Consider the following 57,457-nt stretch of genomic DNA (forward strand, 5'->3'; position numbering starts at 1 on the left):
CGTGCCGGTGGGCGGTTCCGGCGAGCTCACCGCGGCGCTCGTACGGCGCCTGCTCAGCCGCGGGGGAGAGCTGCACTGCGGGCGGCGCGTCGAGCGGGTCGTGGTGCGCGGCGGGCGGGCCGTGGGCGTCCGCACGGCCGACGGGCAGGCGGTGCCCGCCCGGCGCGCCGTGCTCGCCGACGTCGCGGTGCCCACCCTGTACCAGGAACTGGTCGGCACCGAGCACCTGCCCGAGCAGACCCAGGACGACCTGCGGCGCTTCCAGTGGGACTTCGCCACCTTCAAGGTCGACTGGGCACTCGACGGACCGGTGCCGTGGCGGGACGAGTGGGCGGCCGGCGCCGGGACCGTCCACCTGATCGACGGGATGGACGAGCTGACCCGCTTCGCCGCGCAGATCGCCATGCGCCAGGTTCCCGACCGGCCGTTCTGCCTGTTCGGCCAGATGACCACGGCCGACCCCTCCCGTTCCCCCGAGGGCACCGAGTCGGCCTGGGCCTACACGCACATCCCGCACGACATCCGCGGCGACGCCGGCGACGAGGGCATCACCGGGAAGTGGGGGCCCGACGACCAGGAGCGCATGGCGGACCGCGTCGAGCGCCACGTCGAGAGCTTCGCGCCCGGCTTCCGGTCCCGGATCCGCGGCCGCCGCATCCTGGCGCCGCCCACCCTGTGGTCGCTGGACGCCAACCTCTTCGGGGGCGCCATCAACGGCGGCACGACCGCCATCCACCAGCAGCTCGTCTTCCGTCCGCTGCCCGGCACCGGACGGCCCGAGACCCCCGTCCGGGGTCTCTACCTGGCCTCCGCCGGCGCCCACCCCGGCGGCGGCGTGCACGGGGCGTGCGGCGCGAACGCGGCCCGGGCCGTGCTGCGCGGCCACCGGATCAAGGGTCTGGCCGGCGCCCAGCGGATGCTGGCCCGGCGCGACCGGACCGGTCGCCGGCACTGACACCGGCCGGCGACAGCGAACAGCAGGGAGTGGCATGAGCGGACACCAGGACGGACCCGACCACCGGCACCGGCGCCCCGAGGGCGTCGACGACAAGACGGTCGAGGCCCTCGGATCACTGTCGAAGGCCCTGGAGGCGACCGAACGGGCCCGGGGCCGCCTCTACGACTTCCACCAGCTCACCGGCGGCGCCGATCTCGAACTCGACCGCACGGTGCGCCTGTTGCGGGAGGCGGGGCACACGGAGTGGGCCGACCGGGTCGAGACGGAGATCCTCGGCCGCAACGTCATCCCCGGCCACTGGACGTTCCAGATCGTCGAGGCCTACGACCGGACCTACTACCGGCCCTTCCAGGAGCTCGAACGCGGCGCGGTCGACGAACTCGCCGAGGGACGTGACCACTTGTACGAGGCGGAGATGAAAGAGGCCCGCCGTACCGCCGGGCACCCGCACCACACTGCGCGCCCGGGCCCTGGGGAGACATGACCCGCGCCGCCCGCAGCCCCCTGCGCGGCCGGGTGGTCGTGGTGACCGGCGCGGCACGCGGCCTGGGCGCCGCGCTCGCCCACGAGGTCGCCCGGCGCGGCGGGGTGCCGGCGCTGCTGGGCCACGAGCCGGACCTGCTGGCCCGGGTCGCCGCCCGGCTGCCGGGGCCGGCCCTGGTCCACGAGGTCGACATCACCGACGCCCCGGCTCTGCGGGACGCCGCCGAGGAGGTGCGCCGCCGCCTCGGGCGCCCGTCCGCCGTGATCGCGAACGCCGGTGTCGCCGAGGGCGGTCCCTTCGCCTCCTCCGACCCCGCCGAGTGGCGCCGGGTGATCGAGGTGAACCTCGTCGGCAGCGCCCAGACGGCCCGGGTCTTCCTGCCGGATCTGACGGCCACGGCCGGCTTCTACCTGCAGATCGCCTCCCTGGCCTCGATGGGCGCCGCGCCCATGATGAGCGCCTACTGCGCCTCCAAGGCCGGGGTGGAGGCCTTCGCGCACTCGCTGCGGGCCGAGGTGGCCCACCGCCGGGTCGGCGTGGGCATCGCCTACCTCAACTGGATGGGCACGGAGATGATCCGGGACGCCGACCAGCACGCCGTGCTGCGGGAGCTGCGCGGCCACATGCCGCCGCCCGCCCGCCGGGTGTACCGCGCCGACGTGGCCGCCGCACGGGTCGTCCGCGGCCTGGAACGCCGCCGGACGGCGATGTACGTACCCGCCTGGCTGCGGCTCGTGCAGCCGGTGCGCGCCGCCCTGCCCCCGGTCGTCCTGCGGCTGTCCCGCCATGAGCTGCCCCGCCTCGAGGAGCGCGAACCCCTGCTGCACACCGGGCTGCTCGGCGCCGGCGGCGACGCCGACCGCGCGGCGGCCGGGACCGGGGGACAGGACTCCCGGTGATCGCGACAGGGTCGCGAGGGGAGGCGAGGGGACGCTAAGGGGCGCGACGGGATGCGAAGGGACGCTAAGGGTCGCGACGGGACGCGAGGGAACGGGCGCGGGACCGGAACCGGGCCGGTGACCGAGGGTGCCGGCCCGGTCCGCGCCGGGGTGCCGGGCGGGCCGGGCGCCGTACGGGCTGGGTGCCGGACGGGGCCGGGTGCCTGACGGCGCGGGTGCCGCACGGTGCGGGTGGGTGCCGCGGCGCACGCCGCGGCACCCACCGCGGCCTCAGCCCCGGTCGGCCAGCTTGCCGATCAGATTGACCGCCGTGCCCACGCCGTCCTCCGCGCGGAGCCGTTCGCCGATGGCGGCGGCGCGCTCGCGCAGGTCGTCGCCGACCAGCCGGTCCAGCACACCCACCAGGTGCTCGAGCCCGAACTCCTGGAAGTTCGCGTACCCGCCGACGCCGAGGCGGGCCACGCGGTCGCCCCAGAACGGCTGGTCGCTGAAGACGGTGTAGATCCAGGTGGGCAGCCCGGCCGTCAGGCCGGCGGCCGTGGTGCCGGCGCCGCCGTGGTGCACCACGGCCCGGCAGCGCGGGAACAGCCAGTCGTGGTCGACGGCGCCCACCAGCCGCACGTTCTCCGGCAGGTCGCCGGTCAGGCCGGACAGGTCCGACCAGCCCACGCCGACCAGCAGCCGAAGCCCGGTGCGCCCGGCGGCCCGCACGATCAGGTCGACCAGCTTCTGCGGGTCCAGCACCGGCATGCTGCCGAAGCCGAGGAACACGGGCGCCGGGCCGTCGTCGAGCCAGTCGGCCAGCCCGCCGGGGATCACCGCCTCGCCCACGCGTTCGCGCACCGCGTGCGGAAGCCGCCAGAAGCCGGTGACCGTGTTCTGCGGCGCCCAGTCGTGCGGGCGCGGGACCACCTGCTCGCTGAACGCCTGGAGCGTCGGCAGACCCAGGTCCACGGTCCAGGTGAGCGCCGCGCTGGGGGCCGGCGGCAGGCCGAGCGAGTCGCGGAACTCGTTGATGTCGTCCTTCTTGCCCTGCCAGTAGACGTCCTCGGCCACCCGGTGGGTCTGCAGGTGGTACTGCTCGGCCGGGACGCCGTCCGGGACCTCCATGGGGGTCAGCGGTTGCGGGAACTCGTCGGTCAGCAGCCACGGCGTCAGGTGCCCGAGGACGATGGGAATCCCGCGCGACTGGGAGACCGCGAGCGCGTAGTCCTCGGTGTTGACGCCGGTGACCAGGACGTCGGCGCCCTCGGCCGCCGCCAGCACGGAGGCGCCGATGGTGTGCCGGGCCTCCGACAGCATCTTCGCGATGCCCGCCAGGTACGCCTCCACGTTCCCGGCGGCCAGCCAGCGCCGGCCCTCCTCGGAGCGCAGCACCTCGCGGACCTCCAGGTCCATCTCGACGAACTCGGCGTCCGTCCCCGCGACCAGGCGGCGGGCGTCGCGGGGCGCGGCGAACACCACCTCGTGGCCGGCGTCGATCAGGCCCTGGGTGAGGGCCACGTACGGTTCGAAGTCGCCGCGGCTGCCGGCCGTGGACACACCGATCCTCATGCGGCCACCTCCGCCCGGCGGGACGCGGCCTCGGTGCGCCGGACCGTTGGCTGTTCCATCTCGTACCTCACTTCGTCGTGTGCTGCGTTCGCACGGTTGCGGGTCTTGCGGGTCTTGCGGGTAGGGCGGGTAAGGCGGGTGTTGCGGCCCGGGAGCCGACGGCGGATGGGAGCGCTCCCACTTGCCGCCGGCACCCGAACGCGCTTCTCTTCTCGCCGAGTCGACGTCCGTCGTGGCGTGGGCTACCAGGTGACCGGCAGGCTCTTCAGGCCGTACACGAGGGTGTCGGTGCTGACGGCGACCTCCTCCCGGGGCACGGCGAGCCGCAGTCCGGGCAGGCGCCGGAAGACGGCGCCGATCGCCACCTCCAGTTCCATGCGGACCAGCGGGCCGCCGGGGCAGAAGTGCGCACCGTGCCCGAAGGCCAGGTGGTGGCTGTTGTCCCGGTGGATGTCGAACTCCGCCGCGGCGGCGAACACGCTCTCGTCGTGGTTGGCGCCCGGGATGGAGATGATCACGGCGTCCCCGGCGGCGATACGGGTGCCCCCGATGGCCAGCTCCTCGGCGGCGACTCGGACAACGTTATCCTGGGCGATCGACCAGTAGCGCAGCAACTCGTCGACGACCTTCGGCAACAGGCCCGGATCGGCGTGGAGTTCGGCGAGCACGACGGGCCGGTCCAGCAGCGTGAAGACGCTGAGCGCGATCTGGTTGGCCGTCGTCTCGTGGCCGGCGATGAGCATCAGCCGGACCAGCGCCACCAGGTCCTCGCCGGAGAGCTGACCGGTGCGCACGTAGTCGACGGTCAGCCGGCTGAGCAGATCGTCCCGCGGTTCGCCGGCTCGCACCTCGGCCAGCCGGGCGAGGTACTCGGTGGTGGCGATGAACGCCTCGATCGCCTTTTCCGGTTCCGCCTGGTTGAGTATGGCGCTCGTATTCTCCTTGAATTCGTTCATGTCCTCGTCCGGAACTCCGAAGATCCGGGCGATCACGATACACGGGAGTGGCAACGAGAAAGCCGCGTGGAAGTCCACCGGCCCGGTCGCCTCGGTCATCTCGTCCAGTAACTCGTCCGCCACCGACTCGATGAGCGGGCGGAGTATCTGGGTGCGGTGCGCGGTGAAATCCGGCGCCACCATTTTCCGGTAGGTGCCGTGCTCGGGCGGATCCATGCGCCAGAAGGAGACGGCCCTCGGGGGCACCGGGAACAAGAGCCGATTCGGCCAGTTCGGGTGCTGGTCGTCGACGCTCAGCCGGGGGTCGGCGAGGGCTTGGCGCACATCGGCGTGACGGGAGATCAGCCAGGCGCGCCGGCCGTTCCGGAGCTGGACCTCACGAGGCGGGCCGTCGCGGTACTCGGCCAGAGCGGGAGGTTGGGACATGGGACACGTGCGCGGGAGCGGCCACTGTGTGGGGGTCGCCTCAGCGTGGATCATGATTCCCTTTCTCGTTGCGCGGTCGGCTCGGATAGCGCTTTCTCGGAGGGGGCGGACGTGGGTCATACCCAGCTTGAGCAGGCCCGCTGACACGGCGCTGACATGGCCGAATTCTTTCCGTGGGTCGTATGCGAAGATGCTCTCGGTGTCCTGGGTGTCATGGACGCGAATATCTGGGCACGTGATGACGCACGCCATTCGAAACGTATTGGGATAAATCCCCGAGGGGGCATTCATGGCGACCGAGGAGTTGTCCGGGCCGGAGCTGATGGAGGCGCCCGCCGCGCCCCCCGAGGAGCCGCCGCGCTGGAGTCCGCTCGTACTGGTGTCGCTCGGCACCTTCATCACGGTGCTGGACTTCTTCATCGTGAACGTCGCCGTACCCGACATACAGAGCGAGCTGCACGCGAGTTCCGTCGCCGTGCAGTTCGTCCTCGCCGGATACGGCCTGCCGCTGGCCACGTTGATGATCACGTCCGGCCGGATGGGCGATCTCTACGGCAGGCGGCGGCTGTTCGTGCTCGGGCTCGCGCTGTTCACCGCCGCGTCCGCGTGCGCCGGACTGGCGCAGAACCCCGAACAGCTCGTGGCGGCCCGGGTGTTCCAGGGGGTCGCCGCCGCGCTCGTCACCCCCCAGGTGCTGGCCCTGCTCGGCGCGATGTACCAGGGGCGGGCCCGGGCGGTGGCGTTCAACGTCTACGGTCTGGCGATCGGCATGGCCGCCGTGTTCGGGCAGCTCATCGGCGGCTCGCTGATCGCGCTCGACCCGGGCGGCCTCGGCTGGCGGGCGATCTTCCTGGTCAACGTGCCCATCGGGCTGGTCGCGGTGGCGCTGGTGCCCCGGCTGGTCCCCGAGTCGCGCGGCGGCGGGGGCGCCGGCCTCGACGTCGTCGGCATGCTCCTGGTCATGATCGGCCTGGTGGCCGTCGTCCTGCCGCTGACCGAGGGCCGCGAACTGGGCTGGCCGCTGTGGTCGGTGCTCTGCCTGGTCGCGGCGGTGCCGGTGCTGGGGGTGTTCGCGCTGCAACAGCACCGGGGCACGGTCCGGGGCGGCTCGCCCCTGGTCGACACGGTGCTCTTCCGCTCGCGGACGTTCTCCGTCGGCCTGGTGGCCATGATGTTCTACTTCGCCACCATGGGCGCCTGCTTCCTGGTGCTGTCCCTCTACCTCCAGCAGGGGCGTGGCATGTCGCCGCTGGGTTCGGGCCTGATGTACCTCCCGATGGGCGCCGGCTTCTTCGGCGCCACCGCCCTCGGCGGCAGCGCCGTGAGCCGGCTCGGCCGGTGGGCCCCGGCGGTCGGCGCCTTCCTCGTCGCCCTCGGCTACGGCGGACTCGCGCTGCTGGTACGGGAGATCGGCGCGGGCGGCGAGGTCGCCCTGCTCGCCCTGCCACTGCTGGTGGCCGGCGTCGGCATGGGCCTGACGATGGCGCCGCTCTCGGCCATGGTCCTCGCACCCGTGGGCCCCGACCACGCGGCCGCCGCCTCCGGCGTCCTCACCACCGCCCAGGAGATCGGCGCGACCGTGGGCACGGCCCTGACCGGCAGCATCTTCTTCCGCCTGGTCTCCGACCACTCCGGTCCGGCCACCGCCCCCCACGCGTTCAGCGTCTCCCTGACCGTCCTCGTGGCGTTCGACCTGCTGGTCGTGGCCCTGGTGGGCTTCATGGGGCGGGCGCGGGAGGGCGCGGTCTGACCGGCGGACCGGAGGACTGGCGGCCGCCACAGGGGGGACCCGGCGAAGGACCGACGTCCACGGCAGGGGGCCGCCAGGAAAGGACCGATGAGCATGGCCAGGAACAAGCGCCAGGGCTCCGGCGAGGATCTCTCCAAGGGCGACACGGTGGCCTGGAAGAGCCACGGGAGCACCACGGAGGGCGAGGTCGAGCGGAAGATCACCAAGCGGACCGAGGCGGCCGGGCGCACGGTGGACGCCTCCTCCGACGACCCCCAGTACGAGGTCCGCAGCGACAAGTCCGGCAAGCGGGCGGTGCACAAGCCGTCCGCCCTGCGCAAGAAGTGACCGCGGACCGCCGCGGAAGGCGAGGACGGCCGCCATGCAGACGTTCCTGCCCGACCCCGACTTCCACCGCTCCGCCCTGCTCCTGGACCGCCGGCGCCTCGGCAAACAGCGTGCCGAGGCGCTCCAGGTCCTGCGCGGCCTGACCGTCCCGGGCTACGGCTGGCGCCGGCACCCCGCCGTGCGCATGTGGACCGGCTACGAGGAGGCCCTGGTGCGCTACGGCCTGGAGATCTGCCGGGTCTGGCGGGACCAGGGCCACCAGGACAGCTGCGCCGCCTCGCTCGTCGCCGGCCTCGCCGCCGAGCGCCCCGGCGCTCCCGTGCGCGACCAGCCGGCTCTCGCGGCCGCCGGCGAACTGCCGCCCTGGCTCGGCGACGAGGACTTCCACCGCAGCCACCAGTCGGCGCTCGTCCGCAAGGACCGCGACGCCTACGGCCACACCTTCCCCGGCGTGCCCGACGACCTGCCGTATGTGTGGCCGCGGTCCGACCGGGAACGAGAGGGGGTGTCCGCCGGCGAGTGACAGCGGCGGCCTACGGGAGACGGGAGTGAGCCGTGCTGCCGGACCTGCGCGCCCAGCTCGGCGCGATGCTCTTCCGCCGGGTCGCGGGCCCCGACGGCGGGGAGATCCGCGCCCGTATCCACCGGACCCCGGGCCCGCGCTGGTTCGGCCCCGACCGGCCCATCCGGACCGTCCACGGCGACGCCTCGATGTTCATCGGCGGGGTGAGCGCCCTGCTGCTGCAGTCCCTGCACCCCCTCGCCATGGCGGCCGTGGACGCCCACTCCGGCTTCCGCGGCGACCCCTGGGGGCGGCTGCAGCGCACCAGCGCCTTCCTGGCCGTCACCACCTACGGGACGGCGTCGGACGCCCAGGCGGCCGTCGACCGGGTCCGCGGCATCCACGAGGGGGTGCGCGGACGCACCCGCGAGGGTGATCCTTACCACGCGGCCGACCCCCGTCTGCTCGACTGGGTGCACACCGCCGAGACGGAATGCTTCCTGCGCGCCCACGAACGCTACGGCGCCCGCCGCCTGGATCCGGCCGGTTACGACGGCTACGCCGCCGACGCCGCGACCGTCGCCGAGGCCCTCGGGGCGGCCGACCCGCCGCGTGACCGACGCGCCCTGGCCGACCGGCTGGAGCACTACCGGCCCGAACTCCGCTCCACCCCCGAAGCCCGGGCCGTGGCCCGCTTCCTGCTCCTGGAACCGCCCGTGCCGCTCGTCGCGCGCCCCCTGTACGGCGCCCTGGCGGCGAACGCGGTGAACCTGCTGCCGGACTGGGCCCGCGCTCTGCTGCGCCTGCCCAGGCTCCCGCTGGTCGAGGACCTCACCGTGCGCCCGGCCGGTCACCTGCTCACCCGCACCATCCGCTGGGCGATGGCGCCGACCCGGCCGTCGCCCTGACGGTGCGCGAATGCGTGGGGGTGGCTTGCTTCCCGGCGATGGATGCGGGACGGTTGCCAAAGGACAACATCCCCTCGAGCAGGAAGGTGGTGGGGTGCGCGGAGTGCGTGCCCCCGCTTGTGTGCGCTTCCCCGAGTTCCTTTGCCGACCCGCGGGACGCCGGCGTCAACGTCGGCGCGACCTGGGGTGATGCCCCCTACCCGGTCCTCGTCATCGACCGGCGGGGCGCTCTCGTGGGCCTGAACGCCGCCGCCCGCCGACTCCTGCCGCACGGGAACGGCGACGGTGCGCGGCAGCACCTGGTGCCGTCCTGGCTGTGCGCGGCCCACCGGCGTCTCACCGACGGATCGGCCGGCACCTTCACCGGCCCCCTGACCGGGGAGATCGACGAACGCCGCTACGAGGCGCATCCCACCCCGTCGGAGGACGGCGCGGTGGTCTGGTGGCTCATCGACGACACCGACCGGCGCGTGGCCGAGACCGCGCTGCTCAGCGCGCAGGAGCGGGTCGCCGTCCTGTCCGCCGTGTCCAGCAGGCTGCTGTCCACCCTCAACGTGCCGCGCTGCGCGGAGGCGACCGTGTCGATGGCGGCGGAACACCTCGCCGAGGCCGCGGTGCTCGTGCTGCCCCCGCAGGGGCGCCGGCACTCCCTGACCTACGCCCAGCGGGGCCGGCCCGTCCAGCGGGCGCAGCGGCAGATCGACCCGCGGGCCGTGCACGGCCTGGCCGAGGCGCTGCAGGGTTTCCCGCCGGTGCCCGCCCGGTGGATCGACCCCGACGGCCTGCCCGACTGGGTGGTCCCGGAGGGCTTCGCCGGGCCCGTCGGCTCGGTGATCGTCACCCCGCTGCCCGGGCACGGCGTTCCCGCCGGTGCCCTCATCCTGCTCCGCTCCGGCACAGAGCGGGCCTTCACCGAGGGCGAGGAGATCTTCGCCCGGCTGTTCGCGGCCCGGGCCGGAGCTGCCCTGTCCGCGGCCCGCCTCTACACCGAGCAGGCCGCCATCACGACCACCCTGATGCGCGAACTCCTGCCGCCCGCCCTGCACACCGTGGACGGGGTCGAGTACGCCGGGCAGTACCGCCCCGCCCGGGACGAGGAGCGGGTGGGCGGTGACTTCTACGACTTCCACCCCGGCGCCGAGGCCTCGCAGGAAACCCTCGTCGTGCTGGGCGACGTCGCCGGCAAGGGCCTGGACGCGGCCGTGCTGACCGGCAAGATCCGCAACACCCTGCACGCCCTGCTGCCTCTGGCCGGTAACCACGACGAGGTGCTGAAGCTGCTGAACGGCGCCCTGCTGACCGCTCAGCACACCCGGTTCGCCACCCTGGTGCTCGCCTCCGTGCGCCGCCGGGACGACCAGGTGCACGTGCGGCTGACCAGCGCCGGGCACCTGCCGCCGCTGATCGTCCGCCGGGACGGCAGCGTGGAGGAGGTGCCCACCCGCGGCACCCTGGTCGGCGCCCTGCCCGAGATCAGCTCGGTCGGCGCCGAAGCGGTGCTCGGCCCGGGCGAGACCTGTCTGCTGTACACCGACGGCATCACCGAGGCGCGCGGCGGGCCGCTCGGCGACGAGATGTTCGGCGAGCGGCGGCTGCGGCGGACCCTCGCCGAGTGCGCCGGGCTGCCGGCCGAGGCGGTCGTGGAGCGGGTCCAGATGATCGCCGCCCAGTGGCTCGGCACCGGCCGCCACGACGACATGGCCGCCGTCGCCGTCAGCGCCCCCGCGAAGGCCCCGGCGGGCGCCGCGGACCACTCCGGGGCGGGCGAGCGCGCCGGGAGGTCGGGGTGAACGTTCCGATACAGGTGAGCCTGCTGCGGGACCGGCTCTGGCAGGCCGTCCTGGAGGGCGACGAGTTCGGCGCGGCCGCCGTCGTGCACGGCGCGCTCGCCGAGGGCGTCGACGAGGAGACCGTGCTGCTGGACGTCATCGCCCGGATCCAGGAGAAGGTCGGCGTCGAATGGGCCGCCAACCGCATCAGCGTGGCCCAGGAACACGCCGCCACCGCCATCAACGAGCGGGTCGTCGCCGCCCTTGCCCACCGGCAGGACGGCGGCCCGCGGCGGCTCGGGCACCGGGGACGCGTGACGGTCGGCTGCGTGGACGGCGAATGGCACGCCTTCCCGGCCCGGCTGGTCGCGGAGATCCTGCGTCTGCGCGGCTGGCAGGTGGACTACCTGGGCGCGCAGACGCCCACCCCGCACCTCGTCGCGCACCTGCACCACACCAATCCGCGGGCGGTGCTGCTGTCGGGCTCGATCCCCACCCACCTGCCCACCGCGCACGCGGCCATCACCGCCTGTCAGGCCGTAGGCGTCCCGGTGCTGGCGGGGGGCCGCGCGTTCGGCCCGCAGGGCCGCTACGCCTTCGCGCTCGGCGCGAACCGCTGGGCGGCCGACGCCCGCGGCGCGGCCGCGGCGCTGGAGGCCGACCTGCCGCACCCCGATCCGGCCGCCGCCCGGCAGATCGTGGACGACCTGCCGCACCTGGCCGACCAGGAGTACACCCTGGTCGTCCAGTCGCGCGGCACGCTCGTCAAACAGACGCTGCACGATCTGGAGGACCGTTTCCCCGCACTGCGCGAGTACAGTGACGAGCAGCGGGAACGGACCGCGGAGGACATCGCGCACATCGTCGACTTCCTGGCCACCGCGCTCTACGTCGACGACGTCGAGGTGTTCACCGGCTTCCTGCTGTGGACCGCGGAGATCCTCGAGGCACGGCGCGTCCCGGCGCTGTCCCTGGTCAGCGCCCTGGACGCGCTGTCCGACCGGCTGCGTGACTTCCCGCGCACCAGGAAACTGCTCCGTGAGGGCGCCACCGCCCTGCTCGAAGGCGCCCACTCGCCCGCTCACGGACCCGGACCCCACCTGCACGTATGACCCAGCACCCCGCCACCGAATTCAGCCTCACCACGATCAGCGAGCCCGCGGCCCTGACCGTGCGCGTCGCCGGCGAACTCGACTACGACACCTGCGACGAGCTGGTGGACACCGTCGTCACCGGCCTCGCCGGCCCGCCGGCTCCCCGCCATGTGCGCCTGGACTTCGCCGACCTCACCTGGATCGACTCCATGGGACTGTCGGCGCTGCTGATGATCCACCGGCACACCCGGGCGGTCGGCGCCGCGCTGCACCTGGACAACCGGCCCGACGTCCTCGAGCGCGTCCTGCGCCACACCAATGTGCTCGGCCACCTCACGGCACCCGTCGCGACCCCTGCCGCGGCAGGCGAACCGGGGCCGCCGGAAGAGGGCGGCGGCACCGGGGCGGGGGTCTCGTGACACCGGCCTCGCATTCCCCGGACCACGGATGGCAGGATGACCGCATGCGGTGGGGTTCCGAGACAACAGTGCAGGTCGCGCGGCATGCGCGCGTCCTGGAGATCAGGGTGCGCGGAGAGGTCGACTACGACGAGTGCGACCTGCTGCGTGCCGCCTGGGCCGAGGCCGACGAGTCCGATCTGCCCGTCACCGTGGTGGACCTTTCCGGGGTGACCTTCGGCGACAGCCAGTTGCTCAGCGCCCTCCTCGACGCCCAGCGGCGCCACCGTGCGCGGGGCCGCGAATTCGTCATCCTCGGCCCGCTCCAGGAGGGCCTCGTCCGGCTGCTTACCATCAGCGGCACCATCGGACACTTCTCGATCACCGACTCCCGCGACAGCGCGCTGCGCAGCGACACCTCCTGACCCGCGGTGCACCATCGGGAAAGACGGGAAGGATGCCGGAAAGACCGAGGGGGACGGAATTGTCCTTGACCCACGAGAGCGAAGGCGGCCACCGGCCGCACACGGCGCGACCAGCGGACGCCGGGGCCGGTGACGGGCCGCACGAGACGCTCCGCTTCAGCGCGACCTGGGGCGACGGCGCCCTGCGCATCGCCGACGCGCGCGGCGCCGTGCGCACCCTGCTCGTCCGGGCCGGGCACCCTCCCGGCCGGCGTGCCAGCCAGGACGCGCAACTGGTGGTGAGCGAACTGATCACCAACGCGCTGCGTCACGCCCCCGGCCCCTGTGCGCTGCTGCTGGAGGTCGCACCCGGCCGGCACGAAGTGCGCGTCACCGTCTCGGACACCTCCCAGGCCCCGCCCGTCGTCCGGCCCGTGGACGCCCAGCGCCTGGGCGGGCGCGGACTGCACCTCGTGCTGAGGATCTGCGGCCGCCTGCGCGTCACCCGGCACGCCCAGGGCAAGCGGGTCTCGGCCACGGTGCCGCTGCCCGCCTAGGCGGGGACGGCCGGCTTCAGACCTCGCGCCAGCGGGCGTTGCACCAGGAGAAGACGCCGAACGCGGCCAGGCCGAGGGCGACCAGGGCGAGCAGCCACGGGCCGGCCGGCAGATCCCGGAACGAACGCAGCGTGTCGTCCATGCCCTTGGCCTTGCCCGGCTGGTGCTGGACCGCCGCGACCAGGGCGAACACCCCCGCGACGGCGAAGACGAGGCCCCGCGCGGCACCGCCGGCGACACCGAAGAAGTCGGTGAAGCGCTTCGCCTTGTGGGACATCTGCGCGGTCCGCAGGTGCTTGCGGAACTTCTTCAGCACGGCCCGGACGGCGATCCACAGCCCGGCGACCACCACGGCGGCCCCGGCCACCCCGACGATCCACTGTCCGCCCGGCCACTTCAGCGCGGTGGCCGTGATGTCGTCGGTGTTCCGGTCGGAGGAGCCGCTCCCGCTGCCCTTGTCCCCGGCCGCGTACGAGAGGACCGAGAAGGACAGGAAGGCGTAGAACACCGCCCGGCCTGCGGCCATGGCCCGCTTCGACGCCTTGCCGCCGTCCGCGCCGGCCCCGCCGAACACCGCCTCCGACAGCCGCCACAGCGCCATGCCGGCGAGGGCGACACCGACGATCCACAGCATCGCCGAGCCGAACGGCTTCGACGCCAGTTCGCCGAGCGCGCCACCGCGGTCGGCCTGTTTGCCGCCGCTGTCGCCGCCGAACGCTATCTGCAGGGCTATCACGCCCACCAGCACGTAGATCAGTCCTCGGGCGGCGAATCCCGCGCGGGCCGCCGCGGCCATCGCCGTGCTGTCGGCCGCGCGGCGGGCGCGGCCCCGGCCACGCAGGGCCCATGACTGTGCATCCATACTGCGCCGATGCCCCCGGACTCGGTTTCGACACCTGCCCCGCGCGGGCGCCGGTCCCCTCGCGCCCGACGGGACCGCACGGGCCTGCGGCGGGACGGGGACGCGCCTTCTACAGGAACCTGCGGATCGGCCTGACCGAGAGCTCGCGGGCCCGCTGCAGCACCGGCCGGCGCCGCCAGCGCACCGGATCGACCGGCTCGCTGCGCTTGAGGTCCTCGTCGAAGTCACGGTCCAGACCGGCGGTGAACTCCTCGTCGAGCACGGCGAGCATGACCTCCTCGTCGTGCTCCATGGAGCGCCGGTTGAAGTTGGTCGAGCCGATCAGCGAAGCGACCGAGTCGACCGTGATGATCTTCGTGTGCAGCATGGTCGGCTGGAACTCGCGGATCTCCACGCCCTCGTCCAGCAGCCGCTGGTAGTGGTGCTGTCCGGCCAGCCGGCAGGCGCGCTGGTCGGTGTGCGGCCCGGGCAGCAGGATCTGCACCCGCACGCCGCGCCGGGCGGTGGCGGCCAGCAGGTCCACGAAGTAGTCGTCGGGCGCGAAGTAGGCCGTGGAGAGGCGGAAGCTCTCCTGCGCCGAGGTCAGCACGACCCGCACGAGCGTCTGCATGTCCTGCCAGCCGAAGCTGGCCGAACCGCGGACCACCTGCACGACGGCACGGCCCGGCTGCTCGTGCTCGACGAAGCGGTCGCGCTCGTCGTAGAGCGTGTCGTGGCACTCGGCCCAGTTCTGCGCGAACGCGGCGGCTATGCCGTCCACGGCCGGACCGCGCACCTCGACATGGGTGTCCCGCCACTCACCGGGGCCGCGCGCGTCACCGCACCACTCCTCGGCGATGCCGACGCCTCCGGTGAAGGCGAGGCTCTCGTCCACGACCAGGGCCTTGCGGTGACAGCGGTGGTTCTGCTTGAGCAGGGACACCCGCACCGGCTTGCGGAACCAGGCGACCTGGACCCCCGCGTCGTCCATGGCGTCCAGGAGGCTCTGCTCGATCTCCTTGGCCCCGAACCCGTCCAGCAGCAGGCGGACCCGCAGCCCCGCCCTGGCCCGCTCCGCCAGCGCGTTGGCGAACTCGTGCGCGATCTCGCCGCGCCAGTAGACGAAGGTCATCATGTCGATGGTGTGCTGGGCCGAACGGATCGCGTCGAGCATGGCGGGGAAGATCGCGTCGCCGTTGCGCAGCCGCGTGAGCTGGTTGCCCTCCGTCGCGGCGATGCCGAGCAGACGCTCCAGCCGTCTTCGCAGCCGCTGCTTGCGGGCCTCCGGGCCGTCCGCCGTCGCCACCCCCGCGTCCGGGTACCCGTCCGCCTCCACCGGCTTCTGCAACATGTCCGTCTCCCCTGTCGTGGCCCGCCCCGCCGCATGACGCGGGGGCGGGCGCCGAATCCGCCGCGCGTACATATACCCGCACGGCGCGCCGCATGCCTGGGGGAGCGGGCCGCGACGGGCCGCGACTGCGGGCGGCCGGGTCACCGGTCCCGCCGGGACGCGGCCGGCGGTGGGCCGCGCACCACGGCGGCGGGCACGGCCGGGCCGCGCACGACCGCGGCGGCCGCCCTCCGCGTCGTGCGGAGGGCGGGCGCCGCCCGGTCCGTGTCTGTCACCGGCCCCGCCGCTCGGCGGCCGGGGCGCGGCGGCTCACCCCGCCGCGTTGTCGACGCGCAGCCGCACCTGTTCCTCCAGACGCCGCAGGCTGTCGTCGAGCGCGTCGCACACCTGCCGCTCGCCCGGGTCGTGGCTCTGGTCGAAGAAGGACAGGTGCACGGTGACCTCGCTGGCACCGCTGCCGATCCCCGCGACCTGGAGCCAGCCCGCGTAGCCGCCCTGCTCGCGGGTGCCCCACTCGATGCGCATCTGGTCGCTCTCGGCGCGCATCAGGGCCGGCGTGTCCTGGCCGGTGTCGTCCTCGTGGACCGTGACGGCCGGGGGATCCTCGACGTGCACGTGCAGCTCACTGGGCAGCCAGGCGTCGAGCTGGCCGGCGTTGGCCGCCTGGTCGAAGACGTGCTCGGGCTGCGCGGGCATCGTGCGCGAACGCTCGTACTCGGACATCGGGACACCGCCCCTCCGGTCGGATGGCGTACCCCCGACGCGTGCCCTTTTTCGGGCGGTCGAAAAGCCCCGGTTCGCCCGGCTGCCGAGGCGCCCGGCGGCCCGTCTTGCCGATCTCTCACCTGTGAATTGCCCCAGGATATGTGCTGTTCGGCCCAGGGGTTTGTTAGATTTCGCAACCGAAGAAACCCAGGTGGAGCCGCCCGTGCGCCGGTCCGGCCTGCCGGGCCCGACCGTTCAGGGGAGTGGAAGATGAGCGACCCGTGGGACGGCCCGGGCGGGCAGGGCACGCGCAGCCGCACCGCCCGGGTGCCCGCACAGCGCGCCGACGAGGCGGACGGGGCGCCGCCGCCCGCCGGCGGCCGCGGCGCCGCCCGCAAGGCGGCCCGGGAGGCCGCCCGCCCCCGCCGCGGCACCCGGGCGCGACGGGCCACGCCGGTCGGGCGCGGCAGGCGGGCGCTGCGGATCGCCGGACTGTGCACGGCCCTCGGAGTGCTGGGCACGGCGGGCGTCGGCTGGTGGTTCTACCAGCATCTGAACGGCAACATCCACAGCGTCTCGCTGGACGGCAAGGGCGGCACCGAGAAGGCCGACGCGTTCGGCCGGACCCCGATCAACATCCTGGTCATGGGCTCGGACGGGCGCACCAGCAAGACGGACTGCAAGCTCGGCGGCGGCTGCTCGCGCACCGGCGTGCAGAGCGGCAGCAACGCGGACGTGGAGATGGTGGTGCACATATCCGCCGACCGCTCCAACGCCACCGTGATGAGCATCCCCCGCGACACCATGACCAAGGTCCCGGCCTGCGCGGACAGCGCGACCGGCCGGTCCACGGCCGGTTACTACGGCCAGATCAACAGCGCCCTGCAGTACGGCCCCGCCTGCCAGGTGGCCACCGTGCACCAGCTCACCGGCATCCCCATCGACCACTTCGTCAAGCTCGACTTCTCCGGTGTGGTGAAGATGTCCGACGCGGTCGGCGGAGTCTCCGTCTGCGTCACCGACGACGTCTACGACACCTACTCGCATCTGAAGCTGTCCCGGGGCAGCCACACCCTCAAGGGGGTCGCGGCCCTGGAGTTCGTCCGCTCCCGGCACGGGTTCGGCGACGGCAGCGACCTCGGCCGCACCATCTCCCAGCACATCTTCCTCGGCGCGATGATCCGCAAGTTCAAGAGCGCGGGCACGCTGACCGACCCCAGCGCGGTCTACGGACTCGCGGACGCCGCCACCAAGGCGCTGACCGTGGACGACGGCCTCGGCTCCGTGAAGAAGCTGATCGGTCTCGCCACCGACGTGAACAAGGTCCCCACCAAGCGGATGACCTTCACCACCATGCAGACCGGCGCCGACCCCGGCGACAGCAACCGGGTCGTGGTCGGCTCCGGCGCCAAGGCCCTGTTCTCCGCCATCGCCGGCGACCGGTCGCTGAGCACCGGCTCCGGGAAGAAGCCGGGGGCGGCCTCGGCGACCGCCGGGGCCAAGGCCACCGCCTCGGCCGTGCCCGCCTCCGACATCGCCGTCACGGTGCAGAACGGCACCGCGATCACCGGCCGCGCCTCCGTGGTCGCCGACGCCCTCACCGGCCAGGGCTTCGGCACCGGTACGACCACGGGCAACGCCCCGAGCCCGGCGGCCACCACCACACTGACCTACGGCGCCGGCCAGAAGGCCGAGGCCCGCACGGTCGCCGAGGCCCTGGGGCTGCCCGCCTCGCATCTGAAGCAGGGCGCGGGCGCCGGGCTCACCCTGGTCGTCGGCGCCGACTGGCCGAGCGGCGCCACCTGGCCCGGCGGTTCGCCGTCGGCCTCCTCGGCGCCGGCCGACACCGGCGCCGCGGTCTCCAACGCCCACGCGCAGACCGCCGACCAGGCCAAGACCTGCGCCAAGGTCAGCCCCTACAGGACCGTCAGCCTCAACGGCGTCCCGATGACACCGGCCCAGGCGTACGCCGCGGCGCGCGGCAAGCCGGACTCCGACGGCTGAGCCGTGGCACGGGCTCCGCCGCGCCCGGCGCGGGGCGAGGACGCGGAGCCCGCGGTGTCGGCGCTAGTGTTGATCGAACCGGTGAGCGAGACGGGTGGTGGCGGATGGAGTGGCGGGAGTACGCCGAGGCGATGGCCCGGCTCGCCAGGGACCTGCTGGAGCAGGACTCGGTACAGGCGACGCTGGACTCGATCTCCGCGGCGGCGGTGGACCTCGTCGAGGGCTGTGAGTCGGCGGGCATTCTCGCGGTGCGCAAGGGCAGAGCGATCACCCTCTCCGCCACGGACGACGTGGTCCGTGAGTGCGACCGGGTGCAGGGGAAGCTGGGGGAGGGGCCGTGCTTCGACCTGGCCCGGCGCAAGAGCGGCGACCGCGTGTACCGCATCCCCGACATGGCCGCCCCCCAGCCCGGCTGGAAGGCCTTCGCCGCGGCGGCCCGCGAACTCGGCGTGTGCAGCATGACGGGAGTGCTGCTGTACACGGACCAGGAGGACTTCGGGGCGCTGAACCTGTACAGCTCCCGGCCCGGGGCCTTCGGCGAGGACATCGAGACGGCCGGCTGGCTGCTGGCCTCGCACGCCGCCGTGGCGCTGGCCAGCGCACGCACCATCGACCAGCTGGAGCACGGGCTGGAGAGCCGGCACGCCATCGGAGAGGCCATGGGCATCCTGCGCGAGCGCCACAAGCTCAGCGAGGAGGACGCCTTCCAGGTGCTGCGGCGCATCTCGCAGGAGCACAACGTCAAGCTGCGTGACGTCGCCCAGCGGGTGCGCGAGGACCGGCCCGGGCCGGGCTGACCGGCCGCGGGCGGAAGTGTCGTCCGTTCCTGGGGTGGTCCGTCGTGTCTCGGTGGTGGTCCGTTCGGCGGGTCGGCGCGCGTCCGCGTCCGCGGCGCCCGGTGCAGCGGAACAGGGTCCGCCGTCGCCTCCTGGCCGCGCGCGCCGGGCAGCAGGAGCTGGACGTCGACCTGCTTGCCGTCGTCGTGGGCCGTCACGGAGAGGGTGTGGCTGATCGCCTTGACGATCTCGAGCCCGTGGCCGCCGATCCGCTGTCCGTCGCGGGACCTGACCTCCGGCAGCCGGCGGGAGGAGTCCCACACCGTGATCCGCAGGCGCTCGCTGTCGCGGGACACCTCGAGGGCGAGCCCACATGGTCCTGACGTGTGCATTACGACATTGGTGATCAGTTCGCTGACCACCAGTTGCGTGTCCTGTACCACGCGGTCGGGGACGGGAATGCGGCCGGTGGCACGGACACGGTCGAGAAAGCGCTCCGCCGCTGCGCGGGCCTGAGCGGCGCTGATCGCACCGCTGTCCCAGGTGTTGTCCCACCGCAGCGGGGCGTCCCCGTTCCGTTCCGGTCCATCCGATGCCTTCTGCCTAAGCGGGATGGCCATGAAATGCCTCAGTCGTCAATGGTTGCGTTCGCTGATCTGAAACAGTCGGCTACCCAGAAGCCGGAACGCTAGCCGTCATCCGGCCCACCAGTGTCGTCGACGTAGGCCGCACATCCGGACGATGAGCAATATTGGCGACATGTCTACTCTTGTCGGTGTGAACGGTCCGTCGGCGGGCAGCCGATGGTCCGGAAGGTTGACGACGACTTCACTCTGCTTGTCAGCGGAGGCGCTATGCGGCCCGGTCCCCATGAGGGCGGCGCCCTGGACGAGGCGCTCGGGTCGGCGCTGACCGGCGTGGTGCGCCGCACCGGCGCGTCGATCGGCGGTCTGTTCCTGACCGAGGAGCCGCGGGGGGTGCTGCGCATGGTGGCCGTCTGCGGTGTGCCGCAGGAGTTCACCGCGCCGTGGCGGCGCCTTCCGCTCACCGCCCCCGCGCCGCTCACCGAGGCGGTCCGCGAGCACCGCATGGTGTGGATCTCCGGCCACGACGAGATGGCGCTCCGCTATCCGCGCACCGCGGCCGTGCTGCCCTACCGGTTCGCGCTCGCCGCGATCCCCCTGGTCGGCGCCCGCCGCTGCTGGGGCGGCCTGGTGCTGCTGTGGCCCGACGAGCGGGCCCGCGCCGCCTCGGCGCGCGAACGCGGCCACCTCACCGCCAGCGCGCACCAGCTCGCCCGGCTGCTGGACGACCTGCCCGGGCCGCCGCACCTTCCCGAGCTGCCCCGCGTCCTGCGTGTCGAAACCGAGCGCCACCCGCTGGTGACCGGCATGGCCGCGGCCGACTTCCTCGAACGCCTCCCCGAGGGCGCCGTCTCCCTGGACCTGGAGGGCCGCGTCACCTTCGTCAGCACCGCGGCCGCCCGGCTGCTCGGCCGCCCGGTGCGGGAACTGCTAGGGACCCGGCCCTGGCAGTCCCTGCCGTGGCTGGACGACCCCGTCTACGAGGACCGGTACCGCACGGTCGTCGTCAGCCGGACGCCCGCCTCGTTCGACGCACTGCGGCCGCCGGACCAGTGGCTGACGTTCCGGCTCCACCCGGACGCCAGCGGCATCAGCGTGCGTGTCCTCGCGGGCCGCGAGCAGGACGCCGAGCCGGCGGCGCCGCCGGTGCGCCGGGCCGCACCGGCGCCGACCGGACGGCTCTACCAGCTGGTGCACCTCGCGGCCGCGCTCACCGAGATCGTCACCGTGAAGGACCTCGTCGCCCTCGTCACCAGCCAGGTCCTGCCCGCCTTCGGCGCCCAGGGCATGATCCTCTCCGCCTTCGACGCCGGCCGGCTGAGCATCGCCGGCCACCACGGCTATTCCGCCGAGGCCGTGGAGCGTCTGGACGCGCTCCCGCTGGACACCGAGCTGACACCGGCCGGCGAAGTCCTGTCGGCCGGCGTCCCCGCCTTCGTCTGCAGCCCGGCCGAACTGGCCCGCAGCCACCCCGAGGCGGTCCGGATCAGCGGCAAGCAGGCGTGGGCGTTCCTGCCGCTGGTCGTCTCCGGCCGCCCGGTCGGCTGCTGCATCCTCTCCTACGACCGCCCGCACGACTTCAGCGCCGACGAGCGCGCCGTGCTCACCTCACTGGCCGGCCTGGTCGCCCAGGCGCTGGACCGCGCCGGCCTGTACGACACCCAGTACCGCCTCGTCCACGAACTCCAGCAGGCGCTCCTGCCCAGCACCCTGCCCCCGGTGCCGGGTCTGGAGGTCGCCGCACGCTATCTGCCGGCTGGGCACGGCCTGGAGGTGGGCGGGGACTTCTACGACCTGCTGCGCCTGGACGACGGCACCGCCGCGGCCGTCATCGGCGACGTGGAGGGGCACAGCGTCGCCGCCGCCGCGCTCATGGGACAGGTCCGCACCGCCGTGCACGCCCACGCGACGGCGGGTGCGGCGCCGGACCAGGTCATGGCCCGCACCAACCAGCTCCTCGTGGACCTGGACTCCGAGCTGCTCGTCGCCTGTTTGTACGTGCAACTCGACCTGACCGGGCACCGGTTGCTCCTCGCCAGCGCCGGTCACGTGCCGCCGCTGATCCGGTCCGGGCCAGGGCGCGCGGGGACGCTGGACGTGGAGCCGGGGCCGCTGCTGGGCATCGGCTCCCGGGTCCGCTACCCCGTCACCGCCGCCGCGCTGCCCGCGGGCGCGATCCTCGCCCTGCACACGGACGGACTGGTGGAGCGGCCGGGCGCCGACGTCGCGCGGACCACCACGGAGCTGGCCGCCCACCTCGCCGGCGCCGACGACGGTGACCTCACGGACCTGGCCGACAGCCTCGTCCGGCACGCCTGGCCGGGCGGCCGCCGCACCGACGACGTGACCGTGCTGCTGCTGAGGGCCCTGGGCGGCCCGGAGAGGTGAGGCCCGACCGCGGAGACTCGTACCTAGCGAGCGGTGCCGAAGTCCTGGGTCCAGTAGCTGCCGGGCTGCGCGAGACCGACGCCGATCTCCTTGAACGCGCAGTTGAGGATGTTGGCCCGGTGGCCGGGGCTGGACATCCAGCCCGCCATGACCTGCTCAGCGGTGGAGTAGCCGTACGCGACGTTCTCGCCGTACGAGCTCCAGGCGTAGCCGGCGCTCGTGATCCGGTCGCCGGGGGCGGACCCGTCGGATCCGGTGTGCGACATGTTCTGGTGGGCGGCCATGTCCTGGCTGTGCGCCTGCGCCGCCTTGGTGAGCGTCGCGTTCAGGGTCAGCGCGGAGCAACCGACCTTGCCCCGCTCGGCGTTGACCAGCTCCAGGATGCGGGCGGCGACACCGGAGGCCGTGGCGGTGGGCTGCGGGGAGGCCGGCGGCGCGGTGATGGCCGGCGCGGTGCCGGCCGTGGACGCCGGCGCGGTGGTGGCGGTGGGCGCAGGCGCGGTGGTGGCGGTGGGGGCCGGCTTGGGCGTGGTCCGGGGCGCGGCGGCGCGGGCCGGGTGAGCGCTGGGGGACACCTTGACGGTGTGCCGGTGCGCCTGCTTGTGCTTGTGCGCCGGCTTCGACGCCGGCTTCGGCTTGTGCGAAGCGGCCGCCGGAGTGCCCGGCGCGGTCGTGTCCGGCGTCTGCGACGGCAGCCAGCTAGGCGCGATGCCGCCGTCGCCGTGCCAGTAGTGCTGCCCGTAGCCGTCGTAGGGGCTCTGGGCGGCGGCGTCCTGTACGGCGACGGGACGGCTGCTTGCGCCGTTCGGCCACTCGCCGCAGGCCATGGCTATGGACGGCACTCCTACGGCGCCCACGGCGACCGCAGCGATGACCACCCGCCGGTGACGCTGCTTCTTGCGATGCTCTCCCATTGCGTGACCTCACTCGCTGGTCGTTGCGCGCCCCGGTGTCGGCCGACGCGCCGCGGACTCCGCTCCCGACCTGCGGGAACGCCTTGCGGATGGTCATTCTTAGGAAGCCTTCACACAGCATGCAAAGAGGCGTTCGTACTACCGCGCCTAGTAGACCGGTGCGGCCCTTGCCAAGGGGTGGCGGGCGTGCAGGACCGGCCGGCGCCGGCCGCACCGGCTCCCGGCGCACCGTCAGAAACCCTGCTGTGCCCCGTGAACGCGGATCGCGGCCGCCCGGGCGTGGCCGCCTGCGGCCGGGTCTGATCCACTTCCACACCAAGGCGGACAAATCCCATATGTCACCGGAGCGGTGTCTACTATCCCCGACGCTCAGATCGCGGGCGAGCTGTGAGGGATGTCACGGAACCATTGCTTCCGCTTGTCGTCCGGGCGCCAGGACCCGGCGGCGGCCGGTCCGGCCGGTCCGGTCGGTCAGAGGCGCACGGTCATCGTCACGCTCACGTCGTCTCCCGCCGACAGACCCTGCGGCGCGCGGACGGCCTTCTTCAGCGGCAGCAGATAGCCGCCGTCCTTGGGGAAGAGCGACGTGGAGAAGGCGCGGCCGCCGATCCGGGCGTCGACCGGGATCACGCCCCAGCCGTATGTGGCAGCCGAGGCGATCTGCCGGATGTCGGCGCACTCCTCCTCGGGCACGGCGACGAAGTAGAACGGTGACGGCCCCCGCCACTCGACGATCCGGCCTTCGAAGGCAAGTTCCATACGGAGAACTCCAGTTGACCGGGCGGGGACGGCTCGCCGTCAGCGTACCCGCCGGGCGGGGCCCCGTCCGCGCCGCGGGTGATCCGGGGCGCCGGACCGGGGCCGCGCCGCCGGCGGGGCGGGGGTCAGGCCGGTTCACCCCCGCCAGGCGCCGTCCCGCTGGGCCCAGCGCACGGCCGGCGCGACACAGAGCCCGGCGAGGGCGAACACCGCGCCGAGCACCGCCCAGCCCAGCGCGCCGTGGGCGATCGCGGTGACGGTGACCAGGGCCGGTCCCGCCATCATCCCCGCCGAGGCTCCCGCGCCGAACACTCCCTGGTAGACGCCGTGCGCGCGGGCGTCGGCGAGTTCGTAGCCGAGGGTCCAGCCGCCGGCCGCGGACAGCACCTCGGCGAAGACCTGCACCACCGCCCCGGCCGTCAGCGACAGCACGGCCCACACCGGGGAGAGGCCCGCGGACAGCGCGTACACCGCGCAGGCCGCGGCCAGCAGCAGCCCCGACCAGCCCATCGCCCGTACCGCCGTGGGCACCCGGGAGGCACGCCGGGCGACCCGCACCTGGAGCACGGCCACCAGCGCACAGTTGACGATCATCAGCAGGGCCGCCGTCCAGCGCGGCGCCGTGGTGCGTTCCACGATCCACAGCGGCAGCCCCACCTCGGACAGCGTGTACTGCGCCACCAGCACCGCGTTGAGCACCGTCACCGCCAGGAACGGCAGGTCGCGCACCGCCCGCCAGCCCTCGCCCGCCGGAGCCCCGGCGGCCGGAACGGCACGCTCACGCGCGTGCGGCGCCAGTGGCAGCCGGGGCAGCAGCAGGGCGGGTCCCGCGAACGACAGCGCGTTGAGCGCGATCACCGTCAGGTAGGCCCCCCGCGTGTCGACCTGCAGGGCGACCGCGCCCAGCGCGCCGCCCGCACCCATCCCGACGTTGGTCACCATCCGCAGGTACGCGCGCGCCTCCACCCGGGTGGCCGGCGGCAGCACGTCCGCGTACAGCGCCCCCTGCACCCCGCGGCTCGCCATCTGCAGACCCGTCGCGCAGATCACCGCCACGAGGAAGCCGGCGTACGACCCCACGAGGACGTACGAGGCGGTGGCGATCCCCGTGCCGCCCCACAGCAGGGCCCCGACCCGTCGCGCGCCCCACCGGTCCGCCGCCCGTCCGGCGGGCACCCCGGCGGCCACGCCCACCAGGCCCGCGACCGTCATCCCGAGCCCGACCGCAGTCGCGTCCAGGCCGACGATGCGCGTGAAGTAGAGCACGCCTAGGGGGAAGTACAGTCCGTTGCCGAGGGAGTTGACGGCGGTCAGCACGGTGGCCAGCCGCAGCACCGGGTCGGCCGGCAGTAGTCCGCCCGCCCGGGTCGCCCGTCCGGGCGGTGAACCGCCGTTCTCGTCAAGGGCCTTCGGAAGTGGTGTGGTGGTCATGCCGGACAGCCAACCCCGCACCCGGCCCGGTCCGACAATGATTTAGCGTGGCGCTCAATGATCGAGTTCCGCTTCGCCGTCGGCGACCTGGCCACCACCTCCTTCGCCTACTCCCCGCTGCAGGAGGCGGTGTTCTCGCTGCGCTGTCTGCACGACCCCGCCCGGTACCCGCACCACCGGCCGTGGCTGCGCCGCATCCGTCCGCTCCTGGAGCGGCTGGACCGCGAGGTGCTCACCGTCCTGGTCGCCCCCTGGCTGTGGGTGCCCGACTTCCTCACCCCGCGCCCGGCGCGGGCCCGGCCGGTCTTCGAGCGGGAACTCGACGAGGTCCGCCGTACGCCGCCGGACGTCGTCGCCGCCGACTTCCGGGCCACCTACCGGGAGGACACCCTCCCGCCGGTCGTCGCCCGGGGCCTGGCCGACCCGGCGGCCTTCCTCGCCCGGCTCGCCGGAGCCCTCGACGCGTACTGGCGCACCTGTCTGGCCGACGCGTGGTGGCCGCGTGCGCAGAGCATCATGGAGGCCGATCTCGCCCACCGGGCGGGGGTGCTCGCGGAACAGGGCGCGGCCGCCCTTTTCGCCGGTCTCGACCCGCAACTCGTCTGGACCGGAGACCAGTTGAGGCTGCACCGGGAGGGCGACACCGCCCCCTGGCCGTCGGCCGACATCCGCATCGCGGGACGCGGCATGGTGCTGATGCCTACGCTCTTCGCGCGCGGCGCCCAGACGATGATCGACGCGACACGACCGCCGCTCCTGGTCTATCCGGCCCGCGGCCGTGCCACCCTCTCCGAGACACCGCCCCCGGTCACCGGCCGCGCCCTGGTCCGGCTCCTCGGCCGCCCCCGCGCCCGGCTGCTGTGCCTGCTCGCCGAACCGGCGTCCACGACCGAACTCGCCCACCGGCTGGGCGTCACCCCGGGCGCCGTCAGCCAGCACCTGGCCGTCCTCTACGACGCGGGCCTGCTCAGCCGGACCCGCAGCGGCCGCACCGTCCGCTACCGGCGCACGCCGCTGGGCGACGAGCTGTGCCGGTAGCGGACGGCCGCGCCGGGCCAGCGGTCAGCCGGCGGCGAGCAGTTCCAGCGTGTCGATCACACGGTTGGAGAAGCCCCACTCGTTGTCGTACCAGGCGACCACCTTGACATGGCGTCCGTCGACCCGGGTGAGGGCCGAGTCGAAGACGGACGAGGCCGGGTTGCCCGTGATGTCGGAGGACACCAGCGGGTCCTCGGAGTACTCCAGGACGCCTGCCAGCGGCCCCTCGGCGGCGGCCCGGTACGCGGCCAGCACCTCGTCGCGCGTCACGTCGCGCGCGACGGTCGTGTTCAGCTCGACGATCGAACCGACCGGAACCGGCACCCGGATGGAGTCGCCCGACAGCTTGCCGTCCAGGTTCGGCAGCACCAGGCCGATCGCCTTCGCGGCGCCCGTCGTGGTGGGCACGATGTTGACGGCCGCGGCCCGGGCCCGGCGGGCGTCGCGGTGCGGGCCGTCCTGCAGGTTCTGCTCCTGCGTGTAGGCGTGCACCGTCGTCATGAAGCCGTGCTCGATGCCCGCGAGTTCGTCCAGCACCGAGGCCAGCGGGGCGAGCGCGTTGGTCGTGCAGGAGGCGTTGGAGACGATGGTGTGCCGGGCCGGGTCGTAGGCGCCGGTGTTCACCCCGAACGCGAGCGTGACGTCCGCGCCGTCCGACGGCGCGCTCACCAGCACCTTGCGCGCTCCCGCCGACACGTGGGCGTGGGCGGCCTTGGCGGAGGTGAAGCGGCCGGTCGCCTCCAGCACGATGTCGACACCGAGTTCGCCCCACGGCAGCCGCTCCGGCTCGCGCTCGGCCAGCACCCTGATCCGGCGGCCGTCCACGACCAGGGCGTCGCCGTCGGCGGTCACCGGGCGGCCGAGCCGGCCGGCGGTCGTGTCGTAGGCGAGCAGGCGTGCCAGCGTGGCGGGCTCGGTGAGGTCGTTGACGGCCACGACCTCCAGGTCGCCGCCGCGCTCCAGCAGGGCGCGCAGCACGTTGCGTCCGATGCGGCCGAAACCGTTGATGGCGATACGAGTCATGAGTGGTGTCCCTTCGTCCGCCACCAGGGTCGCGGACGGCGGCGGACCCTGACAGCGACTGGATCGCCACGGTTCGCAAGGATCGCGCCAGCGGGCGGCGCGCTACTCGCCGCGCGTGAAGGTGCGCCGGTACTCGCTCGGCGTGGTGCCGAGGACCTGCTGGAAGTGCAGCCTCAGGTTCGCGCCGGTACCGAGACCGACGTCGGCGGCGATCTGCTCGACGCCCCGCTCCGAACGCTCCAGCAGCTCGCGCGCCAGGTCGACGCGGGCCCGCATCACCCACTGCATCGGGGTGTACCCGGTCTCCTCGACGAAGCGGCGGGAGAACGTGCGCGGGGACACCGCCGCGTGTCTGGCGAGCACGTCCAGGGTGAGCGGCCGGCCGAGCCGGTGCAGCGCCCACTCGCGGGTGGCCGCGAACCGCTCGCCGAGCGGCTCGGGCACGCTGCGCGGCACGTACTGGGCCTGGCCGCCGCTGCGGTAGGGCGCCGCGACCAGACGCCGGGCCGCGTGGTTCGCCGGGGCCACCCCGAGGTCGCGGCGCAGGATGTGCAGGCACAGGTCGATGCCGGAGGCCGCGCCGGCCGATGTCAGCACACCGCCCTCGTCGACGAAGAGCACGTTCTCGTCGACCCGGACCAGCGGATGACGCGCGGCCAGCGCCCTGGTGTAGTGCCAGTGGGTCGTGGCACGCCGGCCGTCCAGCAGGCCGGTCGCGGCGAGCGCGAAGGCCCCCGTCGAGATCGCGGCCAGCCGCGCGCCCCGCTCATGGGCGCCGAACAGCGCGTCGACCACGGCCGGCGGCGGGTCCTCGCGGTCCGGGGACCGGTAGCCCGGAATGAAGACGCTCTGCGCCCAGTCGAGCGCCTCCAAGCCGTGTGCGACGTGGTACGACAGGCCGTCACCGCCGGTCACCAGACCGGGCGCCGCCCCGCACACCCGCACCTCGTACGGCATGCTCGCGCGGGTCGTGAACACCTGCGCGGGGATGCCCACGTCCAGCGGTTTCGCGCCCTCCAGGACGAGGACGGCGACACGGTGCGGCTGCGGGGGTGAGGCGGACACGGTCAGCAGAGTACGCGGACCCGCGCAGGCGGCCGGCCCGCCGGGCCTCAGGCCGGGCGGGCCGGTCAACGTGACCACCCCGGGGACGAGCCCCGGTCCTACCAGTAGTGCCGGCGCCCCGCGACCGCGTGCCCCATGGAGCCGAGGATCCAGAGGACCGCGCCGATCACCAAGAGGATGATGCCGATGGTCCACAGGATGGAGATCCCCGTGAGGAAACCGACGATGAGCAGGATGACTCCGAGGGCGATCATGACGTGCCTCCTGACGAAGTAACGCTCCTACCCCTTCGTGTGCCCCGAAGCGGCGCATCAAGCCATCCGAAGAAGCAACAATTCAGGACAGGTCCAAAACTTTAAATAAGTCTGAAGCAACAAATCTTGACGTCATCGACCGCGCTTCGTACGTTCCGCAACGGCCGCAGCGAAAGACGAACTCGGCTGACACCCCACCTTGTTGGCAGCACGTCCCGTCCTTCGAGGAGCAGACGATGCGCGGAGAGAGATCCAAGGTCACCAGATCCGGGCCCCGAGAGGGGCACGGGCCCGGAACCGAAAACGAAACCACAACCGGCACCGGGTCCCGGCCGCCGCGAAGCCCGTACGCACGCGTGCGGTCCGTGCTCGCCGTCCTGGCACTCGTGCTCGGCGCCCTGGCGGGTCTGAGCGGGCCGGCCGAGGCCGCCGGCTCGCAGCCCTGCGACATCTACGGCGCGGCCGGCACCCCGTGCGTCGCCGCGCACAGCACGGTGCGCGCGCTGTTCGGGGCCTACAACGGTCCTCTGTACCGGGTCACCCGGGCGTCGGACGGCGCCGCCGCCGACATCGGACTGCTCGCGCCGGGCGGCTACGCGGACGCCGGGCGGCAGGACACCTTCTGCGGCGGCACCACCTGCCGTATCACCAGGATCTACGACCAGAGCGCACGCCACAACGACCTCACCCCGGGACCCGCCGGAACCGCCGGCATGGGCGCCGACCGGGGTGCGGACGCCGGTGAGATCGCGGTCACCGCGGGCGGCCACAAGGTCTACGGCGTGTGGATCTCGCCCGGTGTCGGATACCGCTACACCGGCGTGGCCTCGGGCGTCGCGGTGAACGGACAGCCCGAGGGCGCCTACATGGTGGCCAGCGGCACCCACGTGGGCTCGGCCTGCTGCTTCGACTACGGCAACGCCGAGAGCACACCCGCCGACACCGGCAACGGCCACATGGACGCGGTCAGCATCGCGACCACGTGCTACTTCGCGCCGTGCACCGGTTCGGGGCCCTGGGTCGAGGCCGACCTGGAGAACGGCATGTTCCAGGGCGACAACGGCTCCAACACCGCCAACCGCGGCAACGCCGGCGCCTACGTCACGGCCGTGCTGAAGAACGACGGGCAGACCAGATACGCCCTGAAGGGCGGCAACGGCCAGTCCGGCGCGCTGACCACGTGGTGGGACGGCGCCCTGCCCTCCCGCGGGGGCTACCGGCCGATGCACCAGGAGGGCGGCATCATCCTCGGCACGGGCGGCGACAACAGCAACTGGAACATGGGCACGTTCTTCGAGGGCGTGATGGTCGCCGGCTATCCGACCGACGCGGCCGAGAACGCCGTGCAGGCCAACATCGTCGCGGTCGGCTACTCCGGCCGGACGGACCTGCCCAACGGCCCGCAGGGCACGGTCACCGGGCCCGGCGGCAAGTGCGTCGACGTCGCGGCGGACGACACCGGCGTCAACGGCGCCGCCGTACAGCTCTGGGACTGCCAGTCGTACGCGGAGGACCAGTTCTGGACGCACAACCCCGACGGCTCGCTCGGCACGCTCGGCCGGTGCCTGGACATCAACGGCAACGGCACGGCGAACGGCACGAAGGTCCAGCTGTGGGACTGCGACGGCGCCGGCGGCCAGAAGTGGGTGCAGCAGACGGACGGCTCGCTGCTCAACCCGCAGTCGGGCCGCTGCCTCGACTCGCCGAGCGGCGCCACCGCCAACGGCACCCGGCTGCAGATCTGGGACTGCAACGGCGCCTCCGCCCAGAAGTTCTCCGTCGACGGCGGCGCGCCCGTCGCCGGGCCCGGGGGCAAGTGCGTCGACGTCGCGGCGGACGACACCGGTGTCAACGGCGCCGCCGTACAGCTCTGGGACTGCCAGACCTGGGCGGTCGACCAGCACTGGTTCCACCGCTCCGACAACTCCCTGGGCACACTGGGCCGTTGTCTGGACGTCGAGGGCAACGGCACGGCGAACGGCACGAAGGTCCAGCTGTGGGACTGCGACGGCGCCGGCGGCCAGAAGTGGGTGCAGCAGACGGACGGCTCGCTGCTCAACCCGCAGTCGGGCCGCTGCCTCGACTCGCCGAGCGGCGCCACCGCCAACGGCACCCGGCTGCAGATCTGGGACTGCAACGGATCGGCGGCGCAGAAGTTCCGGCTGGGCTGAGTGCACATCGTGTGCGGAAAGAGTCACAAAGACTCCGCCGGTGTTGTTTGTTGCTTTCAATCACCGCAGTGAGCTGCGGTGATGTCCGTGGGTTCCGTCGTGGGCGGGGGGATCCGGTGGAGGTGTGTGCGGGAGCCGCTTCGCTCCCGCACACACCGGGGTGATCTGTGCGTGACAACTAGGCACGCTCCGAGTCGCACCGGCCTTCGCCGCCGGTGAGTCCCCCCACCAACCCCCCACACGCGACGAGGAGACCCCTCTTGACGTCCCATCAGCACCGCTTGGGCAAGGCGAGGATCGCCACCGCGATCGCCTCCGTCACGGCCGTCGTCGGCACCGCCATGGCCGTGTCGCCCACCGCTCACGCCGAACGCCCCGCCGAGGGAACCGTCTTCGGGCTGCACGGCCGAGGGGCGGTCGCCGGCAGCTACATAGTCCTGCTCGACGGCAAGGCGTCCCGGGCGCGCAAGGCCGACCTGGCGGAACAGTACGGCGGTGAACTCGGCCGCAGCTACGGATCGGCGGTCGACGGGTTCTCGGCCACGAGCCTCACCGAGACCGAGGCCAAGCGGCTGGCCGCCGACCCCGAGGTCGCCACCGTGGTCCAGAACAAGAAGTTCCACATCACCGCCACCCAGGACGCCCCGCCGTCCTGGGGCCTGGACCGCATCGACCAGTCCGGCACCGTGGGCGACCACGAGTACACCTATCCCGACAAGGCCGGGGAGGGCGTGACCGCGTACGTCATCGACACCGGCGTGCGCATCAGCCACAAGGACTTCGGGGGCCGCGCCTCCGACGGCTTCGACGCCGTCGACAACGACGACAGCGCCGCCGACGGCAACGGCCACGGCACCCACGTCGCCGGGACCATCGCCGGGACCGCCCACGGCGTGGCCAAGAAGGCCAGGATCGTCGCCGTCAGAGTCCTCGACGACAACGGCTCGGGCACCACCGAGCAGGTCGTGGCCGGCATCGACTGGGTGACCAAGAACCACAAGGGCCCCTCCGTCGCCAACATGAGCCTCGGCGGCGGCGCCGACCCGGCTCTCGACGCGGCGGTCAGCAAGGCCGTCGCCGCCGGAGTCACCTTCGCGGTGGCGGCCGGCAACGAGTCCACGGACGCCGGGAACAGCTCGCCCGCCCGGGTGCCCGAGGCCCTCACCGTCGCCTCCAGCACCGACGCCGACGCGCAGTCCGACTTCTCCAACTACGGCTCCGTCGTCGACCTGTACGCGCCGGGATCCGACATCACCTCGGACTGGAACGACAGCGACGAGGGGACCAAGACGATCTCCGGCACCTCCATGGCCACCCCCCATGTCACCGGCGCCGCCGCCGTCTACCTCGCCGGCCACCCGGACGCCACACCGGCCCAGGTCGCCACGGCCCTGACCGGCGGGGCGACCGCCGACAAGATCACCAACCCGGGCAGCGGAACCGCCAACAAGCTGCTGAAGGTGACCGAATAGCGACACCCACCGGCGGCCCGGCGACCGTTCGCCGGGCCGCGGTCCTGCCCGGCGACCGTTACTCACTTTCGGGTGAGACAGGGGCGGCGAACCGGGCCGGGACGTGTCGGACAGCACTCTTGGCACCATTCACCGCATTAATGGACATTGCATCCAAGAGTCACGGAAATGTGCGTGAACCGTAACGGACTCCGTGTGTCCGCCGGTGATGCGGCCCGCGACGAGCACGGTGTGGCTGTGCGGCCACCCGGCCGCCACCCGCACAACCCTGAGAAGGGGGACACCTTGTCCGCTTCTGTCATCGTGACCGCACGTCGTGTCGCTGCCGCCACCGTCGCCGCGGCGGCCGTCGTGGGTGCGGCGGCACTGCCGGCCTCGGCCGCCGACCACGGCCGTTCGCCGCGCGCACAGGTCGTCATCAGCGCCGTGCAGCACGGCTCCCACGTCCGCGACGCCCGCGCCCTGAACAGAGAGTGGGTCGAACTCACCAACGAGGGCCGCCGCGACGTCAACCTGAACGGCTGGACGCTGTCCGACGCGGACGGTCACACCTACGTCTTCCGCTACTACCGGCTCGAGGGCCATGAGACGGTCCGCGTCCACACCGGGACCGGCCGGGACCGCTTCGGAGACGTCTACCAGGACCGTGGTCGCCAGGTGTGGGACAACAACGACACCGCGACCCTGCGCGACAACCACGGCCGCTACGTCGACTCCGCCTCCTGGGGCAACGACCGCCACGGCCGCTGGGGCGGCGGCCACCGCTGGGGCGGCGACGACCGCCGCTGGGACGACCGCCGCGACGACCGCCGCTGGGACGACCGCCGGGGCGACCACCGCTGGGACGACCGCCGCGGCGAGCACCGCTGGGACGACCGTGACCACCGCGGTGACCGCCGTGACAACGACCGCGACCACCGGGGCGACCGCCGTGACAACGACCGCGGCCCCCGCGGCGACCGCCGCTGACCCGGCCGACGACGACAACCGCTGATCCGGCACACAGGACGCCCGGCGGCGCGCCACTCACACGAAGTGGCGCGCCGCCGCCCGCCGTTTTCCGACGAATAGCCGTATTGCCCCACCGGGCCGGCTCCAGCACACTGTGCGTTGACCCGGGGGAGGGGTTCATGGCCGAGCCGGCGAACCGATTACGAGAGCAGCTCGCGGAGTTCATCGTCCAGCAGCGCAGGCTGGACCGAGCGGCCGCCTGGGGTGAGCCGATACCCGCCCGGCTCGCCGACGCGACACAACTGCTGCGATCCGCCAGATCCCTGCTGACCAGCGCCGAGCACACGATCCGACAGGGCCCCGAGCCGGCCGAGGGGATCGGCGCCGAGGAAGCGTGCACCTGCCTCGCCATCGTCGTACCCAGCCTTCTGGCTTCCGTGGGGTACGAGGATCCGCCGCCGCCCACCTTCACCGGGATCCTGGCCGACCTGACCGCGGCCCGCGACACCCTCGGCAGTTCGAGCGCCGGGGATGCCAGGGCCGAAGCACTGGAGTGCCTCGACCGCATCATCGATCTTGTCGGGGAGGAAGCGGAGAAGGCCCTGGCGGGCGAGGTGCCCGACCACTGGAGGCTGCGCCTGCGAGGAGCCGTCCGGGTGTCGCGGGCGCTCATCCCGCACGTGGCCACCACCACGGCCATCGCTCTGGTCTCCAGCGGCTCGGGCGGCCCGTTCACCGCGGCGCTGTCGACGGTGGGAACGTCGATCGCGGCCCTGCTGCTGCCCACCGCGCGGAGTCTGCGGGACCTGTTCCAGCCTCCCGAGCTCCGGCCGTCCGTCGTCGCTCTGCACAGGACGGCGGCGGAGACGGCCATGCGGCAGGGGGAGGACCTGCTCGCCGCGATGGGAGACGGCGACGACGAGACCGCCCGGCACTGGGCGGAGCAGGCACATGCCGCCGCCCTCCTCCATCTGCGGGTGCTCGCGGACGTGCCGGGTGAGAGCACGCTGCAACTGACCTTCGACGTGGCCGACCTCGGCGCGAAACTCCATCCGCGACGGGACGGGCGGTCCGTCGGACGGGTACAGCGCATCCAGGGGCGGCGGACGGCCGGCATCCGGCCCCCCGGGGCGACGGACGGCGCGGAACCCCCGGAGGAGCCGATGCCCGGCATCCGGCCCCCCGAGGAACCGAGACCCGGATCGCCGAACGCCGCGTCCACCCCTCCGTCTGTTCGTCGCCCAGCAGGAGTTCGCCGACGAGGCGGGATCGGCTTCGGCGGCGATTGAACCGGACGCGCGGGGCCCGGACGCCGCGTCGGCGTCCGGGCCCCGGCTCCTGTCGTGTCACGCCGCGAGCGCGTGGCCCGGGTGCAGTACGACCTTCGTGTAGCCCTCGATCCGTTTGTCGAACTTCTCGTACGCTCCGGGCGCGTCCTCGAGGGGCAGTTCGTGCGAGACCACGAAGCTGGGCTTGGCCCGCCCGGCCATGATCATGTCGCGCAGCTGGCGGTTGTACCGCTTGACGTTGCACTGGCCGGTGCCCATCTGCTGGCCCTTCTCGAACATCCGGCCGATGGAGACCAGCAACTGGCCGTGCTTGGCGTGCTCGTCGGGCGCGCCCGGGTCGGACGGCACGTACAGGCCGGGCACGCCGAGCATGCCGGTGGGACGCACCGTCTCGACGAGGGTGTTGAGGACGACGGCGGGCTCCTCGTGACCGACGTCCTTGTGGGACGAGGCCTGGTAGCCGACGGCGTCCACGCCCTTGTCGGTCCCCTCGCCCGCGGTCTGCTCCTTGATCTGCTCGGCCGGGTCACTCTTGGTGAAGTCGATGGGGATGGCCCCGATCTCCTCCGCCTTGGCGAGCCGCTCGGGCACCCGGTCGACCGTGAACACCTTCGAAGCGCCGCGCAGCAGCGCCGAGTAGGCGGCCATCAGGCCGACCGGACCGGCGCCGAACACGGCCACGGACTCACCGGGCGACACCTGCGCCAGCTCGCAGCCGTGGTACCCGGTCGGGAAGATGTCGGCGAGCAGCACGAAGTCCGTCTCGAACTCCTCGCCCGGCGGCAGCTTCAGGCAGTTGAAGTCGGCGAACGGGACGCGCAGCCGCTCCGCCTGGCCGCCGAGGTAGGGGCCCATCGCGACGTAGCCGTACGCGCCGCCCGCGAACCCCGGATTCACCGTCAGGCAGAACCCGGTCTTGCCGGCGAGACAGTTCTTGCAGAACCCGCAGGCCACGTTGAACGGCATCACCACCCGGTCGCCCTGGGACAGGGAGGCCACGCCGCTGCCGACCTCCTCGACGATGCCGAGGTTCTCGTGGCCGAAGACGATGCCGGCTTGCGCGGCCGTACGGCCCTCGTACATGTGCAGGTCGGACCCGCAGATCGCGCTCGACGTGACCCGTACGATCACGTCGTTCGGGTGCTGTATCTGCGGATCGTCGACGTCCTTCACCGTCACGTTGAACGGCTTCTCATAGACGACGGCTTTCACCTTCGGTCACCTCCGCGTCGAACGCCGGACGGCGGCGGCGACGGGCCGCTCCGCAGGGCACCCGGACAGGCGCGCCCGCGTCCGCGCCCCACGAAGTCCTCGCCGCGCTGCTGAACACTTCCAGCATTCGCCCGCCCGGCCCGATCCGCAAAGGCACGCCCCGGCGGCCGCCAACCACCGGTGAAACCGGCGATCTTGGGCACGCGTAGCCGGGTGATCTTCGTCGTCTCCACGGAGGGAAGCCCAGCATGACCGTCCCCGCGCGCCCTTTCCGCCCCGTCGACCGTGACCGGCGGCGTTTCGACCTGCGCACCACCGCCCTCTTCTTCGTCCTGCTCGCGATCATCCTGTGTGTCATGGCGTTCGTCGCCCGCACCGCGGTCGACATCGTCGAACGCCGTCCGCTCTGGGCCGGCGTACTGGCGGTGGTGAGCCTCGCGGCGGTGCTGACGGGCAGGTCCCGGTGGCGGCGGCTGTCCGTCGCGAGATGTGCGCGCCGGGCCACCGAGACCCTGGAGGCGGCGGCCGAACGGGCGTCCGACACGCTGCGCGCCCCGGAACCGGCCGGGCCGGCGGCGGCCGCGCCGGCGGCCGCCCCGGGCGCGGCCGGCGGCACCGGACCGGTGCCGGCGTACGCCCCCACCGAGCCGTTCGTGCCCGGCGGCGAGGAGGCGACCGTCCCGCTCGACGACGTGATCGAGGTCGACCACGCCGAGCTCGATCCGGACGCCTTCGAGCAGGCGATAGCCGACCTGTGCGTACGCGACGCCTGCCGGCAGGTGGAAGTGGTGGGCGGGGCGGGCGACTTGGGCGCGGACGTCCTGGCGGTCACCCCGGACGGCCGGCGCCTGGTCATCCAGTGCAAGCGCTACGGCGACACCAACAAGGTCGGCTCGCAGGACATGCAGCGCTTCGGCGGCACCTGCTTCACCGTCCACGAGGCCGACATAGCGGTGGTCGTGACGACGAGCGACTTCACGGCGCCGGCCCTGGAGTACGCCCAGCAGTGCGGCATCCTGTGCGTCAACGGCCTGGAGCTGACCGCCTGGACGGAGGGCACCGCCCCCTGCCCCTGGGACCTGGCGGAGCCTGCCGCCTGAGGGGAGCGGCGGCGCGCATCGCCGTGCCCGGGAGCGTCCTCGGCTACTCGGTCCCGGACTCCATGACGCGGCGGGCCGCCTCGGCCTCCGCGGCCGCCGGGGACAGCTCGTCGAGGGTGTCGAGTTCGGTGTCCGCGTCCAGCTCCCGCTCCCAGGCCGCGGCGAGCCGCTCCTGCTCCTCGCGGGGTCTGGCGGACACGGCCTCCCGGTGCTCCGGGTCCAGGGCCGCCAGGAAACGCCCGACCGGGTCCGTCGGCATACCGTGCTCCTTGTTCGCCGGGAAGGGGGCAGCTCGCCCTCCAGCATGGCGGGCGGCTCCCGCGCCCGCCGCGAGACACGGCCCGCGACCACCCTGATGGCCCCGCCGCCCCGCCGCCCCGCCGCCCCGCCGCTCCGGAGCCGCCCCAGCGAAGCCCCCCGCCCCGGAGCCGCCCCGTTCGCGGCCGGCCGGCTCAGGAACCCGTGAGGACCACGAGTCGCCCGGTCGCCCTGGTCATCGCGACATAGCGGTCCACCGCGCCCTCGACGCCGTCGCCGAACGCCGCCGGTTCGACCAGGACCACCAGATCGAACTCGAGCCCCTTCGCCAGCTCCGGAGTCAGCGACCGCACGCGGGACGTCGCCGGAAAGGCCGGATCTCCGATGACGCACGCAGCCGTCGGCGTGGGCGGCGAGCCAGGTGGCGAGGACCGCGTCGAGGTCCGCCCTGCGCCCGTGCGCGACCGGAACGCCGTTGCCGCGGACGGAGACCGGCACGTTGGCGTCCGGCAGCACGGCCCGGATCACCGGCTCGGCCTCGGCCATGATCTCCCGCGGCGTGCGGTAGTTGATGCTCAGGGAGGCCTCCTCGATGCGGTCGAACCCGACCCGTTCCAGCCGCTCCCGCCAGGACTCGGCGAACCCGTGCCGGGCCTGCGCCCGGTCCCCGACGACGGTGAAGCTCCGCGACGGGCACCGCAGCAGCAGCATCTGCCACTGCGCGTCGGTCAGTTCCTGGGCCTCGTCCACCACGATGTGCGCGAACGGCCCGGCGAGCGGGTCGGGTTCGGTGGTGGGCAGCTCCGACTCGTCCACCAGGTTCCGCCGGAGGTCGGCCCGGCGCAGCTGCGTCACCAGTCCCTCGCCGTCGTCGTCCGCCTCGATCAGGCTGTCGGCCACCTGCGCCATGCGTGCGCTCTGGGCGGCGAGCGCGGCCTCCTGGCGACGCCTGAGCCGCGGCGCCTCCGGATCGCCGAGCCGCTGCCGTGCCGCGTCCAGCAGCGGCAGGTCGGACAGCGTCCAGGCCTGGGCGTCCGCGCGCTGCAGACCGCGGACCTCCTCGCGGCTGAGCCAGGGCGCGCACAACCGCAGGTAGGCGGGGACCGACCACCGGCTACCGGCTCGGCACCTTCATCACCACCATGCGCGACGCCGCGAAAGCCGGCCGCCTCGAGCCGGAGTGGACGGCCGAGCTCGACGCGCTGGGCATGATCTGGGACAAGCACGACGCCGCCTGGCGCGCCCGCCGACTACCACCGCATGCACGGTCACCTCGCCGCCCCTGCCACCATCCCCGTCGGCGCCTGGCTCGCCGAACAACGCCACCTCGCCACCAGACACGAACTGGCCACCGCCCGCGCCCCTGCAAGCCACCGTGGCCCTGGGCGGGGACGATACGGTGATCGCCCAGGCCTGTCACCTGGCCGTCGGCTTCTTCACCCGCGTGCAGGCCGACCACGGCCTGCCGGTCTCGCAGCGCGCCATGGATCTGACCCAGCTGGTGGTCAGTGAGCTGGTCACCAACGCCCGCAAGAACGCTCCCGGCCCGATCCTGCTGGACCTTCGCATCACCGGCGACACGGTCGAGGTCGTGGTGTGGGACTCCGACCCGGTGCTCCCCGTCGCCCGGGCCGCGGACGTCGGCCGGGTCGGGCAGCACGGCCTGGAGATCGTCATGGCCGTCGCGCAGGCTTTCGAAGCGCAGCGGGAGCCGGTCGGCAAACGCATCACCGTCCGTATAGCCCTGCTGGACGACCCCGCGGGCGCCATTGCTGGCCGCCGCCCCCTGTAACGGCAGGCCGCACCCCCGCCGCCCGTGAGACCATCCGCGTCGACGGCGAGAGTGACGGCTTGAGTGTGCAGGCCGGCGCTCGGGGACAATGCTGGTTACGGGCACCTGCAGGAAAAAGGAGCTGGGACTGGCTCAGTGAGTGGGCGCTGAGCCCCGACCGAGGTCGGAACCCAGCGCCTTCTCATTTCTGGTCTGCCCTTCGGGCCCTTTGCTCTTCAAGCCAAAGGCGACGTAGATGCAGTGCACCGCGCAAGCCGTGCAGAAGGTAGAGAACTACCCGACACCATCCTTCTACGTCATCGACCTGGATATGAATATCCACTTGAACTTCACTCCACTCAACTGAGTGCTCTCCGTTTCCGGAGGGCGCCAGTTGAACGACCGCAGGTGCGGCCCCGCCCGAGGGGAGGGCGAAGAGCGCGGCTTGACTACCCCTCACAGACAAGGACGCACCACCGGCCCGAGAAGTTGCGGGTGTTCGCTTGTGGAAATGAGCCTTGGTACACAGCTCTGAGTGACCGTTACGCGGCTTCGGCGCTGCCTCGCTCGTGCGGGGGGGCGATAGGTCTTGCCGTCAGGCAGTTCGTCTCCCCTTGTGGCCTGCCTGTCTTATCCTTGGCCTCCTCGCTGGCGCGACGATCGCCGATGTCTACTAGCTCTCCCTTCACCGGATGCTTCTCAGGAGACTGGCGCCGCTGGGCCTCGGACTGAGTCTCGGATTGGGGCACGGGCTTGGCCTCGGGAGTGGCGTCGGAGACCGGCGGGATGTAGATGGGCGACTCGTTGGCCTCGAGGCCCTCTTCGGCGTAGTAGTTCCTGGCGAACTTGAGGGTCACACTGCCAGCAACAAAGACCACGAGAGGGTCACACTGCCAGTAACAAAGACCACGAGAAGGATCTCGTCCCTGTCCTTCTTGACCCAGTTCTTAGATTTCTGGAAGACGGAGGTGGGCTTGCCGTCCTGGGAGGGACCTCGTTGTCGGCCACCTGCATAGATTTACCGGACCTCAACTGTCAGGCGTATGGATCGACATCACGCAGCCCCCGCCATCATCAACCGGGGGGGTCTCCTGTATTCAAGGGGTTGATCGCCGGCTTCCCGGCCAGACCGAGCGGTGCGGATCGTTCGCCAACCAGGCGCGACCGGCCGCGGTGCCACGGCCGCCGGGCCCGTGCTCCGGCCTCACTGCTGCGGCCCTGGTGTGGTGGTCAGGGATGGTGCGCGGGTGGTTCGGGGCGGGGTGTCCCATCCGGTCGTGCGGGGGTTCGGGCATGGGCCAGTGGCGCCGGTCCCGTTTGCCGCCGATCGCGTCGAGTCGACCCGGCCCCGTGCAGTGGGCCTTGGCCTCCCGAAGCCTGTCGGGCGAGTTGCCCGCCTTCAACGGCGACCTAGTGCTGTGACCGGATAGGTTCGCCGGGTGGGTGGGCGAGGAGCGGGCCGTGGCGGGGGCGGGGAGGCGGGCGATGAGTGACAACTACCTGACGGTGATTCCGCCCGATGGCTTGGTCGCCGCGTGAGCGGACGGCCTTGGCGGATGCCGTGGACGGAGGGCTGCCATCACGAGCGCGTGCTGGCAGACGAGATTAACGCGGTGGACTGGCTTGCGATACCCACGCCTCGGCTCCACGTGCCGCGGGTCGGACGCGATGTCCCCGAGTGGTTCGATCTTCGCAGCCCGGTCCCGGGACTTCGAGACCTCGCCACGGCCACCAACATCCCCGCGGTGGCCGAGGCGGCGACCTACCTGACGAGCAGTTCGATCCTCCGGGGCCATATGGGAGCCGTCTTCCCGGCCGCGGTCACCGCTGCCCCGTTTCTGCTGAGGATCAGCCCGCACTGGCGGTTCGAGATCGCGGAGGTCGCCCGGACGGGTCGGATCTGATCGTGTTCGGACACCTGGGCGGGCGGATTCCCGCGTCCGGAGTGGCTGGAGAGCTGCAGAGAGACGGGATGATCGTCCGACTCGACCTGGTCGCACCCGAGTATCCCCTCGACGGCGTGTCCGGCGAGGCCTGATTGCGCATCGAACGCGCGGCCGATGAACTCCACTGCGTTCCTGGAGCCGTGATGTTCCCGGCAGAATGCGGGGACTACGTGCACTGACTGGAGTACACGACGGCGTTCTTCCACCAGGCTCCCTCCGTGTCCCGGTAGGTACGGCCCGATGCCAGCAGGCACCGGGAGCCTGGGAGCAGAGCCAGGTGGCTGGGCCGCCGCGCCGTGCCCCGTCACCGCGGCGATGATCTCAGGGTGGGGCACATCGGCGGGGGAGAGGTCAGGGCGAGTGCGCCTCCATCGTCTCCTTTCCCCCCGCGGTCTCCAGGTGGCGCAGGACGTCGGCGACGTCGCCGTGGTCCTCGGTGAAGAAGTTTTCGGTGAAGCGGACGATGGTCTGGGCGATGCCTGGCGTAAAGGCCAGGCAGGCGCCGTCACCGTGGCACAGGACATCCAGCAGTCGCCCGAGCGCCGCGGCCAGGAAGGAGTGCGTGCACGGCTCCCCGTCACAGTCGTCCACGGCGGTGACGGCCTGAGCAGTCTGCGAGGGGAGGGGTGACAGGCGGTCAGCCTAAGCGGAACCCGTCACTCATAGCAGGTGCACTTCCCCTGTATCTCGATCAGACGGCCTTGCTGGGACGGCTCGGGCCGGCGGAGCGAACATCGGACGCAAGCGTGCTCGTGGATGCACGATGTTCCGAAGGCCCGAGCGCAGGTTCCCAGCTTGGCAACCAACTCCGGGGGACTTTCCTGGCGCTCCGTGCCAAGTGGTTGGCGCTCGCTGCTAAGGCGTCCCGTCGAGGGGCCCGGTCACGATGGGTTCACGGCAACTGTCCTACGGACCCGAACTGGGGGAATCGTGCGTACCTCGCCCACGCTGCCCGTCGCGGCGGCCTTCCTTACGGCCGCGCTCGCCCTGTCCTCGGCATCACCTGCGCAGGCCGCGAGCGCTCTGCGGCACAAGAACGTGCGCTCCGGCTACTGCCTGGGCATGACCTCCGGTCACACCACGGTCAGCCTGATCAGCTGCCGCAGCAACCGCACCGCCTGGAAGGCGTACGCGGGGACCAGGGTCGGAGGCCGTACGTACTACAAGCTCAAGAACCCCGCTTCCGGCGTCTGTCTGGGCGTCTGGCACAGCTCCGGCGCCGGGGGCGCGGGGCTGGCGTGGGGCCACTGCATCAGCACCCGAGACCACTCACAGCTGTGGCGACTGAAGTACATCGGCCGCTCCAGCACCTATCAGATCGTCAACGGCCACTCGGGCCTGTGTGCCGGCACCCGAGGCAGTTCGACAGCACGCAACACCCCTGTCGTCCAGGGCCATTGCACCACGGTGACGGGCAGCACCCGGCTCTGGAAGAAGCTGAGCGGCTGACTCGACGGCTCGACCGCGAGGTCACGTGCCCGGGGCGTCGCCCGCCTCGGGCACCGGGCGCGCGTCCGCCGCGCGAGCGTGCGTCTGCTGCTCCCGGTAGTCGCTCGGCGTGACGCCGTAGCGGGTGCGGAACGCGCGGGTGAAATCGGCGGGGCGGAGAAGGCCCCAGCGGGCCGCGATGGCGGCGACGGGTTCGTGGCGCCGCCACGGGTCGGCCAGCTCACGGCGGCAGTGCTCCATGCGCTGGCTGCGGATCCAGGCGCCCACGCTCATCCCGTGCTGCTGGAACAGGCGGTGCAACGATCGCGCCGAGATGTGATGCGCGGCGGCGACGGACTCCACGCTCAGGCCAGGGTCGCCCAGGCGGCGCTGAATGTACGCGGTGACGCGCAGGAACAGGACGCGCCGGCGTGATCCGGCCGGGACCTCGCTCTCACGCTCCAGATGGTGGGCGAGTACGGCGGTGACCAGATCGAGGCAGACGGTCGCGAGCCGGAGAGCGTCCTGCTCGGTGCGGGCGGTGCCCTCGCGCTCCACGCCGACGAGGAAGTCCCCCAGCAGCCGCCCCATGCCCGCCGCCGCGGGCAGCGGCCGCGAGACGAGGGAGTACACACGACTGACCGGCAGCCCAAGAAGGGTGTGCGGCACCTGGACGAGCAGCGACTCACCGTCGGCCCACGTCTCGAACGGCCGCGAACTGTCGAAGACCGCCATCTCACCCGCACGCAGCGCCGTCCTGTTACCGCTCTGCTCCAGCACATGCCTGCCCGACCGCATGAACGCGAGCTGAAAGCACTCGGGGTCCGCTCTGCGGATCAGCTTCGCAGTGCGCACACAGTGGAACGAGTGGTAGGCCATCACCGAGACCTGCACCGCACCCAGCGCACTCGTCTGAAGGCAGCCGTGGAACGTGTCGGTGCCGACCAGCCGGAACAGGGTCGGCATCACGGCATCCGCGGTGGTGGCCGCCCAGGCATCGAGAGCATCGCACGCCGAGTAGTCCGAACTGTCGTAGACCTTCTCCATGCCATCCTCCGGACACCGAACCGGCGGCAGATCACCACATGAAACCAGCAGCAGGGTGAGGCGGCACCGGGCCGATCAATGTCCTGAGTTCGGTCGAGGTCCGATAAGACAGGACACAGGCCGTCAGGTAAGTCGGCGGTACGCCCGCCCGGCGTCGTGGTCGGGGGCCGCGACCCGCGACCGGCACGGTCGCCTCCAGTGGCCTGTGGCCGGCCCCCTACCACGGCGGCCCGGCCCGGTCCGGAGCGGCAGGGGGGCGGAGGGCTTGCCGCGTAGGGGTTGTAACGACTATAGTTACGACTAGTCCTGAGGGACGAGGGAGGTGGAGTCCGACGTGAGCGCCAACAGCAGACTGACCATCGCGGCGCACACCCTGACATGGATCGGGCTGTATCAGCGGCGTGGCCACGAGGTCGCCACCTCCGAGCAGATCGCGACGAGCGTCAACACCAACCCAGTGGTGATCCGCCGCCTGCTGGGCGAGCTGCGCAAGGCCGGCCTGGCCGATTCACGGCGGGGTGCGGGGGCGGGCTGGATGCTCTCGCGGGACCTGGCGTCAATCACCCTGCTCGACGTCTACCGGGCGATCGAACCGGGACCGGTCTTCGCCCTGCATCGCGCGACACCGGACCCCGAGTGCGTCGTGGGCCACGGTATCGGGTCGGCGCTGACCGCCGTCTACGACGACGTGGAGGCCGCCCTGTGCAGGGAGCTGGCCAAGACCACGCTGGAGGACGTGCTGCGGGACGTCTTGAAAGCCGCCTGACCTCTAACCGTCGACTTCCCCTGATCGAGGGGGGTCGCATTCCACGGCCACCGATGTAACCAAAATAGTTACACTAAGAAATTGGAAAATCTCATGGGACAACTGGACGACAAGACCGCCCTCGTCACCGGCGCCTCCAGCGGCATCGGCCTGGCGATCGCCCGCCGTTTCGCCGCCGAGGGCGCCACCGTCTACCTGACCGGGCGCCGCAAGACCGAGCTCGACGCCGCCGTCGCACAGGTCGGAGCCCTAGGCATCGCCATCCAGGCCGATGCCTCCGATCTCGGCGACCTCGACCGGGTCTTCGCCGAGATCACGAACCGCAGCGGCCGCCTGGACATTGTGGTGGCCAACGCCGGGGTCGGGGAATACAGCCCGCTCGGCACGATCACCGAGGAAGAGTACGACCGCACTGCCTCGATCAATTTCAAGGGCACGGTCTTCACTGTCCAGAAGGCGCTGCCGCTGCTGACGGCCGGCGCCTCGGTGACGCTGATCTCTTCCAACTCGGCCCTGCTGGCCACCCCGGGCCTGGGCGTCTACGCCGCCTCCAAGGCCGCGGTCCGCAGCCTCGCACGCACCTGGGCCGCTGAGCTGGCCGGCCGCGGAATCCGCGTCAACGCTCTTACCCCCGGCCCTGTCGAGACCCCTGGCCTGGCCGAGCTCGTCGCCGCTTTTCCGCGCGACGATCGGCCCACCGCGGCCGAGCCCGCCCCGCCGACCCCGCTCGGCCGCTTCGGCCGTCCCGACGAGATCGCCGCTGCCGCCCTCTACCTGGCCGGCGACCAAAGCAGTTTCACCACCGGCGCGGAACTGCTCGTCGACGGCGGCGTCACACAGCTCTAGGCGGCGAATCGGCGAGGCGGGACGCAGGCGACGCTCCCGGGCGTCTGCCGCGTACTTGCGACCCTCTCGCCAGGGCAATGGCTTCGACACAACAAGGAGCGCGTCATGAAGGGCGTGGTCCACTACCGGCGGGCGATGCGGCAGCCGTCGCACACATCGAGGACCGGCCGGAGGCGCCGGCCCCTCGGGCCGACGAAATCCAAGTGCGTGTCAGCATCTCCCCGGTCCACCGCGGCGATCTGGTCGCGACGGAGACCGGCCTGCCGGACGGATCCGCGGGGCGCAGGCTGGGCACCGAGGCGGTGGGCGTGGTGACTGCGGTGAGTCCATCGGTGCCGGCGCTCCGTGTCGACGATCGGGTAGCGGTCTTTCCGGCCCTGGGCGCATGGTCCGAGCACATCACCGTGCCGGCCCAGGCCCCCGTAGCCGTCCCGGACTCCCTCAGCGACGAAACGGCGAGCGTCCTGCTCGTCAACACCATCACCTCTCGTGACGTGCTCCGTGCGGTCGATGAGCTGAGGGCTGCCGCGGCAGCGCCGAGCGATTCTCCACTCCTCGTGTCGGGGGCCGCGTCCGCGGTCGGCAAGCTCATCGTTCAGCAGGCCCGCGACCGTGGCTGGCCCGTTGTCGCCGTCGTCCGCAGTGACCGTTCTGCGTCAACGGTCCGCACAAACTGGCCGGACGTGCCCGTCGTGGTCTCCGGAAGCGGCGGCTGGCAGCGCGAGCTGGAGGGGGCGGTCGGCGGGACGCCGGTGCCGGTCATCGCCGATGCGCACGGCGGTCCCTTACCTTCTCGCCGTTCATGCCGCCTACCCGCTCGCCGAGCTGCCGAGCACCATCTCGGCGGCGCGGACCTGCGGCACCGGCACCGTATTGCCCAAGCTGAACTGACCAAACCTGGACCGCAGGGGAGCAGTGACCTCATGGAATTCAAGACCATCGGCACCATCGGTGCGGGAGCACCAGCACAAGCCGTGGCCGCCCACGCGGCACGCGCCGGGCACCCGGTGCTGGTCAGCAACAGCCGCGGCCCCAGCACACTCGGCGACGCCGTCGCTGCCATCGGGCCCGGCGCCTCGGCGGCCACGTTCGAAGAAGCGGCGGCGGCCGACCTGGTCCTGCTCGCCGTCCCGTTCGGCGCGGTCCCCGCGGTCGGGCGGCGGCTCGGGGACTGGACGGGCCGAGTGGTGGTCGACATAACTAACCAGTTCGCCCGGTCCGACCCCTACCGCGGCTTCGCCGACGTCTCGCCGCTGACCGGCAGCGAGTGGGTCGCCCAGCAACTGCCCGGCGTCACGCTGATCAAGGCATTCAACGACATGTTCGCCACCTATATGGCTCCCGATCCCCGGCACCAGGACGGCAACCAGGTCGTCTTCCTCGCCGGTGACGACGAGAGCGCCAAGGCCCCCTTCACACGGCTGCTGACCGAATTCGGGTTCGCGCCGGTCGACCTTGGCGCGCTGCGCGAAGGCGGGGCGCTCATGCAGCTCGGCGGGCCGCTGAGCGGCAAGCACTTCCTGTTCCAGGGCTGAGGCCCGACCGACACCTCAAGAGACGAAGAGACAAAGGACAAGGACGATGACAACAGATACTCAGACCTCGCGGACCGTGGCCGAGAAGTTCCTGGAGCGCCTCGGCAGGCAGGACCCCGACGGCATCCAGGAACTGTTCTCCGAGGAGATCGACTGGCACGTCCCCGGCAGCGACGCACTGCCCTGGACCGGGCGCCGCACCCGCCAGGAGGAGGTCGCGCCGTACTTCACCACCATGTGGCCGCACTTCGCGCACGGCCAGAGCAAGGTCGTGCTGGAACGCTTCATCGTCGACGGTGGTGACGTGGTGCTGCTGGCGGTCTTCACACACACCGCCGCACCCACCGGCAAGGAGTTCACCACACCGGTGGCCATGCACCTGGCGGTCGAGGACGGCCGAATCGTTCGCATGCACCTGTACGAGGACACATTGACCGTCGCCGAGGCGTTCAACGTTGGCTGAGCGGAGGGCACTCAGGGACCCCGCGGCCCGGGGCGGCCCGGCCGGGCACGTACGCATAGGGTCAGCCGAGACACGACCGAAGCCGAAACGGATAGCAGAACTCGCCCCCGGTATGGTTCGGCTGCATGCTACTCGCGGTCACTGTCGGCTTGGCGCTACTAGGGGTCACCGACCCGTCCGCCTGCACACCGATATCCAGTGGGAACACCTCCCCAAGGAGCTCGGCTTCGGCTCCGGGATGACGTGCTGGCGCCGGCTGCGGGACTGGAACGAGGCCGGCGTCTGGCAGCGGCTCCACGAGACCCTGTTGGCTGAGCTCAACGCGGCAGCCCGACTCGACTGGTCACGGTGCGCGATCGACTCCGTCAGCGTCCGGGCGGCAAAAGGTGCCTCTATGGTTTTCGTCAAGCTGTAGCTGGGGTGGGTGGTTGGTAGAAGGTGCCGTCTCGGAGCATCGCGAAGAGGACGTCGATGCGGCGTCGGGCGAGTGCGACGAGGGCTGCGACGTGGTGTTTCCCTTCGCGGCGTTTTCGGTCGTAGTAGGCCCGGGACTCTGGTTGGGAGAGCGAGGCGAACGCGGCGAGGTAGAAGGCCCGTTTGAGCTGTTTGCTATGTGGTGAGGCGGAGCAGTCGCTTGTAGCAGCAGAGGGCGGCGGCGAGGTCGAGAAAGGCCAGGTAGTTGCGGGGATCGCGTTCGTAGCGGGGGCTGAGTCGGCGGTAGCCGGACAGCCAGGAGATCGTCCGCTCGATCACGCAACGACGGCGGCCCAGGCGTTCGCTGGACTCGATGCCTTTGCGGGCGATGCGTACGCCGATGCGCTTACCGCGTAACCATTTCCGCAGGTGGGGGATGTCGACGTGCAGGCGCTGAGGCTTGAAATGGCGGCCTCGGTGGGGGGCGTGTCTCGTTTGGTGACCCTCGACCATGGGCTTCAGCGCTTCGCTGTCGTGGGTGTTGCCGGCCGAGACGCCGACGACCAGGGGCAGTCCGTTCGCGTCCGACAGGACGTGCATCTTGGAACCGGCTTGCCCCGGTCCACGGGGCTCGGACCTGTGAGTTCGCCCCTTTTTTAGCCCGCACGTGAGCGGAGTCGAGGACCACGCGCGAGACGTCGATGAGGCCGGCGTCATCGAGTCGGTGCAGCACCACCTCATGCAGCCGACCCCACACGTCGGCCCGCAACCAGATCAGGAACCGACGGTGCGCGGTCGACTTCGGTACCCCGAAACACGGCGGGAGAGCCCGCCAGGCAAACCGCTGACCAGCACGTAGATGATCGCCGCGAACAGCGTCACATCAGGCGTGTCCTGCGTTCCCCCGCCATGCGGCCGCACCTTCGACGGTGGGATCAGCGGCTCGGCGATCTCCTACAGGCCGTCCGGAGCAATCCAACTTCACGTACGCCGCCCCACGCACAGCCCAACGAGTGATCACCACATAGACACGGTCCGAAAACCAGGCCAGGGTCTGGGCCAAGCACCACCGCCTGGTCCGCGACCAGTCAAGGGGCAGCTGACAGGACCGAATCCGACCGAACGTGGCAAAAAGGATCAAAAATCCACCTCATCGTGGACCGCCAGTGCCTGCCCCTGTCGGTCGGCATCTCCGCCGCCGCCCTCTATGACAGTCGGGCTCTCATCCCGCTTGTCCGCGGCATTCCGCCCATCCGTTCGCGTCGAGGCCCGCGACGTCGATGGCCCGGCAAGCTACATGGCGACAAGTGCTACGACTACCGCTACCTGCGGCAATGACTCGCTTCCCGCGGGCACCGTCTCGCCCGTAAAGGCGTCGAGTCGTCCCAACGCCTGGGTTGACGCCGCTGGGCCGTGGAGCGGACCGTGTGCGGCTGCCGCCGCCTCCACCGCCTTTACGAGCGCAAGCCGGACACTTCCTCGCCTTCACCACCATCGCCGCGGCCCTCATATGTCATCGCCGCCTTACCAAGTGAAATGGCGTCCGAGAGGACGACCTTGGGTGTTCGGGTACGCCCTTACCCTTGTCGCCAGTGAGCCTTTTCCAACCTCATCCCTGTACTGCTCATCGGCCTGCTGACGACTGAACCGATCTGTAGCGGGGTCGTGACCAGCAGATCCGCAGTCTGTCCCGGCGGCCCAGACGCTTCGCCGAGCATGGTCAGCGGCGCTGACAGCCGGGTTAGCAGGGGCTTAGCCCTCCGGCAGCTCCCATGAGGCGAACCAGTGGGGGAACGGTCCGGCGGAGGGCGGGAAGGCGAACGGCGGGGTGCGGTCGGTGAGCAGGCGCAGCACGAACTCGCCGGTGCCGCAGTCGAAGCGCTGCCACTCACCGTCCAGGTACTGCACCAAAACCGGCCAGTCGTCGGGATCGGCCGGTCCGGTCAGCCAGTGGAAGGTCAGCTCCTGCTCGGAGGTCCCCCATATGAGCACGCCGCCGGGCGCGGGGTGGACCGGGTATGGCCGGTACAGGTCGGCGTACCGCGCCATGTCCTGGCCCCAGGAGACTAGATCCGTGCCCAGCGCACCCGGCACCAGCAGGTCCAGGTACTCGTCGAAGCTGCCCGCGCCGAAGGTGTCGACGATGTCCTTGTAGTCACCGGGCAGCGCGGTGCCCAGCGCTGCCTCCGTCGCGGCCCAGTCGACGCCGCACCGATCGGGCTCCGTCCACCCGGTGGCCTCCCGCAGCAACGCCACCCACCCGACCCCGGGCGGGCGGGTGAACGCGCGCCGGGCGAGGATCACGACGCGGCGCGGGCCATCGGCGGTGGCCGTCACGCCGTATCCGAACCAGTGCTCGGCCAGCACCCACCCGCGCAGCTCCAGCAGCCCACCCTCCCCGCCGATGGGGAGCCCACCCTCCCCGCCCACCGGCGGACCGTCGGGCACCCCTGCTGCCCTACCCCCGACGACCCAGGCACGTACCGGCCGACCCGCCCCGTCAACCACGTCCGCAGCGACGCGCTCCAGCTCGGCCAGATCCTCCGCGTCACTGGGCACACAGACATGCCCTGCCCCATGAATGGGCAGCGGGCAGTGCAATTCGGGCGCGCGCCAGGCGTCGTTCAGACGGGCGCGCAGAGCTGAGACGTCCACGCGGCCAAGTGAACAGCACGGTACTGACATTGAGCCTTCTCAACCTGCATCAGCAGTACACCGTTGGGCTGACAACAGGATGAAGCCCCTGGTAGGTGGGTTTTCAACCAAGATCACCAGTCTGTCAGGAGTTTCCGCGTGCTTGTCTACCCGTCCGGTATCGACCTGTCCAGCCGCTCTCTGCAGCACCTATCCGGTCTCCTCGCAGGCCACCGTCGACGGATCGGCTCCCGCTGGCGTCGCCTGACCTGTGGCCGGCAGGCCATGCTCGTCCTGGCCCACCTGCGATGCGGCGACACCTACGCCCGCCTCGCAGCAGGTTTCCGCGTCGGAATCGCGACGGTCCACCGGTACATACGCGAGGCCGTGGACCTCCTGGCCGCTCTCGCGCCCACGCTGGAACAGGCCATAACGACGGTGCGGAAGAAGGCGTACGTGATCCTCGATGGCACCGTACTGCCGATCGACCGCACCGCCGCCGACCGCCCGTACTACTCGGGGAAGAAGAAGCACCACGGGATGAACGTGCAGGTCCTCGCGGATCCAGCCGGCCGCCTGGTCTGGGCCTCGGGCGCGCTACCCGGAGCCGTGCACGATCTGACCGCGGCCCGGACCCACGGCATACCCGCCGCTCTCGCCGCTGACGACGTCAAGTGCTGGGCTGACAGGGCGTATCAGGGCGCAGGCCCTGCTGTCCGCGTCCCGTTCCGGGGCAAGAACCGGCGCGGCTGGCGTCGTCGTCACAACCGCGATCACGCCAAGATTCGCAGCCTCGGCGAACGCGCTATGGCCACCCTCAAATGCTGGCGCCTCCTGAGGAAGCTCCGCTGCAGCACCACCCGGATCACCGGCGTCGTCTGTGCCGTCCTCGCACTCGAACTCGCCGCCTGATCACGATGGAAAAGGCTCAGTGGCATTCTCTACGACGAGCAGCGCATTGAACGGAAGTTGGCTGGCGTTCCAATGTAGTGCAAGACGATCAGTTTTCCGGCGTGCTAGTTACGCCCTTGCAGGCGGGCGTGTTGTCACTGGTGCCCGGCTTTGCAGCGGTACGCACTGCGTTGTAGCGGGCGAGGTAGGCAGCGTAGACAGTGGCATCGTCGACCTTCAGGAGGGACTCGTCATTCTTCGTCAACGCCGGGCCGGTGTAGTTGTGGCTGCCGGTCCACATCACCTTGCGGCCCGTAGTGTCCGCGTAATCACCCTCGATCAGCAGGAACTTGGAATGGATGATCTGCCGGGGTGTGGGGCTGCTCGCGGTGGACTCGTCGCCGTCGTCGTCGTAACTGAAGCAGCGCAGTGTCGGCCCGCCGCTGTAGTGCAGTGCCTCCCACGTTCCGGCGCTCCCGGTAGAGTCGGCGCTGTCCATCTCTGTATAGACGACGTCCACGTTGCACCCGTCACTCTTCATCGCTTTGAGTTTGTCGGCGACGGCCTGACGGGTGAACTTGTACATGCCGATTCGAACGGTGGAGTGCTTTGTCGTACCGCCCTCGGCGTACGTGCAGGTGACGTTGTTGAGGATGCCGGTGACCGTGTCTCCGGGACGGGGGTCGTCCGCTGGGCGGGGGAAGAAATAGTAGGCGTAGGGGCTGTACGGGGTGGGAGTCAGGTATGCCCAATTTGCGGGGTTCTTCGACTTCAATGCGTTGAAGTAGGCGGTGTAGGCGAGGTAGACCCCGTGGTCGTTGTCGATGACCATCGCGTCGTTCCAGTACTTGGAGTAGCTGGAGGGTGTGAGGTTCGAGGAGGACTGAACAACGGTTGAGTAGGCGCCGTTGTCATAGTCGTAGATCAGGAACTTGTTGTGGTTGATCGACGGTTCCACAGTGGAGTTGCAGGAATGGTTGGTCCCACACATCGTTACGAAGGATGCCGCCGAGGTGTCCGTGCCCAAGGCATCGCGCAGCACTGGGTAGGTGGCTTCGTCATCGTGGCTCGAGGTGGTCTCGCTGCTGTCCATCACGATCTGAACGTTGACTCCGCGGGCGTGGGCGTCTGCGAAGGCCTGCGCGACAGTCGTGTCCCAAAAGTGGTACATCGCCAACTTGAGGGTGCCTCCCACTTCGGCGCTCTGGATGACGTCGAGAAAACGACTGCGGATTGCCTGCTGTTCAGCGGTAGTTCCGGTCGGGACGTTGAAGACTGGCCCACTTTCGACCGCGAAGGCCGTTTCGCCGCTCGTTGCGTTGAGCCCGCAGGTGATCAACGTGGCGGCCATTACCGTACCAACGCGCCGTAGCGCGGCATTCCGGGCACTTCTCATGTCGGACCCCTCCCCTGGTGCCTGGCGTGACGGTGCGACAGTTCGCGTATGTCAGCCCTGCTTTCGAACAAGGCGCGATCTTGACAGATCAGGCATCGATTTTCCAGCGAGAAGTTTGCGTAAATTTTCGGCTTCCGTCGGATCCATGGTGATTGTCACCCGCCGATGAAACCTAGACCCCGGGTGTCAGCCCCCCGTAGAGTCCAGCCGCCGCGCAGCTCTCGTTCGCGTGAACGAGCACACAACTGTGCGTGGACGCGTGCCAGTAGAACCGCTTGGACGCGTGGGGGCGAAGGAATCTGGATGGGGTGCATGAGACTGCACAAGTCTCGCGGAATAGCCGTACTAGTAACCAAAGGGTTGCTGGGCGGACTTCTGACCGCGATCGTGATGGCGCCTACGGCGGCCATGGCGTTACCAAATGAAATGAAACCCGCAGTACCGTCGCAGAAGTTGGACCATGGGGTCGACGCGCCGGCCGAGCCGACACGGACGAAAGCACCCAAGGTCACATGGCCCAAGAGGGCCGAGGCCACAGTCGACGTGCCCGCGCATACAGCGAAGGCACGTGGGATCGTGTCAGCGGCTTCGGATCACCCCGTGGTGTCGGTCAAAGCCGCCACCACCAAAGCCGCGGCGAAGAGCGGAGCCGAAAACGCCAGCCAGCGCCCCGCCAGGGCACGGATCGAGGTACTGGATCGGAAGAAGATCGCTCCGGTCGGAGGCGTGGGTGTCGGCCTCAAGGTGGGTCGTGCCGACGGCGAGGCGAAGTCCGGTCCGCTCGAAGTATCCATCGACTACTCGGGCTTCGCCCAAGCCTACGGCGGTAACTTCGCCTCACGCCTGCGCCTGGTCAAGCTGCCCTCTTGTGCGTTGACGACGCCGGAGAAGCTTGGATGCGCCGACGGAAAGGTCGTCGCCGGCCAGAGCAACGACACCGCGGGTCAGACCCTGACCGCTACAGTCTCTGCGGCGCCGCAGGCGGAAGCAATCTCGGGAATGGCGGCGTTGGGCACCCCGACTGTGTACGCGGTGACGTCCGGCTCCTCCTCCGACTCCGGCGACTATCGTGCCACGCCGGTGAATCCCTCCGGCAAATGGGATGTGGGTCTCGGGTCCGGGGCCTTTACCTACCAGGTGCCGATCGAACTGCCTAAGCCACCCATGGGTTTGGCACCTGACCTAGCGCTGAGCTACAACTCTCAGTCCATCGACGGGCGTACGTCAGCGTCCAACAACCAGGCCTCTTGGGTCGGCATGGGCTGGGATCTTAACGTCGGCTTCATCGAGCGCGAGTACAAGAACTGCATAGAGGACGGTCACGGACCGGACCAGAACCAGCAGTGGGGTGACCTGTGCTGGGACTCGCCCAATTCCACTGACGACCCGTCGGGCGCGGTCTACGACATCAGCCTCAACGGGGTCACCTCGCAGTTGGTCAAGGACGGCACCGGCGACGGCGCATGGCACCTCCAGAATGACCCGGGTTGGAGGGTCCAGCACCTCAAGGGAAGCCCAAACAACGCAGACAATACGGACGAGTTCTGGGTGATCACCACTCAGGACGGCACCCGCTACTACTTCGGCTGGGGCCGCACCGAACGACTGAACAACGACAATGTCCGGGAAGCCACCCACTCCGTGCTCACCGTGCCGGTCATCGGCGATGACCCTGGGGAGCCCTGCTACGACGGCGGGCAGCCCACCTTCTGCAACCAGGCATGGCGCTGGAACCTCGACCGTGTGGTCACCCCGAATGAGGTGGAGAACTCCTACTTTTACGCGAAGGAGACGAACTACTACCGTTCGGTTGCCAGCGCGGACAAGGCCCGCAAATACGATGCCGGTTCCTATCTGGAGCGCATCGACTACGGCTGGTCCTCCCAGATCGAGGGTGCCCAACTGCCGGCGATGGTCGACTTCCAGCATGTGAACCGCTGCGTGGAGCGGATGGAGGAGAAGGACCCTCTCGGCCATCCGGTCACCACCAACTGCCCGTCGATCGAATCCAAGCCAGCGTCGTACCCGGACGTGCCGGTCGACCTGATCTGCGACGGCAGCTCCAGCGACAACGCCTGCGCGGGCAAGACGTACTACCCGACGTTCTTTCAGCGCGACCTTCTGTGGGACATCAACGTCAAAGTGCGCGACACCAACACCTCGGGATGGGACCTCGTCAAGCAGTACCAGATGAAGTACGCGCTGATGAATCCGTCTGGCACGGTCGGCGACCAGCTTTGGCTGGACTACATCCAGCGGCGGGGCTACTCAGACGGCGGCATCACCATGCCCACCATCAACTTCAACGGTGAGTGGCAGGACAACAAGGTCGGTGCCGGGGAGCTCAACTTCCGCCGGGTGAACAAGGTCTTCACTGACACCGGCTCCACGGTGGCAGTCACCTACGGCCACGCCACGGACGAGAACGGCACTGTCGACCGGCAATGCGACGAGAACAATCTGCCGACCGAGTCGGACAACAAGTTCGAGTGCTTCCGACAGAGGTGGGTTCCCGAAGGCGAGACGGCGGAACGCAGCGGCTGGTTCAAGAAGTTCGTTGTCACACAGGTGGACGTCGACCCTGGGGACGCCGGCGACGGCGACCCGATGATGACCACTAGGTATGAGTACGACGGCGCCCCCGGCTGGCGGTTCACCGCCAATCCGCTGGTTAAGGACGCCGATGAGACCTGGTCGGACTGGCGCGGATACGGGAAGGTCAAGGTCAGCAGCGGTGCAGGCGCGAACGCGCACGCCACGTACCACTGGCTGTACCGCGGACTCGACGGAGACCGTACCTCTAAGACCGACGCCTCTCAGACGCGGTCGGTCGACGTCCTCGACTCCGACGATGCGAAGCACACCGATTCGCCCTGGCTGGCCGGCCAAACCCTCGAAACGTCCACCCAGGACGACGCCGGCAGCTCTCAGGAGCGGGTCTGGCACGAGTACTGGGTGCACACCACCGCCGCCTATGTGGGACTGCCTGATGCCCGCTTCGTACGGGAATCGGCGACCGACACGTACACGAAGGTCTCGACGTCGACAGCGGACAAGGCGACGTGGCGCCGCCACCGCATTGAGAACGAGTACGAGGACACCGAAGCCGCCTCCACCACGTTCGGCCTGCCACTGCGCGTTGACGACCAGGGCGAGGCAGGCGTATCCGACAACCAGTGCACCGAGTTCGGTCGTGCCTACAACACGTCCGACCTCGACAGCACTGGAACCAAGCGGTGGATGGTTTACCAGGACGACGAGCGGCACTACAGCGTTTCGTGTACCGCGCAGGAGACGGACCAGGCCAACGGCCAGGACACTCTGCACCTGGACCGCCGGGTCACCACGTTTTACGACAACGCGGCGTCCTTCAGCGAGAATGACACCATGCTGGTGGACGGCAACGCGACTGAGACCCGCACCTACACGGACGCGACCCAGTACCGCACCGCGAAGGCTGGTTACGACGGCGCGGGTCGCATCACCAGGTCCCTGGACGGTAAGCAGAAGGCAACCACGACCACGTACTCCCCGACGACCTCGTGGCCGGTTGATGGTGTCAAGGTGACCACGCCGGCTCCCAACGCGGACGGCACCGGGACGCCGCTAAGCACGACGACGTACTACTCACGGTTCTGGAATCAACCCTGGAAGGTCGTCGACGCCAACGGGAACGAGACACAGCTGGTGTACGACGCCGTAGGCCGGCTGACGAAGGTTTTCAAGCCGACCGAAGTCGCGAACGCCCCCAGCGGACATCCGTCGTTGTCCTTCGACTACTACATCCACACAGCCGACAGTTCCTCCGGCGTGCCGGACATCGCCCAGGGCGACGTGCTCCGGGTGACGTCGAAGGTGCTGCAATCCGGCACGACCGACCTCACAACCGTCGCATACATGGACGGTCTTGGCCGCAGCCGCGAGACTCAGACCCCCGCGCCCTCGGGGTCCGGACGCACGGTGGTTGTGACCCGCTACGACTCCTCCGGTAACGTAGCCGGGAAGTCAGCGCCCTTCTACACGACGGGTTCGGCGACCGACGGTCCGGTCAATCCGGCCGTGACGGCCCTGCGTTCGTACACCGACTACGTCTCGGACTGGGCCGGCCGCACCACACTGAGCCAGGTCAAGGTCAACGGCACCGCCCAGAATGCGGGCAAGGTCGTCACCACCTACACCGGCGCCGACGTGACCACCGTCAAGCCGGTCGTCGGGCAGTCCACTGACACTTACACCGATGTCTACGGGCAGAAGGTCAAGCAGGTGGAGCGCAACGGCTCGGCTGGCTACACCACCACCTACGAGTACACCCGCAAGGGTGAGCTGAAGTACATCCATGACGCCAAGGGCAACACCACTCACTACACCTACAACTTCCCCGGCGAGCGCCTGACCGCCGAGGACCCCGACGCCGGTGACACCAGCACGTCGTACGACGACAACGGGAACATCCTGACCACCACTGATGGCAACAATGCCGTGGTCACCACGGACTACGACGCGCTGAACCGGCCCACCGCGGTCCGCAAGGGCAGCACGATCCTGACCCAGACCTCGTACGACACCGCCACAGGTGGCAAGGGCGAGGTGGCGACCTCGACCGTCATCAGCAACGGCAAGGCGTACAAGTCCACCATCGGCGGATACGACAGCCGAGGCAGAGCCACCTCCAAGACGCTCACGGTTCCCGTCGACGGATCCGGATTGGAAGGCGGTTACAAGGTCTCCTACCACTACGACCTGGCCGACCACCTCACATCGGTCGACTACCCGGCCGTGGGTAAGCTGCCCGCCGAAACAGTCACCAGCACCTACGACGGTTACGGGCTGCTGAGAAAGGTCGCCAGCCCACTTGCCACCTACCTCAACCAGAGTGGCTACGACGACTACGGACGACTGATATCCCGGCAGATGGGCACCTCCGCGGCCGGCAGCACGGTCAACCGCACCTTCGGCTACGACGACACCCAGGGCACCGACTGGCTGAACAACATCACGACTCGTACCACTGTGGGCAGCACCACGAGCACGGTGCAGAACGACACCTACGCCCGCAACGGCAACGGCCAGATCACCAGCCTGCGTGAGGGCACGGCCGGCCAGCAGCAGTGCTTCACGTACGACGACATGCACCGGCTGAACGGCGCGTGGACCACCGCGTCCACCACCTGTACGGCCACCCCCCAGTCCGACTTCGCGGGACCCGAGCCCTACCAGTCGAGCTACAGCTACGACGGCATCGGCAACCTTCAGTCTGTCATTAGCAAGGCCTCGTCCACAGCCACTGCTGTGACGCGGGACTACCACTACCCGGGATACAGCGCGGACGAATCCACCTACACAGCGGACACCTCACGCCCGCACGCGGTCACCTCGGTCGTCAAGTCCTCTGGGGGCACGGACAGCTACGGCTACGACAACGCCGGTCAGCAGACCACGCGTACCGTGAGCGGTGTCGCCACATCGGTGGCTTGGAACGATCTGCACCAGGTCGGCAGCATCACCGGGGGAGGCGAGACCAGCACCTACGTCTACGACGGTGACGGTCAGCCCCTGCTGCGGACGTCGAAGGCCGAGAACGTGCTCTACTTCGAGGGCCACGAACTGCACAAGGCCAGCAGCAGCGGCACAATCCTGGCCACCCGCTACTACACCGCCGGCAATGCCTCCGTGGCGATGCGCGAGGCCGACGGCACCACCAACGGCAAGCTGTCGTGGCTGCTGAGCGACAACCAGGCTTCCACCCAG

The 57,457-nt window shown here is 71.0% G+C and carries 48 protein-coding genes and 6 pseudogenes (2 of these 54 cut by a window edge); 32 read left to right on the top strand and 22 right to left on the bottom strand.

The genetic code is table 11. The features are described 5' to 3' along the window. The 3 genes in view from TNCT1_RS20785 to TNCT1_RS20795 are tightly spaced (at most 34 nt apart) and all read left to right on the top strand, a layout consistent with a single transcriptional unit that may run on beyond the window. Nucleotides 1–955, top strand: the 3' portion of a protein-coding gene (locus TNCT1_RS20785) for an NAD(P)/FAD-dependent oxidoreductase (RefSeq protein WP_143634348.1). Its footprint begins 665 nt before the window's first position; the window shows 955 of its 1,620 coding nt (coding positions 666–1,620); its start codon lies beyond the left edge, outside the window; it ends in the stop codon at nt 953–955. Between the two features lie 34 nt (nt 956–989). Then, nucleotides 990–1,442 carry a hypothetical protein gene (locus TNCT1_RS20790; protein ID WP_143634351.1) on the top strand — a complete coding sequence of 151 codons (453 nt, stop codon included), beginning with the start codon at nt 990–992 and terminating at the stop codon, nt 1,440–1,442. After that, a complete protein-coding gene (locus TNCT1_RS20795; RefSeq protein ID WP_143634353.1) occupies nt 1,439–2,341 on the top strand; it encodes an SDR family oxidoreductase in 903 nt (300 codons plus the stop codon). Before TNCT1_RS20790 ends, TNCT1_RS20795 begins: the two co-directional genes overlap by 4 nt. Before the next feature lie 270 nt (nt 2,342–2,611). Here TNCT1_RS20795 and TNCT1_RS20800 read toward each other — a convergent pair whose 3' ends face one another. Further along, complete coding sequence (locus TNCT1_RS20800) at nt 2,612–3,895, bottom strand: glycosyltransferase (protein ID WP_143634355.1); 1,284 nt, start codon at nt 3,893–3,895, stop codon at nt 2,612–2,614. A gap of 242 nt (nt 3,896–4,137) precedes the next feature. After that, nucleotides 4,138–5,277 carry a cytochrome P450 gene (locus tag TNCT1_RS20805; protein WP_160160417.1) on the bottom strand — a complete coding sequence of 380 codons (1,140 nt, stop codon included), beginning with the start codon at nt 5,275–5,277 and terminating at the stop codon, nt 4,138–4,140. Nucleotides 5,278–5,566: 289 nt separating this feature from the next. Between TNCT1_RS20805 and TNCT1_RS20810 the strand changes: the two genes are divergently transcribed. The 9 genes from TNCT1_RS20810 to TNCT1_RS20850 all read left to right on the top strand — a co-directional run bounded on the left by TNCT1_RS20810 (nt 5,567) and on the right by TNCT1_RS20850 (nt 12,986). After that, nucleotides 5,567–7,027: an MFS transporter gene (locus TNCT1_RS20810; RefSeq protein ID WP_143634360.1), complete on the top strand. Its 1,461-nt coding sequence runs from the start codon at nt 5,567–5,569 to the stop codon at nt 7,025–7,027. Nucleotides 7,028–7,120: 93 nt separating this feature from the next. Beyond that, the gene (locus TNCT1_RS20815; RefSeq protein WP_143634362.1) at nt 7,121–7,354 is read left to right on the top strand and encodes a DUF2945 domain-containing protein; all 234 of its coding nucleotides are present in this window, start codon (nt 7,121–7,123) and stop codon (nt 7,352–7,354) included. Between the two features lie 34 nt (nt 7,355–7,388). Continuing rightward, complete coding sequence (locus TNCT1_RS20820; RefSeq protein ID WP_143634365.1) at nt 7,389–7,877, top strand: MSMEG_6728 family protein; 489 nt, start codon at nt 7,389–7,391, stop codon at nt 7,875–7,877. A gap of 65 nt (nt 7,878–7,942) precedes the next feature. After that, entirely contained in the window at nt 7,943–8,764 is an 822-nt protein-coding gene (locus TNCT1_RS20825; RefSeq protein ID WP_143634606.1) for an oxygenase MpaB family protein, read from the top strand. Between the two features lie 107 nt (nt 8,765–8,871). Then, complete coding sequence (locus TNCT1_RS20830) at nt 8,872–10,554, top strand: PP2C family protein-serine/threonine phosphatase (protein ID WP_235902769.1); 1,683 nt, start codon at nt 8,872–8,874, stop codon at nt 10,552–10,554. Next, nucleotides 10,551–11,645: a B12-binding domain-containing protein gene (locus TNCT1_RS20835; RefSeq protein ID WP_143634368.1), complete on the top strand. Its 1,095-nt coding sequence runs from the start codon at nt 10,551–10,553 to the stop codon at nt 11,643–11,645. Before TNCT1_RS20830 ends, TNCT1_RS20835 begins: the two co-directional genes overlap by 4 nt. Next, entirely contained in the window at nt 11,642–12,046 is a 405-nt protein-coding gene (locus tag TNCT1_RS20840; RefSeq protein ID WP_143634370.1) for an STAS domain-containing protein, read from the top strand. The genes TNCT1_RS20835 and TNCT1_RS20840 overlap by 4 nt, the downstream gene beginning before the upstream one ends. A 44-nt stretch (nt 12,047–12,090) precedes the next feature. Further along, the gene (locus tag TNCT1_RS20845) at nt 12,091–12,450 is read left to right on the top strand and encodes an STAS domain-containing protein (protein ID WP_235902771.1); all 360 of its coding nucleotides are present in this window, start codon (nt 12,091–12,093) and stop codon (nt 12,448–12,450) included. 65 nt (nt 12,451–12,515) lie between these two features. After that, nucleotides 12,516–12,986, top strand: coding sequence for an ATP-binding protein (locus tag TNCT1_RS20850; protein WP_235902773.1), 471 nt, complete (start codon nt 12,516–12,518; stop codon nt 12,984–12,986). A gap of 16 nt (nt 12,987–13,002) precedes the next feature. Here TNCT1_RS20850 and TNCT1_RS20855 read toward each other — a convergent pair whose 3' ends face one another. From TNCT1_RS20855 to TNCT1_RS20865, 3 genes are all read right to left on the bottom strand, one after another. Further along, nucleotides 13,003–13,848, bottom strand: a complete 846-nt coding sequence (locus TNCT1_RS20855; RefSeq protein WP_174266376.1) for a DUF1206 domain-containing protein — start codon at nt 13,846–13,848, stop codon at nt 13,003–13,005. 109 nt (nt 13,849–13,957) lie between these two features. Beyond that, nucleotides 13,958–15,178, bottom strand: a complete 1,221-nt coding sequence (locus tag TNCT1_RS20860; protein ID WP_143634375.1) for a phosphatidylserine/phosphatidylglycerophosphate/cardiolipin synthase family protein — start codon at nt 15,176–15,178, stop codon at nt 13,958–13,960. A 309-nt stretch (nt 15,179–15,487) separates the two neighbouring features. Next, the gene (locus tag TNCT1_RS20865) at nt 15,488–15,901 is read right to left on the bottom strand and encodes an SRPBCC family protein (RefSeq protein WP_143634379.1); all 414 of its coding nucleotides are present in this window, start codon (nt 15,899–15,901) and stop codon (nt 15,488–15,490) included. A 252-nt stretch (nt 15,902–16,153) separates the two neighbouring features. Here TNCT1_RS20865 and TNCT1_RS20870 point away from each other — a divergent pair, with 252 nt between their 5' ends. Then, nucleotides 16,154–17,887 (top strand): LCP family protein, encoded by a 1,734-nt coding sequence (locus TNCT1_RS20870; RefSeq protein WP_174266377.1) that lies wholly within the window; start codon nt 16,154–16,156, stop codon nt 17,885–17,887. 104 nt (nt 17,888–17,991) lie between these two features. Continuing rightward, entirely contained in the window at nt 17,992–18,684 is a 693-nt protein-coding gene (locus TNCT1_RS20875) for a GAF and ANTAR domain-containing protein (RefSeq protein WP_143634382.1), read from the top strand. Between the two features lie 173 nt (nt 18,685–18,857). Here TNCT1_RS20875 and TNCT1_RS20880 read toward each other — a convergent pair. Beyond that, nucleotides 18,858–19,283, bottom strand: a pseudogene (locus TNCT1_RS20880) (ATP-binding protein); the annotation flags it as partial. A 234-nt stretch (nt 19,284–19,517) separates the two neighbouring features. Here TNCT1_RS20880 and TNCT1_RS20885 point away from each other — a divergent pair. Continuing rightward, nucleotides 19,518–21,635: a SpoIIE family protein phosphatase gene (locus tag TNCT1_RS20885; RefSeq protein WP_143634385.1), complete on the top strand. Its 2,118-nt coding sequence runs from the start codon at nt 19,518–19,520 to the stop codon at nt 21,633–21,635. A gap of 23 nt (nt 21,636–21,658) precedes the next feature. On the opposite strand, the gene TNCT1_RS20890 is transcribed toward TNCT1_RS20885, so the two are convergent. From TNCT1_RS20890 to TNCT1_RS20900, 3 genes are all read right to left on the bottom strand, one after another. Continuing rightward, a complete protein-coding gene (locus tag TNCT1_RS20890; protein WP_143634388.1) occupies nt 21,659–22,549 on the bottom strand; it encodes a CAP domain-containing protein in 891 nt (296 codons plus the stop codon). A gap of 471 nt (nt 22,550–23,020) precedes the next feature. Next, the gene (locus TNCT1_RS20895; RefSeq protein WP_143634391.1) at nt 23,021–23,308 is read right to left on the bottom strand and encodes a DUF1905 domain-containing protein; all 288 of its coding nucleotides are present in this window, start codon (nt 23,306–23,308) and stop codon (nt 23,021–23,023) included. A gap of 135 nt (nt 23,309–23,443) precedes the next feature. Then, complete coding sequence (locus TNCT1_RS20900; RefSeq protein ID WP_143634395.1) at nt 23,444–24,739, bottom strand: MFS transporter; 1,296 nt, start codon at nt 24,737–24,739, stop codon at nt 23,444–23,446. A 57-nt stretch (nt 24,740–24,796) separates the two neighbouring features. On the opposite strand from TNCT1_RS20900, the gene TNCT1_RS20905 reads away from it, so the two are divergent. Beyond that, nucleotides 24,797–25,777 carry an ArsR family transcriptional regulator gene (locus TNCT1_RS20905; protein ID WP_216856668.1) on the top strand — a complete coding sequence of 327 codons (981 nt, stop codon included), beginning with the start codon at nt 24,797–24,799 and terminating at the stop codon, nt 25,775–25,777. A 24-nt stretch (nt 25,778–25,801) separates the two neighbouring features. Here TNCT1_RS20905 and gap read toward each other — a convergent pair whose 3' ends face one another. The 3 genes from gap to TNCT1_RS35880 all read right to left on the bottom strand — a co-directional run bounded on the left by gap (nt 25,802) and on the right by TNCT1_RS35880 (nt 28,119). Beyond that, nucleotides 25,802–26,800: a type I glyceraldehyde-3-phosphate dehydrogenase gene (gene gap / locus TNCT1_RS20910; RefSeq protein WP_143634397.1), complete on the bottom strand. Its 999-nt coding sequence runs from the start codon at nt 26,798–26,800 to the stop codon at nt 25,802–25,804. Nucleotides 26,801–26,902: 102 nt separating this feature from the next. Beyond that, nucleotides 26,903–27,865 (bottom strand): GlxA family transcriptional regulator, encoded by a 963-nt coding sequence (locus TNCT1_RS20915; protein ID WP_143634400.1) that lies wholly within the window; start codon nt 27,863–27,865, stop codon nt 26,903–26,905. A 98-nt stretch (nt 27,866–27,963) separates the two neighbouring features. Next, complete coding sequence (locus TNCT1_RS35880; RefSeq protein ID WP_174266378.1) at nt 27,964–28,119, bottom strand: DUF6131 family protein; 156 nt, start codon at nt 28,117–28,119, stop codon at nt 27,964–27,966. Nucleotides 28,120–28,475: 356 nt separating this feature from the next. Between TNCT1_RS35880 and TNCT1_RS20920 the strand changes: the two genes are divergently transcribed. From TNCT1_RS20920 to TNCT1_RS20935, 4 genes are all read left to right on the top strand, one after another. Then, a complete protein-coding gene (locus tag TNCT1_RS20920; RefSeq protein ID WP_235902775.1) occupies nt 28,476–30,290 on the top strand; it encodes an arabinofuranosidase catalytic domain-containing protein in 1,815 nt (604 codons plus the stop codon). Between the two features lie 341 nt (nt 30,291–30,631). Beyond that, nucleotides 30,632–31,762, top strand: a complete 1,131-nt coding sequence (locus TNCT1_RS20925) for a S8 family peptidase (protein ID WP_143634617.1) — start codon at nt 30,632–30,634, stop codon at nt 31,760–31,762. Nucleotides 31,763–32,065: 303 nt separating this feature from the next. Further along, nucleotides 32,066–32,731: a lamin tail domain-containing protein gene (locus tag TNCT1_RS20930; RefSeq protein ID WP_308789288.1), complete on the top strand. Its 666-nt coding sequence runs from the start codon at nt 32,066–32,068 to the stop codon at nt 32,729–32,731. Nucleotides 32,732–32,892: 161 nt separating this feature from the next. Continuing rightward, a complete protein-coding gene (locus TNCT1_RS20935; protein ID WP_143634405.1) occupies nt 32,893–34,002 on the top strand; it encodes a hypothetical protein in 1,110 nt (369 codons plus the stop codon). A 57-nt stretch (nt 34,003–34,059) separates the two neighbouring features. On the opposite strand, the gene TNCT1_RS20940 is transcribed toward TNCT1_RS20935, so the two are convergent. Further along, on the bottom strand, nt 34,060–35,214 hold the full coding sequence (locus TNCT1_RS20940; RefSeq protein ID WP_143634407.1) for a glutathione-independent formaldehyde dehydrogenase: 1,155 nt from the start codon (nt 35,212–35,214) through the stop codon (nt 34,060–34,062). Nucleotides 35,215–35,462: 248 nt separating this feature from the next. On the opposite strand from TNCT1_RS20940, the gene TNCT1_RS20945 reads away from it, so the two are divergent. Continuing rightward, nucleotides 35,463–36,314 (top strand): restriction endonuclease, encoded by an 852-nt coding sequence (locus TNCT1_RS20945; RefSeq protein WP_143634409.1) that lies wholly within the window; start codon nt 35,463–35,465, stop codon nt 36,312–36,314. A 43-nt stretch (nt 36,315–36,357) separates the two neighbouring features. Here TNCT1_RS20945 and TNCT1_RS20950 read toward each other — a convergent pair whose 3' ends face one another. Both TNCT1_RS20950 and TNCT1_RS20955 read right to left on the bottom strand, forming a co-directional pair. Beyond that, nucleotides 36,358–36,573 (bottom strand): hypothetical protein, encoded by a 216-nt coding sequence (locus TNCT1_RS20950; protein WP_143634411.1) that lies wholly within the window; start codon nt 36,571–36,573, stop codon nt 36,358–36,360. 193 nt (nt 36,574–36,766) lie between these two features. Continuing rightward, nucleotides 36,767–37,691 (bottom strand): annotated as a pseudogene (locus tag TNCT1_RS20955) (AAA family ATPase); the annotation flags it as partial. A gap of 244 nt (nt 37,692–37,935) precedes the next feature. Between TNCT1_RS20955 and TNCT1_RS20965 the strand changes: the two are divergent. After that, entirely contained in the window at nt 37,936–38,364 is a 429-nt protein-coding gene (locus tag TNCT1_RS20965; protein WP_143634413.1) for an ATP-binding protein, read from the top strand. 521 nt (nt 38,365–38,885) lie between these two features. Here the strand turns inward: TNCT1_RS20965 and TNCT1_RS20970 are convergent. After that, nucleotides 38,886–39,200 carry a hypothetical protein gene (locus TNCT1_RS20970; protein ID WP_143634414.1) on the bottom strand — a complete coding sequence of 105 codons (315 nt, stop codon included), beginning with the start codon at nt 39,198–39,200 and terminating at the stop codon, nt 38,886–38,888. A gap of 732 nt (nt 39,201–39,932) precedes the next feature. Between TNCT1_RS20970 and TNCT1_RS20980 the strand changes: the two genes are divergently transcribed. Beyond that, nucleotides 39,933–40,247 (top strand): hypothetical protein, encoded by a 315-nt coding sequence (locus TNCT1_RS20980; protein WP_143634418.1) that lies wholly within the window; start codon nt 39,933–39,935, stop codon nt 40,245–40,247. A 393-nt stretch (nt 40,248–40,640) separates the two neighbouring features. On the opposite strand, the gene TNCT1_RS20985 is transcribed toward TNCT1_RS20980, so the two are convergent. After that, nucleotides 40,641–40,880 (bottom strand): hypothetical protein, encoded by a 240-nt coding sequence (locus tag TNCT1_RS20985; protein ID WP_216856669.1) that lies wholly within the window; start codon nt 40,878–40,880, stop codon nt 40,641–40,643. A gap of 339 nt (nt 40,881–41,219) precedes the next feature. Between TNCT1_RS20985 and TNCT1_RS20990 the strand changes: the two genes are divergently transcribed. After that, the gene (locus tag TNCT1_RS20990; RefSeq protein WP_160160419.1) at nt 41,220–41,738 is read left to right on the top strand and encodes an RICIN domain-containing protein; all 519 of its coding nucleotides are present in this window, start codon (nt 41,220–41,222) and stop codon (nt 41,736–41,738) included. Nucleotides 41,739–41,759: 21 nt separating this feature from the next. On the opposite strand, the gene TNCT1_RS20995 is transcribed toward TNCT1_RS20990, so the two are convergent. Then, entirely contained in the window at nt 41,760–42,764 is a 1,005-nt protein-coding gene (locus TNCT1_RS20995; RefSeq protein ID WP_143634421.1) for a helix-turn-helix domain-containing protein, read from the bottom strand. Nucleotides 42,765–43,098: 334 nt separating this feature from the next. On the opposite strand from TNCT1_RS20995, the gene TNCT1_RS21000 reads away from it, so the two are divergent. The 5 genes and pseudogenes from TNCT1_RS21000 to TNCT1_RS21020 form a co-directional block, all read left to right on the top strand. After that, complete coding sequence (locus TNCT1_RS21000; RefSeq protein WP_143634619.1) at nt 43,099–43,530, top strand: Rrf2 family transcriptional regulator; 432 nt, start codon at nt 43,099–43,101, stop codon at nt 43,528–43,530. Nucleotides 43,531–43,623: 93 nt separating this feature from the next. Next, nucleotides 43,624–44,376, top strand: coding sequence for an SDR family NAD(P)-dependent oxidoreductase (locus tag TNCT1_RS21005; protein WP_143634422.1), 753 nt, complete (start codon nt 43,624–43,626; stop codon nt 44,374–44,376). 77 nt (nt 44,377–44,453) lie between these two features. Beyond that, complete coding sequence (locus TNCT1_RS36360) at nt 44,454–45,911, top strand: NAD(P)-binding domain-containing protein (RefSeq protein ID WP_373920491.1); 1,458 nt, start codon at nt 44,454–44,456, stop codon at nt 45,909–45,911. 46 nt (nt 45,912–45,957) lie between these two features. Continuing rightward, nucleotides 45,958–46,374 (top strand): nuclear transport factor 2 family protein, encoded by a 417-nt coding sequence (locus TNCT1_RS21015; protein ID WP_143634423.1) that lies wholly within the window; start codon nt 45,958–45,960, stop codon nt 46,372–46,374. Nucleotides 46,375–46,555: 181 nt separating this feature from the next. Then, nucleotides 46,556–46,753, top strand: a pseudogene (locus TNCT1_RS21020) (transposase); the annotation flags it as partial. 25 nt (nt 46,754–46,778) lie between these two features. Here the strand turns inward: TNCT1_RS21020 and TNCT1_RS36365 are convergent. Together TNCT1_RS36365 and TNCT1_RS21030 are read right to left on the bottom strand one after the other, a co-directional pair. Then, nucleotides 46,779–46,985, bottom strand: a pseudogene (locus TNCT1_RS36365) (IS110 family transposase); the annotation flags it as partial. After that, nucleotides 46,984–47,739 (bottom strand): annotated as a pseudogene (locus TNCT1_RS21030) (IS5 family transposase). The pseudogenes TNCT1_RS21030 and TNCT1_RS36365, both read right to left, overlap by 2 nt. Nucleotides 47,740–47,869: 130 nt before the next feature. Between TNCT1_RS21030 and TNCT1_RS21035 the strand changes: the two are divergent. Continuing rightward, nucleotides 47,870–48,323 (top strand): annotated as a pseudogene (locus TNCT1_RS21035) (transposase); the annotation flags it as partial. Between the two features lie 217 nt (nt 48,324–48,540). On the opposite strand, the gene TNCT1_RS21040 reads toward TNCT1_RS21035, so the two are convergent. Next, entirely contained in the window at nt 48,541–49,218 is a 678-nt protein-coding gene (locus TNCT1_RS21040) for a hypothetical protein (protein ID WP_143634424.1), read from the bottom strand. Between the two features lie 363 nt (nt 49,219–49,581). Here TNCT1_RS21040 and TNCT1_RS21045 point away from each other — a divergent pair, with 363 nt between their 5' ends. Further along, complete coding sequence (locus tag TNCT1_RS21045) at nt 49,582–50,334, top strand: transposase family protein (protein ID WP_143634425.1); 753 nt, start codon at nt 49,582–49,584, stop codon at nt 50,332–50,334. An 88-nt stretch (nt 50,335–50,422) separates the two neighbouring features. Here TNCT1_RS21045 and TNCT1_RS21050 read toward each other — a convergent pair whose 3' ends face one another. Next, complete coding sequence (locus TNCT1_RS21050) at nt 50,423–51,664, bottom strand: phospholipase D-like domain-containing protein (RefSeq protein ID WP_143634426.1); 1,242 nt, start codon at nt 51,662–51,664, stop codon at nt 50,423–50,425. Nucleotides 51,665–52,021: 357 nt separating this feature from the next. Here TNCT1_RS21050 and TNCT1_RS21055 point away from each other — a divergent pair, with 357 nt between their 5' ends. Further along, nucleotides 52,022–57,457, top strand: the 5' portion of a protein-coding gene (locus TNCT1_RS21055) for an RHS repeat-associated core domain-containing protein (RefSeq protein ID WP_160160420.1). Its footprint extends 1,029 nt past the window's final position; only the first 5,436 of its 6,465 coding nucleotides appear in the window; its start codon is at nt 52,022–52,024; the stop codon falls past the right edge of the window.

The sequence above is a fragment of the Streptomyces sp. 1-11 genome (assembly GCF_007176755.1).
Classification (GTDB): Bacteria; Actinomycetota; Actinomycetes; order Streptomycetales; family Streptomycetaceae; genus Streptomyces.

Excerpts from the sequence above, each read along its gene's own strand:
- TNCT1_RS20795 (WP_143634353.1), top strand. The coding sequence starts at position 1,439 with ATGACCCGCGCCGCCCGCAGCCCCCTGCGCGGCCGGGTGGTCGTGGTG.
- TNCT1_RS20885 (WP_143634385.1), top strand. The coding sequence starts at position 19,518 with ATGCGGCCCGGTCCCCATGAGGGCGGCGCCCTGGACGAGGCGCTCGGG.
- TNCT1_RS20855 (WP_174266376.1), bottom strand. The coding sequence starts at position 13,848 with ATGGATGCACAGTCATGGGCCCTGCGTGGCCGGGGCCGCGCCCGCCGC.
- TNCT1_RS36360 (WP_373920491.1), top strand. The coding sequence starts at position 44,454 with ATGGCTTCGACACAACAAGGAGCGCGTCATGAAGGGCGTGGTCCACTA.
- TNCT1_RS20845 (WP_235902771.1), top strand. The coding sequence starts at position 12,091 with ATGCGGTGGGGTTCCGAGACAACAGTGCAGGTCGCGCGGCATGCGCGC.
- TNCT1_RS20890 (WP_143634388.1), bottom strand. The coding sequence starts at position 22,549 with ATGGGAGAGCATCGCAAGAAGCAGCGTCACCGGCGGGTGGTCATCGCT.
- TNCT1_RS20825 (WP_143634606.1), top strand. The coding sequence starts at position 7,943 with ATGCTCTTCCGCCGGGTCGCGGGCCCCGACGGCGGGGAGATCCGCGCC.
- TNCT1_RS20935 (WP_143634405.1), top strand. The coding sequence starts at position 32,893 with ATGGCCGAGCCGGCGAACCGATTACGAGAGCAGCTCGCGGAGTTCATC.
- gap (WP_143634397.1), bottom strand. The coding sequence starts at position 26,800 with ATGACTCGTATCGCCATCAACGGTTTCGGCCGCATCGGACGCAACGTG.
- TNCT1_RS20815 (WP_143634362.1), top strand. The coding sequence starts at position 7,121 with ATGGCCAGGAACAAGCGCCAGGGCTCCGGCGAGGATCTCTCCAAGGGC.
- TNCT1_RS20995 (WP_143634421.1), bottom strand. The coding sequence starts at position 42,764 with ATGGAGAAGGTCTACGACAGTTCGGACTACTCGGCGTGCGATGCTCTC.
- TNCT1_RS20805 (WP_160160417.1), bottom strand. The coding sequence starts at position 5,277 with ATGTCCCAACCTCCCGCTCTGGCCGAGTACCGCGACGGCCCGCCTCGT.
- TNCT1_RS35880 (WP_174266378.1), bottom strand. The coding sequence starts at position 28,119 with ATGATCGCCCTCGGAGTCATCCTGCTCATCGTCGGTTTCCTCACGGGG.
- TNCT1_RS20950 (WP_143634411.1), bottom strand. The coding sequence starts at position 36,573 with ATGCCGACGGACCCGGTCGGGCGTTTCCTGGCGGCCCTGGACCCGGAG.
- TNCT1_RS20875 (WP_143634382.1), top strand. The coding sequence starts at position 17,992 with ATGGAGTGGCGGGAGTACGCCGAGGCGATGGCCCGGCTCGCCAGGGAC.
- TNCT1_RS20895 (WP_143634391.1), bottom strand. The coding sequence starts at position 23,308 with ATGGAACTTGCCTTCGAAGGCCGGATCGTCGAGTGGCGGGGGCCGTCA.
- TNCT1_RS21015 (WP_143634423.1), top strand. The coding sequence starts at position 45,958 with ATGACAACAGATACTCAGACCTCGCGGACCGTGGCCGAGAAGTTCCTG.
- TNCT1_RS20810 (WP_143634360.1), top strand. The coding sequence starts at position 5,567 with ATGGCGACCGAGGAGTTGTCCGGGCCGGAGCTGATGGAGGCGCCCGCC.
- TNCT1_RS20800 (WP_143634355.1), bottom strand. The coding sequence starts at position 3,895 with ATGAGGATCGGTGTGTCCACGGCCGGCAGCCGCGGCGACTTCGAACCG.
- TNCT1_RS20945 (WP_143634409.1), top strand. The coding sequence starts at position 35,463 with ATGACCGTCCCCGCGCGCCCTTTCCGCCCCGTCGACCGTGACCGGCGG.
- TNCT1_RS21005 (WP_143634422.1), top strand. The coding sequence starts at position 43,624 with ATGGGACAACTGGACGACAAGACCGCCCTCGTCACCGGCGCCTCCAGC.
- TNCT1_RS20865 (WP_143634379.1), bottom strand. The coding sequence starts at position 15,901 with ATGTCCGAGTACGAGCGTTCGCGCACGATGCCCGCGCAGCCCGAGCAC.
- TNCT1_RS20870 (WP_174266377.1), top strand. The coding sequence starts at position 16,154 with ATGAGCGACCCGTGGGACGGCCCGGGCGGGCAGGGCACGCGCAGCCGC.
- TNCT1_RS20900 (WP_143634395.1), bottom strand. The coding sequence starts at position 24,739 with ATGACCACCACACCACTTCCGAAGGCCCTTGACGAGAACGGCGGTTCA.
- TNCT1_RS20860 (WP_143634375.1), bottom strand. The coding sequence starts at position 15,178 with ATGTTGCAGAAGCCGGTGGAGGCGGACGGGTACCCGGACGCGGGGGTG.
- TNCT1_RS20790 (WP_143634351.1), top strand. The coding sequence starts at position 990 with ATGAGCGGACACCAGGACGGACCCGACCACCGGCACCGGCGCCCCGAG.
- TNCT1_RS20905 (WP_216856668.1), top strand. The coding sequence starts at position 24,797 with ATGATCGAGTTCCGCTTCGCCGTCGGCGACCTGGCCACCACCTCCTTC.
- TNCT1_RS20840 (WP_143634370.1), top strand. The coding sequence starts at position 11,642 with ATGACCCAGCACCCCGCCACCGAATTCAGCCTCACCACGATCAGCGAG.
- TNCT1_RS21050 (WP_143634426.1), bottom strand. The coding sequence starts at position 51,664 with ATGGCCGCCACGTTGATCACCTGCGGGCTCAACGCAACGAGCGGCGAA.
- TNCT1_RS20925 (WP_143634617.1), top strand. The coding sequence starts at position 30,632 with ATGGCCGTGTCGCCCACCGCTCACGCCGAACGCCCCGCCGAGGGAACC.
- TNCT1_RS20820 (WP_143634365.1), top strand. The coding sequence starts at position 7,389 with ATGCAGACGTTCCTGCCCGACCCCGACTTCCACCGCTCCGCCCTGCTC.